General features: G+C 57.2%; 55 protein-coding genes and 1 pseudogene (1 of these 56 only partly in view). 44 read left to right on the plus strand and 12 right to left on the minus strand.

The window, feature by feature from the left end:
• Window positions 1-137: 137 nt before the first annotated feature.
• Window positions 138-1,145, minus strand: coding sequence for a flagella biosynthesis regulator Flk (gene flk, locus V3W49_RS16360; RefSeq protein ID WP_500146970.1), 1,008 nt, complete (start codon window positions 1,143-1,145; stop codon window positions 138-140).
• A 216-nt stretch (window positions 1,146-1,361) separates the two neighbouring features.
• On the opposite strand from flk, the gene pdxB reads away from it, so the two are divergent.
• The 15 genes from pdxB to hisP all read left to right on the plus strand — a co-directional run bounded on the left by pdxB (window position 1,362) and on the right by hisP (window position 15,457).
• Complete coding sequence (pdxB, locus tag V3W49_RS16365) at window positions 1,362-2,498, plus strand: 4-phosphoerythronate dehydrogenase PdxB (protein WP_500146908.1); 1,137 nt, start codon at window positions 1,362-1,364, stop codon at window positions 2,496-2,498.
• Window positions 2,499-2,551: 53 nt separating this feature from the next.
• Window positions 2,552-3,562: an aspartate-semialdehyde dehydrogenase gene (locus tag V3W49_RS16370; RefSeq protein ID WP_500146910.1), complete on the plus strand. Its 1,011-nt coding sequence runs from the start codon at window positions 2,552-2,554 to the stop codon at window positions 3,560-3,562.
• Between the two features lie 3 nt (window positions 3,563-3,565).
• Window positions 3,566-4,372 carry a tRNA pseudouridine(38-40) synthase TruA gene (truA, locus tag V3W49_RS16375; RefSeq protein WP_500146912.1) on the plus strand — a complete coding sequence of 269 codons (807 nt, stop codon included), beginning with the start codon at window positions 3,566-3,568 and terminating at the stop codon, window positions 4,370-4,372.
• 23 nt (window positions 4,373-4,395) lie between these two features.
• On the plus strand, window positions 4,396-5,073 hold the full coding sequence (locus tag V3W49_RS16380; RefSeq protein WP_500146913.1) for a DedA family protein: 678 nt from the start codon (window positions 4,396-4,398) through the stop codon (window positions 5,071-5,073).
• 148 nt (window positions 5,074-5,221) lie between these two features.
• Entirely contained in the window at window positions 5,222-6,148 is a 927-nt protein-coding gene (gene accD / locus V3W49_RS16385) for an acetyl-CoA carboxylase, carboxyltransferase subunit beta (protein WP_500146915.1), read from the plus strand.
• Between the two features lie 66 nt (window positions 6,149-6,214).
• Window positions 6,215-7,483, plus strand: coding sequence for a bifunctional tetrahydrofolate synthase/dihydrofolate synthase (folC, locus tag V3W49_RS16390; RefSeq protein ID WP_500146971.1), 1,269 nt, complete (start codon window positions 6,215-6,217; stop codon window positions 7,481-7,483).
• The gene (gene dedD, locus V3W49_RS16395; protein WP_500146916.1) at window positions 7,473-8,126 is read left to right on the plus strand and encodes a cell division protein DedD; all 654 of its coding nucleotides are present in this window, start codon (window positions 7,473-7,475) and stop codon (window positions 8,124-8,126) included. The genes folC and dedD overlap by 11 nt, the downstream gene beginning before the upstream one ends.
• 180 nt (window positions 8,127-8,306) lie before the next feature.
• Entirely contained in the window at window positions 8,307-8,792 is a 486-nt protein-coding gene (gene cvpA, locus V3W49_RS16400; RefSeq protein ID WP_500146917.1) for a colicin V production protein, read from the plus strand.
• Window positions 8,793-8,828: 36 nt separating this feature from the next.
• On the plus strand, window positions 8,829-10,346 hold the full coding sequence (purF, locus tag V3W49_RS16405; protein WP_500146972.1) for an amidophosphoribosyltransferase: 1,518 nt from the start codon (window positions 8,829-8,831) through the stop codon (window positions 10,344-10,346).
• A 242-nt stretch (window positions 10,347-10,588) separates the two neighbouring features.
• A complete protein-coding gene (locus V3W49_RS16410) occupies window positions 10,589-11,170 on the plus strand; it encodes a UbiX family flavin prenyltransferase (protein ID WP_500146919.1) in 582 nt (193 codons plus the stop codon).
• 283 nt (window positions 11,171-11,453) lie between these two features.
• Window positions 11,454-12,230 (plus strand): lysine/arginine/ornithine ABC transporter substrate-binding protein ArgT, encoded by a 777-nt coding sequence (gene argT, locus V3W49_RS16415; protein WP_500146920.1) that lies wholly within the window; start codon window positions 11,454-11,456, stop codon window positions 12,228-12,230.
• A 195-nt stretch (window positions 12,231-12,425) separates the two neighbouring features.
• Entirely contained in the window at window positions 12,426-13,208 is a 783-nt protein-coding gene (hisJ, locus tag V3W49_RS16420; protein WP_500146973.1) for a histidine ABC transporter substrate-binding protein HisJ, read from the plus strand.
• Between the two features lie 67 nt (window positions 13,209-13,275).
• A complete protein-coding gene (locus V3W49_RS16425) occupies window positions 13,276-13,962 on the plus strand; it encodes a histidine ABC transporter permease HisQ (protein WP_500146922.1) in 687 nt (228 codons plus the stop codon).
• Window positions 13,959-14,675, plus strand: a complete 717-nt coding sequence (locus V3W49_RS16430) for an ABC transporter permease (protein ID WP_500146923.1) — start codon at window positions 13,959-13,961, stop codon at window positions 14,673-14,675. Before V3W49_RS16425 ends, V3W49_RS16430 begins: the two co-directional genes overlap by 4 nt.
• A gap of 8 nt (window positions 14,676-14,683) precedes the next feature.
• Window positions 14,684-15,457 carry a histidine ABC transporter ATP-binding protein HisP gene (gene hisP, locus V3W49_RS16435; RefSeq protein WP_500146925.1) on the plus strand — a complete coding sequence of 258 codons (774 nt, stop codon included), beginning with the start codon at window positions 14,684-14,686 and terminating at the stop codon, window positions 15,455-15,457.
• 182 nt (window positions 15,458-15,639) lie between these two features.
• Here hisP and V3W49_RS16440 read toward each other — a convergent pair whose 3' ends face one another.
• Window positions 15,640-16,590 (minus strand): sugar-binding transcriptional regulator, encoded by a 951-nt coding sequence (locus V3W49_RS16440; protein ID WP_500146926.1) that lies wholly within the window; start codon window positions 16,588-16,590, stop codon window positions 15,640-15,642.
• A 203-nt stretch (window positions 16,591-16,793) separates the two neighbouring features.
• Here V3W49_RS16440 and dalD point away from each other — a divergent pair, with 203 nt between their 5' ends.
• Window positions 16,794-18,182 carry a D-arabinitol 4-dehydrogenase gene (dalD, locus tag V3W49_RS16445; RefSeq protein ID WP_500146928.1) on the plus strand — a complete coding sequence of 463 codons (1,389 nt, stop codon included), beginning with the start codon at window positions 16,794-16,796 and terminating at the stop codon, window positions 18,180-18,182.
• Window positions 18,183-18,247: 65 nt separating this feature from the next.
• Window positions 18,248-19,528 carry an MFS transporter gene (locus tag V3W49_RS16450; protein WP_500146930.1) on the plus strand — a complete coding sequence of 427 codons (1,281 nt, stop codon included), beginning with the start codon at window positions 18,248-18,250 and terminating at the stop codon, window positions 19,526-19,528.
• Between the two features lie 3 nt (window positions 19,529-19,531).
• Here V3W49_RS16450 and V3W49_RS16455 read toward each other — a convergent pair whose 3' ends face one another.
• Together V3W49_RS16455 and V3W49_RS16460 are read right to left on the minus strand one after the other, a co-directional pair.
• Window positions 19,532-20,440: a TIGR01777 family oxidoreductase gene (locus V3W49_RS16455; protein WP_500146931.1), complete on the minus strand. Its 909-nt coding sequence runs from the start codon at window positions 20,438-20,440 to the stop codon at window positions 19,532-19,534.
• Window positions 20,441-20,535: 95 nt separating this feature from the next.
• On the minus strand, window positions 20,536-21,501 hold the full coding sequence (locus V3W49_RS16460) for a LysR family transcriptional regulator (RefSeq protein ID WP_500146932.1): 966 nt from the start codon (window positions 21,499-21,501) through the stop codon (window positions 20,536-20,538).
• A gap of 110 nt (window positions 21,502-21,611) precedes the next feature.
• On the opposite strand from V3W49_RS16460, the gene V3W49_RS16465 reads away from it, so the two are divergent.
• The 5 genes from V3W49_RS16465 to yfcD all read left to right on the plus strand — a co-directional run bounded on the left by V3W49_RS16465 (window position 21,612) and on the right by yfcD (window position 24,584).
• Window positions 21,612-22,049 (plus strand): DMT family transporter, encoded by a 438-nt coding sequence (locus V3W49_RS16465; RefSeq protein ID WP_500146933.1) that lies wholly within the window; start codon window positions 21,612-21,614, stop codon window positions 22,047-22,049.
• Window positions 22,050-22,051: 2 nt separating this feature from the next.
• A complete protein-coding gene (locus tag V3W49_RS16470) occupies window positions 22,052-22,531 on the plus strand; it encodes a DMT family transporter (RefSeq protein WP_500146935.1) in 480 nt (159 codons plus the stop codon).
• 103 nt (window positions 22,532-22,634) lie between these two features.
• A complete protein-coding gene (gene yfcF, locus V3W49_RS16475) occupies window positions 22,635-23,282 on the plus strand; it encodes a glutathione transferase (RefSeq protein ID WP_500146974.1) in 648 nt (215 codons plus the stop codon).
• 59 nt (window positions 23,283-23,341) lie between these two features.
• Window positions 23,342-23,893 carry a phosphodiesterase gene (yfcE, locus tag V3W49_RS16480; protein WP_500146936.1) on the plus strand — a complete coding sequence of 184 codons (552 nt, stop codon included), beginning with the start codon at window positions 23,342-23,344 and terminating at the stop codon, window positions 23,891-23,893.
• A 73-nt stretch (window positions 23,894-23,966) separates the two neighbouring features.
• The gene (gene yfcD / locus V3W49_RS16485) at window positions 23,967-24,584 is read left to right on the plus strand and encodes an NUDIX hydrolase YfcD (RefSeq protein ID WP_500146937.1); all 618 of its coding nucleotides are present in this window, start codon (window positions 23,967-23,969) and stop codon (window positions 24,582-24,584) included.
• A gap of 5 nt (window positions 24,585-24,589) precedes the next feature.
• Here the strand turns inward: yfcD and V3W49_RS16490 are convergent, their stop codons facing one another.
• Window positions 24,590-25,609, minus strand: coding sequence for a LacI family DNA-binding transcriptional regulator (locus tag V3W49_RS16490; RefSeq protein ID WP_500146938.1), 1,020 nt, complete (start codon window positions 25,607-25,609; stop codon window positions 24,590-24,592).
• 254 nt (window positions 25,610-25,863) lie between these two features.
• Between V3W49_RS16490 and V3W49_RS16495 the strand changes: the two genes are divergently transcribed.
• The 5 genes from V3W49_RS16495 to V3W49_RS16515 all read left to right on the plus strand — a co-directional run bounded on the left by V3W49_RS16495 (window position 25,864) and on the right by V3W49_RS16515 (window position 29,833).
• Window positions 25,864-26,307, plus strand: coding sequence for a PTS sugar transporter subunit IIA (locus V3W49_RS16495; protein ID WP_500146940.1), 444 nt, complete (start codon window positions 25,864-25,866; stop codon window positions 26,305-26,307).
• 76 nt (window positions 26,308-26,383) lie between these two features.
• The gene (locus tag V3W49_RS16500) at window positions 26,384-26,650 is read left to right on the plus strand and encodes a PTS sugar transporter subunit IIB (protein WP_500146975.1); all 267 of its coding nucleotides are present in this window, start codon (window positions 26,384-26,386) and stop codon (window positions 26,648-26,650) included.
• Between the two features lie 27 nt (window positions 26,651-26,677).
• The gene (locus tag V3W49_RS16505; RefSeq protein WP_500146942.1) at window positions 26,678-28,054 is read left to right on the plus strand and encodes a PTS ascorbate transporter subunit IIC; all 1,377 of its coding nucleotides are present in this window, start codon (window positions 26,678-26,680) and stop codon (window positions 28,052-28,054) included.
• A gap of 2 nt (window positions 28,055-28,056) precedes the next feature.
• Window positions 28,057-28,887 (plus strand): transketolase, encoded by an 831-nt coding sequence (locus tag V3W49_RS16510; RefSeq protein ID WP_500146977.1) that lies wholly within the window; start codon window positions 28,057-28,059, stop codon window positions 28,885-28,887.
• On the plus strand, window positions 28,880-29,833 hold the full coding sequence (locus tag V3W49_RS16515; RefSeq protein WP_500146944.1) for a transketolase family protein: 954 nt from the start codon (window positions 28,880-28,882) through the stop codon (window positions 29,831-29,833). Before V3W49_RS16510 ends, V3W49_RS16515 begins: the two co-directional genes overlap by 8 nt.
• Window positions 29,834-29,870: 37 nt before the next feature.
• Here V3W49_RS16515 and V3W49_RS16520 read toward each other — a convergent pair.
• From V3W49_RS16520 to ackA, 5 genes and pseudogenes are all read right to left on the minus strand, one after another.
• A pseudogene (locus V3W49_RS16520) lies at window positions 29,871-30,982 on the minus strand (M20 family metallopeptidase).
• Between the two features lie 12 nt (window positions 30,983-30,994).
• On the minus strand, window positions 30,995-31,459 hold the full coding sequence (locus tag V3W49_RS16525) for a YjiG family protein (protein WP_500146945.1): 465 nt from the start codon (window positions 31,457-31,459) through the stop codon (window positions 30,995-30,997).
• Window positions 31,459-32,172, minus strand: a complete 714-nt coding sequence (locus tag V3W49_RS16530) for a nucleoside recognition domain-containing protein (protein WP_500146946.1) — start codon at window positions 32,170-32,172, stop codon at window positions 31,459-31,461. The genes V3W49_RS16525 and V3W49_RS16530 overlap by 1 nt, the downstream gene beginning before the upstream one ends.
• Before the next feature lie 198 nt (window positions 32,173-32,370).
• Window positions 32,371-34,509, minus strand: a complete 2,139-nt coding sequence (gene pta, locus V3W49_RS16535; protein WP_500146947.1) for a phosphate acetyltransferase — start codon at window positions 34,507-34,509, stop codon at window positions 32,371-32,373.
• A gap of 81 nt (window positions 34,510-34,590) precedes the next feature.
• Entirely contained in the window at window positions 34,591-35,793 is a 1,203-nt protein-coding gene (gene ackA / locus V3W49_RS16540; RefSeq protein ID WP_500146948.1) for an acetate kinase, read from the minus strand.
• A gap of 356 nt (window positions 35,794-36,149) precedes the next feature.
• Between ackA and yfbV the strand changes: the two genes are divergently transcribed.
• The 4 genes from yfbV (at window position 36,150) to V3W49_RS16560 (ending at window position 39,777) form a co-directional block, all read left to right on the plus strand.
• Entirely contained in the window at window positions 36,150-36,605 is a 456-nt protein-coding gene (gene yfbV, locus V3W49_RS16545) for a terminus macrodomain insulation protein YfbV (RefSeq protein ID WP_500146949.1), read from the plus strand.
• Window positions 36,606-36,699: 94 nt separating this feature from the next.
• A complete protein-coding gene (locus V3W49_RS16550) occupies window positions 36,700-37,194 on the plus strand; it encodes a YfbU family protein (protein WP_500146950.1) in 495 nt (164 codons plus the stop codon).
• Window positions 37,195-37,209: 15 nt separating this feature from the next.
• A complete protein-coding gene (locus tag V3W49_RS16555) occupies window positions 37,210-37,866 on the plus strand; it encodes a sugar phosphatase (protein WP_500146951.1) in 657 nt (218 codons plus the stop codon).
• Window positions 37,867-37,944: 78 nt separating this feature from the next.
• Entirely contained in the window at window positions 37,945-39,777 is a 1,833-nt protein-coding gene (locus V3W49_RS16560; RefSeq protein WP_500146952.1) for an SLC13 family permease, read from the plus strand.
• Window positions 39,778-39,871: 94 nt separating this feature from the next.
• Here V3W49_RS16560 and yfbR read toward each other — a convergent pair whose 3' ends face one another.
• A complete protein-coding gene (gene yfbR, locus V3W49_RS16565; protein WP_500146954.1) occupies window positions 39,872-40,471 on the minus strand; it encodes a 5'-deoxynucleotidase in 600 nt (199 codons plus the stop codon).
• A gap of 80 nt (window positions 40,472-40,551) precedes the next feature.
• Entirely contained in the window at window positions 40,552-41,766 is a 1,215-nt protein-coding gene (locus tag V3W49_RS16570) for a pyridoxal phosphate-dependent aminotransferase (protein WP_500146955.1), read from the minus strand.
• Window positions 41,767-42,775: 1,009 nt separating this feature from the next.
• Between V3W49_RS16570 and lrhA the strand changes: the two genes are divergently transcribed.
• The 13 genes from lrhA to nuoM form a co-directional block, all read left to right on the plus strand.
• A complete protein-coding gene (gene lrhA, locus V3W49_RS16575) occupies window positions 42,776-43,714 on the plus strand; it encodes a transcriptional regulator LrhA (protein WP_500146957.1) in 939 nt (312 codons plus the stop codon).
• Between the two features lie 627 nt (window positions 43,715-44,341).
• Window positions 44,342-44,788 carry an NADH-quinone oxidoreductase subunit NuoA gene (gene nuoA, locus V3W49_RS16580; RefSeq protein ID WP_500146979.1) on the plus strand — a complete coding sequence of 149 codons (447 nt, stop codon included), beginning with the start codon at window positions 44,342-44,344 and terminating at the stop codon, window positions 44,786-44,788.
• A 15-nt stretch (window positions 44,789-44,803) separates the two neighbouring features.
• Window positions 44,804-45,478 carry a NuoB/complex I 20 kDa subunit family protein gene (locus V3W49_RS16585; protein ID WP_138098586.1) on the plus strand — a complete coding sequence of 225 codons (675 nt, stop codon included), beginning with the start codon at window positions 44,804-44,806 and terminating at the stop codon, window positions 45,476-45,478.
• An 89-nt stretch (window positions 45,479-45,567) separates the two neighbouring features.
• The gene (gene nuoC, locus V3W49_RS16590) at window positions 45,568-47,379 is read left to right on the plus strand and encodes an NADH-quinone oxidoreductase subunit C/D (RefSeq protein ID WP_500146959.1); all 1,812 of its coding nucleotides are present in this window, start codon (window positions 45,568-45,570) and stop codon (window positions 47,377-47,379) included.
• A 2-nt stretch (window positions 47,380-47,381) separates the two neighbouring features.
• Window positions 47,382-47,882 carry an NADH-quinone oxidoreductase subunit NuoE gene (gene nuoE, locus V3W49_RS16595; protein WP_500146960.1) on the plus strand — a complete coding sequence of 167 codons (501 nt, stop codon included), beginning with the start codon at window positions 47,382-47,384 and terminating at the stop codon, window positions 47,880-47,882.
• The gene (gene nuoF, locus V3W49_RS16600) at window positions 47,879-49,222 is read left to right on the plus strand and encodes an NADH-quinone oxidoreductase subunit NuoF (protein ID WP_500146961.1); all 1,344 of its coding nucleotides are present in this window, start codon (window positions 47,879-47,881) and stop codon (window positions 49,220-49,222) included. The genes nuoE and nuoF overlap by 4 nt, the downstream gene beginning before the upstream one ends.
• 171 nt (window positions 49,223-49,393) lie before the next feature.
• Complete coding sequence (nuoG, locus tag V3W49_RS16605; RefSeq protein WP_500146962.1) at window positions 49,394-52,120, plus strand: NADH-quinone oxidoreductase subunit NuoG; 2,727 nt, start codon at window positions 49,394-49,396, stop codon at window positions 52,118-52,120.
• Window positions 52,117-53,094: an NADH-quinone oxidoreductase subunit NuoH gene (nuoH, locus tag V3W49_RS16610; protein WP_500146963.1), complete on the plus strand. Its 978-nt coding sequence runs from the start codon at window positions 52,117-52,119 to the stop codon at window positions 53,092-53,094. Before nuoG ends, nuoH begins: the two co-directional genes overlap by 4 nt.
• A gap of 14 nt (window positions 53,095-53,108) precedes the next feature.
• Window positions 53,109-53,651, plus strand: coding sequence for an NADH-quinone oxidoreductase subunit NuoI (gene nuoI, locus V3W49_RS16615; RefSeq protein WP_154779160.1), 543 nt, complete (start codon window positions 53,109-53,111; stop codon window positions 53,649-53,651).
• Between the two features lie 10 nt (window positions 53,652-53,661).
• Window positions 53,662-54,216, plus strand: coding sequence for an NADH-quinone oxidoreductase subunit J (nuoJ, locus tag V3W49_RS16620; RefSeq protein ID WP_500146964.1), 555 nt, complete (start codon window positions 53,662-53,664; stop codon window positions 54,214-54,216).
• The gene (gene nuoK, locus V3W49_RS16625) at window positions 54,213-54,515 is read left to right on the plus strand and encodes an NADH-quinone oxidoreductase subunit NuoK (protein ID WP_138098569.1); all 303 of its coding nucleotides are present in this window, start codon (window positions 54,213-54,215) and stop codon (window positions 54,513-54,515) included. The genes nuoJ and nuoK overlap by 4 nt, the downstream gene beginning before the upstream one ends.
• Window positions 54,512-56,350 (plus strand): NADH-quinone oxidoreductase subunit L, encoded by a 1,839-nt coding sequence (gene nuoL / locus V3W49_RS16630; protein WP_500146966.1) that lies wholly within the window; start codon window positions 54,512-54,514, stop codon window positions 56,348-56,350. Before nuoK ends, nuoL begins: the two co-directional genes overlap by 4 nt.
• Window positions 56,351-56,464: 114 nt before the next feature.
• On the plus strand, window positions 56,465-57,162 hold the start of the coding sequence (gene nuoM, locus V3W49_RS16635; RefSeq protein WP_500146968.1) for an NADH-quinone oxidoreductase subunit M. 832 nt of this gene lie beyond the right edge of the window; the window shows 698 of its 1,530 coding nt (coding positions 1-698); the start codon lies at window positions 56,465-56,467; the stop codon falls past the right edge of the window.

Raw genomic sequence — 57,162 nt, forward strand, 5'->3', positions numbered from 1 at the left:
GCCAGGTTGTCAGAAGGCGGCATTTGAGCCCATGACCCGTTCACCGGTTCCGCAACCGGCATAAGAGAAATCACCTTCAGGTGAACGGAACCTTCGCCAGGGCGCCTGAGACTGCTGACGTCCCCCAGGGCACTTTTTTACAGCATCAACCAGAATAACGCGATAACGGCAATCACCACGATAATTGCAAGGCCAGGCCGATCCCTCAGTTGATTCAGCGGCGCCATAATCGGGGCGAACAGCACTTCCTGACGGACATGCGGCTCTTGCTGCTGGGGGGCTTCTTTGCGGATGCGGTCGCAGCGCAGCATTAACAGCTGGTTCAACAGATCCTGGGCCTGCGGGGGCGTCAGTATGCTGCCGGGCATCGCGCCGTACTGCTGGCGGGCGTAATCGGCTATCTCCCGCCATTCATTGCTTTCCAGCGGCTGCTTCAGCACCGACTGCAGGCTGTGCAGGGTCGGTGCGCTTTCGCGGGACAGCGTCAGACGCGCCTGCAGCCAGGTGGTCAGCGGCGCGTAGTGACGGGCGGCGATAGGCTTGCCGTCTCTGGCGCCGGTGAGTTCCAGCATCGATTGCCAGATAAGCTTCGCCGACTCTCCGGTTGCAGCGGACAGCTTACCGACCAGTTTATTGAGTGCGTTGTGTTCGGCAGGCAACAGCGGGCGCTCGGTCGCCGGGCGCTGCACAGGTTGGGGAATAGAAAGTTCGCCGCGCTGCAGCAGGGTCAGCACCTGCCTGAGCTGGTCTGGCGTGAGCTGGCTCAGCACCGTTTGCCCGAACTGCTGGCGGATATAATCGCTCACCGCCTGGCGGTTATTGCCGTGTTGAAGGAGCTCGGTGAGTTGCTGCAGCACCTGGCGTGGCTCATGACGGATCTGAGCCTGGTTCAGGCGCTGCTGCAGATTCTGCTCGGCGGCCGCGAAGTGGCGTGCCAGCAGGGGCTGATCGTTGCTCATGCCTAAATCGTGCTTTAGTGCGGCCCAAATGCCTGCTCCTGGCTGCTGACTCAGGGCGACGATTCGGGTCACCAGGCGCTCCAGTACGGTGCGCTGCTGTGGCGTCAGGGGCTGCGGCGCGGTCTGAGGGCGACCGGCCGGAGGTTCAGCCGGAGGGCGCGCGCCGGCGCCCGAAAGGGGCTGCATCATCGATATTCCTTACTCTGTACGACAAAACATTGAACGTCAGTGACAGACACTGTCTGGGCCTGGCGGCGGGATTATGGCACACTTATATCCTTTATACTTCATATTGCAAAAGCGGGTTTGTCGTGCGCTCACAGAGTCGCCGTTTCAACCCGATGGTAATCTGAAGCGGCTGCGGGCAGAGCCGTTCTCCCGCACAAAAACAGGTACGGTAACGTGAAAATTCTCGTTGATGAAAATATGCCCTACGCCCGCGAGCTTTTCAGCCGCCTGGGCGAGGTTAAGGCTGTCCCCGGCCGTCCGCTACCGGCGTCTGAACTGTTAGATGCACAGGCGCTGATGGTGCGTTCGGTCACGAAGGTGAACGAGGCGCTACTGCAGGGGCATGGGATTAAATTCGTGGGCACGGCAACCGCGGGTACCGACCATGTGGATCAGGCATGGCTGGCGCAGCAGGGGATCGGTTTTTCCGCGGCGCCGGGCTGTAACGCTATCGCGGTCGTGGAATATGTTTTTTCTGCGCTGCTGATGCTGGCGGAGCGCGATGGTTTCGCGCTCAGCGAACGCACGGTGGGGATTGTGGGCGTTGGTAACGTCGGCTCGCGCCTGCAGGCGCGTCTGGAAGCGCTGGGCATTCGCACTTTGTTGTGCGATCCGCCCCGTAAAGACAACGGTGACGATGGCGATTTCCTGCCGCTGGAAACCCTGGTGCGTGACGCCGATATTCTGACGTTCCATACGCCGCTGTATAAAGAGGGGCAGTATAAAACGCTGCATATGGCCGATGAGACGCTGCTCGCCAGCCTGAAGCCCGGTGCTATTCTGGTAAACGCCTGCCGCGGCCCGGTGGTCGATAACGCCGCTCTGCGTCGCCGTCTGGAGGCGGGGCAGAAGTTAAGCGTGGTGCTGGATGTCTGGGAACCGGAGCCGGATCTTGACGTTGAGTTGCTCAAGCTGGTGGATATCGGCACCGCGCATATTGCCGGTTATACCCTTGAAGGCAAGGCGCGCGGCACCACCCAGGTTTTTGAGGCGTACAGCACTTTTCTGGGGCAGTCTCAGCAGGTGGCGCTGGATACCCTGCTGCCGACGCCGGACGTGGTGCGCCTGGCGGTACACGGCCCTCTTAATCAGGCGCTGCTGAAACGCCTGGTGCATCTGGTGTATGATGTGCGGCGCGATGATGCGCTGCTGCGCCATGCGGCGGGTCGAGCGGGTGAGTTCGACAAGCTGCGTAAGAACTACGCCGAACGTCGCGAATGGTCCTCACTGTATGTGCTGTGCGACGACGCCGCAACGGTGTCGACTTTGCAAAAGCTGGGTTTCGGCGCCGTTTACCATCCATCCCATTAATTCTGTTGACCGCTCTGCGCAAGGAGAGCGGTCATTGTCTGGAGTAAACCACCATGTCTGAAGGCTGGAATATTGCCGTGCTGGGCGCCACTGGCGCCGTGGGCGAAGCGCTGTTAGAGCTGCTGGCGGAGCGTCAGTTCCCGGTAGGGGAACTGTATGTACTGGCGCGTAGCGCGAGCGCCGGTGAACACCTGCGCTTCGCAGGCAAACGTCTCGTCGTTGAAGATGCCGAAACCTTTGACTGGAGCCAGGCGCAGTTGGCGTTTTTTGTCGCAGGTGCAGAGGCTACGGCGCGTTACGCTCAGGAAGCTGCCGATGGGGGCTGTCTGGTGATTGACTCCAGCGGCCTGTTCGCTATGGAGCCCGATGTACCGCTGGTGGTGCCGGAGGTTAACCCGGGCGTACTGGCGGACTACCGCAACCGGAACCTGGTCGCCGTGGCGGACAGCCTGACCAGCCAGTTGCTGGTCGCGATTAGGCCGCTAATGGAAGAGGGCGGCCTGGCGCGTCTTCAGGTCACCAGCCTGCTGGCCGCTTCGGCCCATGGGAAGGTGGCGGTGGATGCGTTGGCCGGCCAGAGTGCGCGTCTGCTGAATGGTATACCGCTCGACGATGATGACCACTTCGGTCGCCAACTGGCGTTTAACCTGTTGCCGCTGCTGCCGGATGCTGATGGCAGCGTACGCGAAGAGCGTCGCATCGTTGATCAGGTGCGTAAAGTGCTTCAGGATGAGGGGTTGCCGATCTCTGCCAGCTGCGTGCGATCTCCGGTCTTCTACGGCCATGCCCAGATGGTAAGCATGGAGGCCCTGCGCCCGCTGGCCAGCGACGAGGCGCGCGATGCTTTTGGACGCTGTGAGGATATTTCACTGAGCGAAGAAGACGACTTCCCGACTCAGGTCGGCGACGCTTCTGGTAACGCCGTGCTTTCCATCGGTTGCGTGCGTAACGATTACGGCATGCCGGAGCAGGTTCAGTTCTGGTCGGTGGCCGATAACGTCCGCTTTGGCGGCGCGCTGATGGCGGTAAAAACCGCAGAGAAACTGGTGCAGGAGTACCTTTAACTTATGATGGAGCAGCAACCGCTTTACACCATCGCACTGGGCATTGAGTATGACGGCAGCCGATACTACGGCTGGCAGCGCCAGCGCGAGGTTCGCAGCGTTCAGGAAAAACTGGAGAAGGCGCTTTCTCAGGTGGCGAATGAACCCGTGACCGTCTTCTGCGCCGGGCGAACCGACGCCGGCGTGCACGCTACTGGTCAGGTGGTGCACTTTACCACCCACGCGCTGCGTAAGGATGCGGCCTGGACGCTGGGCGTAAATGCGAATTTGCCTGGAGACATTGCGGTGCGCTGGGTGAAAAATGTGCCGGAAAGGTTTCATGCGCGTTTTAGCGCCACCGCGCGCCGCTATCGCTACCTGATCTACAATCATCGGTTGCGTCCGGCGGTACTACAGCAGGGGGTGACCCACTATCATGCGCCGCTGGATGCCGAACGGATGCACCGGGCCGCGCAGTGCCTGCTGGGGGAAAACGACTTTACCTCATTCCGGGCGGTGCAGTGCCAGTCACGCACGCCGTGGCGCAACCTGATGCACATTAACGTCGCGCGTTATGGCGCTTACGTGATAGTGGATATTAAGGCCAATGCGTTTGTTCACCATATGGTGCGCAACATCGTTGGCAGTCTGATGGAAGTCGGCTGCGGCAATCAGCCGGAAGGGTGGATTGCCGAACTGCTGGCGCTGAAGGATCGTACTCTGGCGGCTGCTACGGCGAAGGCGGAAGGTCTGTACCTGGTCGCAGTAGACTATCCTGAAGAATTCGCGCTTCCGCGCCCCCCGATGGGGCCTCTTTTTCTGGCAGACTGACAGTAGCCGAGGAATAAAATACGATGGATTTCATCCGCTTTGTTATTGATTTTATCCTGCATATTGATGCCCACCTGGCCGAGATGGTGGCGCAGTACGGGATTTGGGTTTACGCCATTTTGTTCCTGATTCTGTTCTGTGAAACCGGCCTGGTGGTTACGCCATTTCTGCCCGGGGATTCATTGCTGTTTGTCGCGGGCGCGCTGTCGTCGCTGCCGTCCAACGATCTCAATGTGCATATGATGGTGGCGCTGATGGTCGTGGCCGCTATCGTCGGCGATGCGGTGAACTATACGATTGGTCGGCTATTCGGCGACAGGCTGTTCAGCAATCCGGACTCGAAAATTTTCCGTCGCAGCTATCTGGATAAAACTCACGCCTTCTATGAAAAGCACGGGGGAAAAACCATTATTCTGGCGAGATTTGTGCCGATCGTTCGTACTTTTGCGCCGTTCGTAGCGGGGATGGGGCATATGTCGTATCGCCACTTCGCTTTCTATAACGTGACCGGGGCGTTACTCTGGGTACTGCTGTTTACCTATGCGGGCTATTTCTTCGGTAATATGCCGGTGGTGCAGGAGAACCTGAAGCTGCTGATCGTGGCGATCATCGTCGTATCGGTGCTGCCCGGTGTGGTGGAGGTTGTGCGCCACAAGCGTGCTGCCGCTCGTCAGGCCCGCCAGACCAAAGCGAAAGAATAATTATCACGGGGTTAGACCAGTTTTTTGTCCAAACTCGCAGGCCGTTGTGTTTTAATGAGCGACATTTATGGCCTGTGGCAGGCAAAAATGGCATCATGCGCCCCACAGAAAAACTGGCATTGACCAGGTTCAGGCAGAAAGGTCATCAATGAGCTGGATTGAACGAATTCTCAATAAAAGCAATATTACACCTACCCGCAAGGCGAGCATTCCGGAAGGGGTGTGGACCAAATGCGATAGCTGTGGGCAGGTACTCTATCGCGCCGAACTGGAGCGTAATCTGGAGGTTTGCCCGAAGTGCGACCACCATATGCGGATGCCGGCGCGCGAGCGGCTGCACACACTGATGGACGAAGGCTCCATGGTGGAGCTCGGTAGCGAGCTTGAGCCGAAAGATGTGCTGAAGTTTCGCGATTCCAAAAAGTATAAGGATCGCCTGGCGAGCGCCCAGAAAGAAACCGGCGAGAAAGACGCGCTGGTGGTGATGAAGGGCACCCTGCACGGTATGCCGGTGGTGGCCGCCGCCTTTGAGTTCGCCTTTATGGGCGGTTCTATGGGTTCCGTGGTTGGCGCGCGCTTCGTTCGTGCCGTTGAGCAGGCGCTGGAAGATAACTGTCCGCTGATCTGCTTTTCCGCCTCCGGCGGTGCCCGTATGCAGGAAGCGCTGATGTCGCTGATGCAGATGGCGAAAACCAGCGCAGCGCTCGCTAAAATGCAGGAGCGCGGTCTGCCCTATATCTCTGTGCTGACTGACCCGACCATGGGCGGCGTTTCAGCAAGCTTCGCGATGCTGGGCGATCTCAACATCGCTGAACCCAAGGCGTTGATCGGCTTTGCCGGGCCAAGGGTTATTGAGCAGACCGTACGTGAAAAACTGCCGCCGGGATTCCAGCGCAGCGAATTCCTGATCGAAAAGGGCGCTATCGATATGATCGTCCGTCGTCCGGAAATGCGCCTGAAGCTGGCGAGCATTCTGGCGAAGCTGATGAATCTGCCGGCGCCGGATCCTGAAGCTTCGCACGGCCCCGAGCTCGAACCGGATGCGCCGGAGCAGGAGCAGGATTCACAGGCCTGACGATGAACAGGGGCAGGGCCGCAGGGCGCTGCCCTTCGTATTTCTGAACCCTGATTAGAAACGGGCATCATGGAAAAATCTATTCCACAAGCCACGTCGTCTCTGGGCACGTGGCTTTCTTATCTTGAAAATCTGCACAGTTTAACTATCGATCTGGGCCTTGAACGGGTAAGCCAGGTAGCCAACGCGCTGGACGTTGTTAAACCGGCGCCTTTCGTTTTCACCGTCGCCGGAACCAATGGCAAGGGCACTACCTGCCGTACCCTGGAAGCGATGCTGCTGTCTGCCGGGTTGCGGGTCGGGGTTTACAGTTCGCCACATCTGGTGCGCTATACCGAACGGGTGAGGATTCAGGGCGAGGAACTGCCGGAAACTCGCCATACCGCTTCATTCGCCGCTATTGAAGCGGCGCGCGGAGAAACCTCGCTAAGCTATTTTGAGTACGGCACGCTTTCCGCGCTGTGGCTGTTTAAGCAGTCATCGCTGGATGTGGCAATCCTTGAGGTCGGTCTTGGGGGACGTCTGGACGCCACTAACATTGTGGATCCCGATGTTGCGGTCATCACCAGTATCGCGCTGGATCATACCGACTGGCTGGGGCCGGATCGCGAAAGCATCGGCCGTGAAAAGGCGGGGATCTTCCGTACCGACAAGTCGGCGGTGGTGGGCGGGCCGGATATGCCGGAAACCATTAGCGAAGTGGCCCGCGAGAAGGGGGCTATGCTGCGCCGCCGTGGTGTGGAATGGGATTACGAAGTCGCCGGTGACGGCTGGCGCTATCGCGACGCAGCAGGCGTGCTGGAAGCGCTGCCGTTGCCCCAGGTGCCTCAGCCCAATGCGGCCACTGCGCTGGCGGCCCTGCGCGCCAGCCAGCTACCGGTGGGGGAAACCGCCATTCGTGAAGGGCTGCGTCAGGCGATGCTACCAGGACGTTTTCAGCAGGTTGGCGAGTCACCGCGGGTGATTCTCGATGTGGCCCATAACCCTCATGCTGCGACTTATCTGGCCGGATGCCTTAAGAGGCTGCCGCGCGAAGGGCGAATACTGGCGGTAGTGGGTATGCTTCACGATAAGGATATTGCCGGCACGCTTGCCTGTCTGGAGCCGCTGGTGGATAGCTGGTATTGTGCTCCGCTGGAGGGGCCGCGTGGCGCGACGGCGCAGCAGCTGACGGCGCATCTTGGCAAGGGGCAATGTTTTGACAGCGTGGTGCAGGCGTGGCGCCGTGCTTTAAGTGAGGCGCGACCCCAGGATACGGTGCTGGTGTGTGGTTCATTCCACACGGTGGCCCACGTAATGGAAGAGATGGAGGCGGTGAAACGAGGTGGCGAGTAAGTTTCAGAACCGATTGGTAGGCACTATCGTGCTGGTGGCGCTGGGCGTCATCGTGCTGCCCGGCCTGCTGGACGGGCAGAAAAAGCATTATCAGGACGAGTTTGCCGCCATTCCCCTGGTTCCCAAACCCGGGGACAGCGATGAACCGGATATGCTGCCGGATGCTGGCGCCGCGCTGCCGGCACAACCGCCGGAAGGGGCGGGCGAAGAGGTGCGCGCCAGCAGCGCCACGCCGACGGTAGACACCAGTCGGCTATCCGGCGCTACCGATGCACGGGTTAGCGAACCACCGCCGGTGGCGCAACCGAAGCCCGAGCCGGTGAAACCGCGCGAGCAGCCGAAACCGGCGCCGAAGCCCGTACCCGAACCGGCCAAACCCGCTCAACAGGAAAAACCGCCGGTTGGTAAGGCTTACGTGGTACAGCTGGGGGCGCTGAAAAACGCTGATAAGGTCAGCGAAATCGTGACTAAACTGCGTGGCGCTGGCTACCGGGTGTACACTATCCCTTCCACGCCGGTGCAGGGTAAAATCACCCGTATTCTGGTCGGGCCGGATGCGTCGAAGGACAAACTGAAGTCTTCTCTCGGCGAGCTGAAAAGCCTTTCTGGCCTGAGCGGCGTGGTGATGAACTACAGTCCGTAACGGGCATCTGGCGTGCCAGTACGGGCAAAAGCGATGGAGTGGGCAATCAGCGGTCGACCATTTTTTGCCCACTTTTTCTTTTCCGCGATGCGAAGGAAACCGCTACGCAAACGTTTTCTTTTTCTGTTAGAATGCGCCCCGAACAGGATGTCAGGGTGAAAAAGTAGGTACGGAACTGATATGGTCTGGATTGATTACGCCATTATTGCGGTTATCGGCTTTTCCTGTCTGGTGAGCCTGGTCCGCGGGTTTGTGCGCGAAGCGCTGTCGCTGGTCACCTGGGGATGCGCTTTCTTTGTCGCGAGCCACTACTACACTTACCTGGCAACCTGGTTCACTGGCTTTGAGGACGAACTGGTACGTAATGGGATAGCGATAGCGATACTGTTTATCGCCACGCTTATCGTCGGCGCGATTGTGAACTACGTGATAGGTCAGCTGGTTGAGAAAACCGGCCTGTCCGGAACTGACAGGGTGTTGGGCGTCTGCTTTGGCGCTCTTCGGGGCGTATTGATTGTCGCCGCCATCCTCTTCTTCCTGGACTCTTTCACCGGCATGGCGAAGAGCGAAGACTGGCAGAAGTCGCAGCTTATCCCACAATTCAGTTTCATCATCAGATGGTTCTTTGACTATCTGCAAAGCTCGTCAAGTTTCTTGCCCCGGTAACCGTGCCGGGGTTGCGGCTTAATGAGGAATGACAACATGTGCGGTATTGTCGGTATCGCCGGTGTAATGCCGGTAAACCAGTCGATCTATGACGCGTTAACGGTGCTTCAGCACCGCGGGCAGGATGCCGCAGGCATCATCACCATCGATGCGAACAACTGCTTTCGCCTGCGCAAGGCCAACGGCCTGGTGAATGATGTTTTTGAAGCCCGCCATATGCAGCGTCTGCAGGGAAACATGGGGATAGGCCACGTCCGGTACCCCACGGCTGGTAGCTCCAGCGCCTCTGAAGCCCAGCCTTTCTACGTCAACTCGCCGTACGGAATTACGCTGGCGCACAACGGTAATCTGACTAACGCCCATGAGCTGCGTAAGATGCTGTTTGAAGAGAAGCGCCGCCATATCAATACCACCTCTGACTCTGAAATCCTGCTTAACGTATTCGCCAGCGAGCTGGATAACTTCCGTCACTATCCGCTGGAGCCGGACAACATCTTCGCGGCCATCGCCGCCACTAATCAGCAGATCCGCGGCGCTTACGCCTGCGTGGCGATGATTATCGGCCATGGCATGGTAGCTTTCCGCGATCCTAACGGCATTCGTCCGCTGGTGCTTGGCAAGCGCGATGTGGGCGATGGCCGTACCGAATATATGGTGGCTTCTGAAAGCGTGGCGCTGGATACCCTGGGTTTTGAGTTCCTGCGCGATGTGGCGCCGGGCGAGGCTATCTACATCACTGAAAAAGGGCAGCTTTACACCCGCCAGTGCGCGGAAAACCCGACCACCACGCCTTGCCTGTTCGAATATGTCTATTTTGCGCGTCCGGACTCCTTTCTGGACAAGATTTCCGTCTACAGCGCGCGGGTTGGCATGGGACGAAAACTGGGTGAGAAGATCGCCCGCGAGTGGGAAGAGCTGGATATCGACGTGGTGATTCCGATTCCGGAAACCTCCTGCGATATCGCGCTTGAGATAGCGCGGATTCTTAATAAGCCCTATCGTCAGGGCTTTGTGAAAAACCGCTATGTCGGCCGCACCTTTATCATGCCGGGCCAGCAGCAGCGTCGTAAGTCGGTACGCCGCAAGCTTAACGCCAACCGCGCCGAGTTCCGGGACAAAAACGTGCTGCTGGTGGATGATTCTATCGTGCGCGGCACCACGTCGGAACAGATTATCGAAATGGCGCGCGAAGCCGGAGCGAAAAAGGTTTATCTGGCCTCTGCGGCGCCGGAGATTCGTTTCCCTAACGTCTATGGTATTGATATGCCTTCCGCCAATGAGCTGATCGCTCACGGCCGGGAAGTCGACGAGATTTGCCAGATTATTGGGGCTGACGGCCTTATCTTCCAGGATCTGGACTCCCTTATCGAAGCGGTTCGCGCAGAAAACCCCGATATCGAACAGTTTGAGTGTTCGGTGTTTAATGGGGTCTATGTGACGAAAGACGTGGATCTCAAGTATCTGGAGTTCCTTGATTCGCTACGTAACGACGATGCGAAAGCGGTGCAGCGCCAGAACGAGGTCGAAAGTCTGGAGATGCATAACGAAGGCTGACCAGCGGCGGCTCCCGGATGGGAGCCGTCAGGTTGATGACAAAGCGGGAAAAAACGTGATTATTCCCGCTTTGTGGTTGAGCTGCCGAAAATCAATAAATTGATTTTCCTGGTTTATTTCTCTGGTTATTCTGGCCGAATGAGTTCGGCCTGGGGTTTCACAGCTCCCGAATGGGAGCCGTCTTGCATCATGCGTCGGAATCCGGCACAGTTGCCGCATCTTTGACTGAGACGGGCGCAAGCATGAAGCGACTGATTGTGGGCATATCCGGCGCCAGCGGCGCGATTTACGGCGTACGACTGCTGGAGGTGCTGCAACCGCTGGCGGATATTGAAACTCACCTGGTGATGAGCCAGGCGGCGCGCCAGACCCTGGCGCTGGAAACCGATCTTCAACTGCGCGACGTTCAGGCGCTGGCCGATGTGGTTCACGACTCACGCGATATCGGCGCCAGCATCTCTTCCGGCTCGTTCCGAACCCATGGCATGGTTATCCTTCCCTGCTCCATTAAAACGCTGTCTGGCATTGTTAACAGCTATACCGACGGGTTACTGACCCGCAGCGCCGATGTGGTGCTGAAGGAGCGGCGGCCACTGGTGTTGTGCGTGCGGGAAACGCCGCTGCACCTGGGGCATCTTCACCTGTTGACCCGCGCCGCGGAAATGGGGGCGCTGATTATGCCGCCGATGCCGGCGTTTTATCATCGCCCGCAGAGTCTGGAGGAGCTGGTCGATCAGACCGTTAATCGGGTGCTGGATCAGTTTGACATCGAGCTGCCCCGGGATCTCTTCACCCGCTGGCAGGGCACCGCAAAGGTGCGCTGATAAGAAAAACCTGCAACGCTTTGCCCCATAATGGGGCAAATCTGTAAGCGCGATCATATCCTGACAAATTACTTTCTCTTTGCAATCACTTTTTCTGCTGTCGCTGCGCTGAAGCTGCTATCTTTTGGCTGCCGGTAACTTTTTATTAACATCAACCTCCTGCCAGACTGGCATAAGACGTGCAACGTGTAACTGGAAAGGCTGTCGCGCGTCAGTTTCCTGATAGTCCGGCGAAGCAACACAACATCTGATAATAAAATTTTCCCGTACAGAGGAATCCCCCATGAAAAAGCAGGCTCTTGCGCTAACTCTGCTCTTCGGTCTTACCAGCAGCGCGTTCGCGGCGCTGCCGCAGTCCATTCGTATCGGAACCGATGCCACCTACGCGCCATTTTCTTCGCTCAATCCCCAGGGGCAGGTGGTGGGTTTTGATATCGATCTGGGAAATGAAATATGCAAACGGATGGCGGTGAAGTGCAGCTGGGTTCCCAGCGACTTCGACGCGCTCATCCCATCGCTGAAGGCGAAGAAGATAGACGCGATTATCTCGTCGCTGTCGATCACCGAAAAACGCCAGAAGGAGATAGCCTTCTCCGCGAAGCTTTACGCTGCGGATTCCCGACTGATCGCCGCTCAGGGTTCGCCCATAAAGCCAACCCTGGATTCGCTGAAGGGTAAGCACGTCGGCGTGCTGCAGGGATCCACCCAGGAGGGCTACGCCAACGCCCACTGGCGTACGGCTGGCGTGGATGTGGTGGCCTATCAGAATCAGGACTTGATCTATTCCGATTTGGCCGCCGGGCGTCTGGATGCCGCTTTCCAGGATGAAGTGGCGGCCAGCGAAGGCTTCCTGAAGCAGCCTGCCGGGAAAGCGTTCGCCTTCGCAGGCCCGGCGGTGAAAGATAAAGCCTTTTTCGGCGACGGCACCGGAATAGGGCTGCGTAAGGAAGATAGCGAGCTGAAAGCGGCAATGGATAAGGCGCTGGCGGAGATGCGTAAGGACGGCACTTACGATCGGATGGCGAAGAAATATTTCGACTTTAACGTCTACGGTGACTGATAGCCTCATGCACCATTATGGCGCTAAAGAGGCTCTCCGGTGGTGCATCCATGACTAGTTATTCATGAATGCCAGATAAAAATTGATAATCCAGGTGGAAAGCTTTGGCCTCGGTCACGGAAAAGTGGCAGGATAGCCGGTACGCCTGTTGTTTTTACGGCTTTGACTATAAAGATCGCTCAGTTGAGGATAATGATGAAAAAGTTGGCCTTGTCTCTTTCTCTGGCGCTGGCGTTTTCCAGCGTTTCCGGCGCTCTGGCTGCCATTCCCCAAAAGCTACGCATCGGTACCGATCCCACTTATGCCCCCTTTGAATCGAAAAGCCCCAGCGGCGAGCTGGTGGGTTTTGACATCGATCTGGCTCATGAGCTGTGTAACCGTATTAAGACGCAATGTACCTTCGTGGAAAGCCCGCTTGACGCGCTGATCCCGATGCTGAAAGCGAAGAAGATCGACGCCATTATGTCGTCGCTGTCGATCACCGAAAAACGCCGTCAGGAGATCGATTTCACCGACAAACTGTACGCCGCCGACTCCCGTCTGGTGGTGGCGAAAGGTTCACCGATCCAGCCGACCCTGGAAAGTCTGAAGGGCAAGCGTGTGGGCGTGCTGCAGGGTACCACTCAGGAAACATACGGCAACGTTCACTGGGCGCCGAAGGGCATCGAGATTGTCTCTTATCAGGGGCAGGATAATATCTACTCCGACCTGACCGCCGGGCGTATCGACGCCGCATTTCAGGATGAAGTGGCGGCCAGCGAAGGTTTCCTGAAGCAGCCGGTGGGTAAGGATTATCAGTTTGGCGGCCCGGCTATTAAAGACGAGAAGCTGTTTGGCGTCGGCACCGGCATGGGGCTGCGTAAAGGGGACGACGAGCTGCGCGAAGCTCTGAATAACGCCTTTGCGCAGATGCGCGCCGACGGCACTTATCAGAAGCTGGCGAAAAAGTACTTTGATTTTAATGTGTACGGTGACTGATCGTTACCGTCAGATGCGACGCCCGCAGGCGGGCGTCGTTACGCAGGTTCCATCATGAGACGGACAGATGCTGTACGGCTATTCACAAGTCATTCTTAACGGTGCGCTGGTGACCCTGGAGCTGGCGCTCAGCGCCCTGGTCCTGGCCGTTGTTATTGGTCTGGCAGGCGCTTCGGCGAAGCTGTCGCGCAATCGTCCCCTGGCGTGGCTGTTCGGCGGTTATACCACCCTGATTCGTGGCGTGCCTGATCTGGTGCTGATGCTGCTTATCTTCTACGGATTGCAGATGGCCCTGAACGGCGTAACTGAAGCGCTGGGCTTTGCCCGGATCGATATCGATCCGCTGGCGGCGGGGATCGTGACGCTGGGGTTTATCTACGGCGCCTACTTCACCGAAACCTTCCGTGGCGCCTATATGGCGGTGCCGAAGGGGCATATCGAAGCGGCCACTGCGTTTGGTATGAGTCGCGCACAAACCTTCCGACGCATTCTGTTTCCGGCCATGATGCGCTATGCGCTGCCGGGAATCGGCAATAACTGGCAGGTGATCCTGAAAGCGACGGCGCTGGTGTCGCTGCTGGGGCTGGAAGATGTGGTGAAGGCCACCCAACTGGCGGGAAAGGGAACCTGGCAGCCGTTCTGGTTTGCCATTGTCTGCGGCATTATCTATCTGCTGTTCACCACGGTATCCAACGGCGTACTCTGGCTGCTTGAGCGTCGCTATTCGGCAGGCGTCAGGAGGGCTGAACTGTGATCGATATTGTACAGGAGTACTGGAAATCGCTGCTCTGGACCGACGGTTACCGCTTTACCGGCGTGGCTGTCACCCTGTGGCTGCTGATTGTTTCGGTCGTCCTGGGAGGCATGCTGGCGGTGCTGCTGGCGGTGTGCAGGGTATCATCGAATAAGTTTCTATCACTGCCGGTCTGGCTGTTTACTTATATCTTTCGGGGGACGCCGCTTTATGTACAGCTACTGGTGTTCTATTCCGGGATGTACACGCTGGAGGTGGTCAAAGGCAGCGAAATGCTGAGCGCCTTTTTCCGTAGCGGCCTGAACTGCGCGCTACTGGCCTTTACCCTGAATACCTGCGCCTATACCACCGAAATTTTTGCCGGCGCCATTCGTTCGGTGCCCCATGGCGAGATCGAGGCGGCGCGGGCCTATGGCTTTTCACGCTTTAAGCTGTATCGCTGCATTATTCTGCCGTCGGCGCTGCGTATCGCGCTGCCTGCTTACAGCAACGAAGTGATTCTGATGCTGCATTCCACGGCGCTGGCCTTTACTGCCACGGTTCCGGATCTGCTGAAAATTGCCCGTGATATCAATGCGGCGACCTATCAGCCCTTTACCGCGTTCGGGATAGCGGCGGTACTCTATCTGATAATCTCTTATGTGCTGATTAGCTTGTTCCGCCGGGCGGAGAAACGCTGGCTGCGGCACACTAAACCTGCCTCTACGCACTGAGTAATACCATGTCTGACTATCAATTAAAGGTAACTGACCTGCACAAGCGCTACGGCGAACATGAGGTACTGAAAGGCGTGTCGCTTAAGGCCCGGGCAGGCGATGTCATTTCGATTATCGGCTCTTCCGGATCCGGCAAAAGCACCTTTTTGCGCTGCATTAACTTCCTGGAAAAACCGAGCGAAGGCAGCATTGTGGTCAATAACCAGGAGATCCGTCTGGTACGTGACCGGGACGGCCAGCTGAAGGTGGCGGATAACAACCAGCTGCGTCTGCTGCGTACCCGGCTGACGATGGTGTTCCAGCACTTTAACCTGTGGAGCCATATGACGGTGCTGGAAAATGTGATGGAAGCGCCGGTTCAGGTGCTGGGGCTAAGTAAAGCGCAAGCCCGGGAACGGGCGCGCAAATATCTGGCCAAGGTGGGGATCGATGAACGCCAGCAGGCTAAATATCCGGCGCATCTGTCGGGCGGCCAGCAGCAGCGCGTCTCTATTGCCCGGGCGCTGGCGATGGAGCCGGAAGTATTGCTGTTCGATGAACCGACTTCGGCGCTGGATCCTGAGCTGGTCGGCGAGGTGCTGCGCATTATGCAGCGGCTGGCGGAAGAGGGGAAAACCATGGTGGTGGTTACTCACGAAATGGGGTTTGCCCGCCACGTTTCCAGCCATGTGATCTTCCTGCATCAGGGAAAAATTGAAGAAGAGGGGGAGCCGGAAACGCTATTTGGCAATCCCCAAAGCCCGCGCCTGCAGCAGTTCCTTTCCGGTTCACTGAAGTGATGGGTTCCTGAAAGCCTGCGTGGCCTTCAGGAGCCGGGCGATAGTTTGCCGCCTTTTTCTTTCTGTCTCCCGGTAGTTGCGCGGCCAGTGGCTGTAGCAGACTAACTGCCCGAGAACGATCGCTGTCGCGGGAAGTCGCCCGCCACCAGAATGAAGATTCCGGGGCGTGGCGAAAAATATTTTTATTGCACCGCCAGCAGCCAGCGGGCGGTGGCTTCATCGGTCACTAACCCGGAAATCCAGGCGCCGCGCAGTGCCGCGAGAATCGCCTGGTATTTTTTCTGCCCGCCGGCGAAGCCGATAATCGGTCGGGTGGTCTGACTTTCCAGCGGTACGCTGGTCAATAGCTGGTCGGTTTCGCCATAGATGCGTTCACCATCGTGATTAAAAAAGTGACCAAGCATTTCCCCTACCACGCCCCGGTCATTTAACTGGCGCACCTGCTCATCGGTGATAAAACCTTCGGTATTCAAAGGGCAGCCGGGCCCCACTTCGCCAATGCCCAGGAAGGTGACGCTGGCGCCCAGGGCGCGCTTCGCTACGCGCTGCCAGACCTGGTGTCGACACCACATTTCTTTGTCTTCCGGGCTGTCGGCATAGAGTGGCGCCGGGACGAAAAAGTACTTACCCTGCATTTTTTCCGCCATTTTGAGCGGCATGTCGTAGCGGGTACCGGAGTCGTCCCGGGCAATGGCGCCTATCATAGAAACGCACTGGTGCTGGGGGCGTTCCAGCCAGGGAAGGGCGTCGACGATGGCGCCCAGGGTTTTGCCGGAACCAATGCCGAAGGTTTGTGGTGCGTCATCGGCGATTAATTGCGCCATTACCTGTGCGCCCTCCACCGCCAGGATCTGCAACGCCGCATCGTCGGTTAGATCCCCCGATGGCGCTACCCGGCACAGAGAAAGGCCGTATCTTTCCTGAAGCGCGGCGGCCAGCGTCAGGCAGTGGCTGATGGGGTGGCGAATGCTGACGCTAACAATCCCCATTTCACGCGCCGAGGAGACCAGGCGCTGAGCCACCTGGCGTGAAACCCCCAGCGCCTGCGCCACCTCCTGCTGGGTGAGGCCGGCAACGTAGTACATCCAGGCGGCGCGGGCCGCGAGCTCCTGTTTTTTCTCTTCTTTATTCATTGTCGTGTCCGGTTTTGTCCTGTCGTCATTCTATCCCTGAAGCGAGATTCGCCATAGCGAGCAAAAGCCCATTAATCAGGCAAATGTTTAAATTGAGAGGTCGCTCGCGGAAAAAAATGCCACCCTGCAACTAATATTCAACAAATTTTTAAAATAAGAGCAAATGCTCTTTTGCTTGGCAAATATTTAAAATCGGAGTGATTATGACGACAGAATCGGTGTGGATGCATATCGGCGCAGGCTCTTTCCATCGCGCCCATCAGGCCTGGTACCTGCACAGGTTGAGGGAACAGGGGGATGATTCGTGGAGCATTGCTCTGGGCAATGTGCGTTCCGATGCTGTGGCGTTACTGGAACAGCTCGCGGCTCAGCAGGGGAAATACGTACTGGAGACGGTGACGCCGGAGGGCGAGAGAGCGTGGGAGACCATTACCTCTATCCGCCGTATTCTGCCCTGGGATAGTGAACTGAGTGCGCTGGTGGAGCAGGGTGCTGCCGCTGAGACCAGGGTCATCGCCTTCACGGTGACCGAAGCCGGTTATTACCTGACGCCAGACCATGAGCTGGATCTTGCTCAGGCCGATATTCAGGCGGATCTACGCGGCGAAGTCGGCACGCTGTATGGCGCGCTGGCCCGGATCCTGCGCCAGCGTATGGCGCAGGGGGGCGAACCTGTCACTCTGTTAAGCTGCGATAACCTGCGCCACAACGGTGGGCGTTTCCGCCATGGCTTTCTCACCTTCCTGACGGAAAAGGGTGAGAACGAACTGGCTCAGTGGGTGCGTGATAGTACGACTTCGCCGGACACCATGGTTGATCGCATCACGCCGCGCCCCACCCCGGATGTAGCGCAGCGAGTGAAGGAGGCCACCGGCTTCGACGATGGCGCGGCGGTGATGGGGGAATCCTTTATCCAGTGGGTGATTGAAGATGACTTTATCGCCGGAAGACCCGCGCTTGAGAGCGTAGGGGTCGAGATGGTGGATTCGGTGCTGCCCTGGGAAGAGGCGAAAATCCGCATTCTGAACGCGACCCACAGTGGTATCGCCTGGGCGGGAACGCTTGTCGGTTATGACTATATCGACGAAAGCACCCGCCAGCCGGAGATACAGCAAATGGCGCGGGAATATATCACCAGCGACGTCATTCCCGCACTCACCCCCAGCCCGCTTGATTTAGCTCACTATCGCGATGTGGTGCTGGCACGCTTCGCCAATCCCTGGATTCGCGATACCAATCAGAGGGTGGCGGCAGACGGCCTGTCGAAAATTCCCGGCATGGTGACCCCGACTCTGATCGCGAGCCTGCGGGCCGGGCACATCCCCGAGGCGACGGCGGTGCTGCCGGCGCTGTTTTTCCTGTTCCTTGAACGCTGGGCGCAGGGCGGATTGCCCTGGCGCTATCAGGACGGTGTGATGCAGCCGGAGGCGCTGCGTCAGCAGTTTTCCGGCGGCGATCCGCTGGGCAGCTATCTGCGGGATCCCGCCCTGTTTGGCGAGCTTGCCCGGGACCCGGCGTTCCACTCCCTGGTGACGCGCGCCGTCGCGCGGCTGGAAGCGTGGATTGAACAGCGCCAGACGGTTTCTGGCTGAACGCAACGAGCGGCCTCTGTACCTGCCTGGGGCTTTCATTTCCGGTAAATAAAAGGAAGATTGTTATGCAATCTCAATCTAAAGAATACTGGTTTGGCTTACCGAAAAAACTGCTGTGGGGGTTTATCGCCATCGCTATTTTTATGTCCGGCGATGGCTTCGAAATGGCCTTTTTGTCGCGACATATTACCGATATGGGGTTTAGCCCCGCCCAGTCGGCAATGGTGTTTACGGTATATGGCCTGGCGGCGGCGCTGGCTGCCTGGGCTTCCGGCGTGGTGGCGGAAATCATCACCCCGCAGCGGGCTATGTTGATAGGCTTTGTGCTGTGGATAGTGATGCATACGCTGTTTATGGCGCTGGGGCTTGGGATGCGCAGCTACCCGTTGATGCTGCTGTTTTATGGCATTCGCGGGCTGGCTTATCCGTTGTTTATCTATTCGTTTATGTTACTGCTGGTTCAGGTACTGCCGCGGGAGCGTCTGGCGGCGGCCACCGGCTGGTTCTGGGCGATGTATTCGGTGGGGATTGGCGTGGTGGGCAGCTATCTGCCGAGTCTGATCATTCCGGGAATGGGCGAAACCGGTACGCTATGGTTCGCCATCGCCTGGGTGGCCTGTGGGGGAATAATCGCTTTCTTCAGTCTGCGGAATGTGGAAGTGGATCGTTCCCGGGTAAATCTGCCGCTGCGCGATAAAATGACCGAGTTGTCACGGGCGGTCACTATTCTGTTTGTTAATCGCGATGTGTTCTATGCCTGCCTGATCCGCATTATCAACACCCTGTCGCTGTTTGGCTTTGCGGTGATTATGCCGCTGCTGTTCGTTGACCGGCTGGGCTTTACCATTTCAGAGTGGCTGCAGATTTGGGCGGTCTTTTTCTTCGTGACCATTTTTACCAATATCTTTTGGGGAATTACCGGAGAGTATATTGGCTGGATCCGGCAAGTGCGCTGGTTCGGATGTCTGGGGATGGCAATCTCCAGCCTGGCCTTCTACTACGTGCCGCTCTGGTTCGGCCACAATTACTGGATGGCGATGGTGCCGGCGGTGATGCTCGGTATCTTTGTGGCGGCTTTTGTGCCGATGACGGCGGTATTTCCGACCCTGGAGCCGAATCACAAGGGGGCGGCGGTCTCTGTCTATAACCTTTCCGCCGGGTTGAGCAACTTTGTGGCTCCGGCCATTGCCTCGGCGCTGCTGCCGTTTTTCGATATTGTGGGCGTGGTATGGGCCTATACCGGGCTGTATCTGTTTGCCGGAGTTCTGACCTTTATTATTCGTGTGCCGCAGCCAGCGCGGGCCCGGCAACGCGCGCCGGCCGGTGAGCCGACACGTCAGGAGTAATTGCTATCTGGAGGAGGTCTGAGCCAGCACGTCCTGTAACGCCTCTTCCAGATCGTACCAGCGAAAACCGAAGCCCGCCGCTTCCAGCCGTTTGGGTAATGCCCGCTGCCCGCCCAGAACCAGCACTGAAGATTCTCCCATCAGCATCCGAATAGCAAAGGCCGGCGCACGTACCAGGGCCGGTCGGCCCAGCACGTGACCCAGGGTATGGGCAAACTGCTCATTGCGTACCGGATAGGGCGAGACCATATTGAAAGGGCCGCGCAGATTGTTATCCAGCAGCCAGATAACGGCGTTGACCATATCATCGATATGGATCCACGGCAGGTACTGACGTCCGCTGCCGCTGGGGCCGCCAAGCCCGGCGCGAAATAGCGGCAGCAGCTTACCGAGAATACCGCCTTCGGGGGCCAGTACCACGCCGGTACGCAGCAGGCAAACCCGGGTCTGGTCGCTCTGGGCCTGGCAGGCAATCTGCTCCCAGCGCGCGCAGAGCTTATGGGTGAATTCGTTGTGCGGCGGTTCTTCTTCGGTGACCACCACTTCGCCGAGATCGCCGTAATAGCCGGTAGCGGAGCCGGAAATCAGAATGGCGGGCGGTCTGGCGCTGGCTTTAAACAGCGCCACCAGACGCTCGGTAGTCTGCCAGCGGCTCTGACACAGCCGCTCTTTACGGGCGGAGCTCCAGCGCCGGTCGGCAATGGGTTCTCCTGCCAGGTTGATAACCGCATCGAAACCGTCCAGAGAGGTCTGGTCATATAAGCCTTTCCACAGGCTGATGCGCGGGTCGAGCAGACCGCGTGCGCGCTCAGGGGTACGGGTGACGACCGTAATCTCATGACCCAGGCTCAGCAGACGCGGCGCGAGATGGCGGCCAATCAGTCCGGTGCCGCCGGTAATGACGATTTTCATGGGCCCTCCTGAACGGGAACGCGCTCCTCTTTCCATCATAGAAGAGCCTGATTAGATAACAAGCCTGCGTAACAGGCTGAAATCACACTATAAACCTAGATGCCATTGTCGGGCTGCCAGCACCACTGGCGTTTATCTCCGGACAGTTTCCAGTAGGGGGGGGAACCGAAGCGTTCGATAAAGAAGTCGATGACTGTCCGAACGCTGAGCGAAAGATAGCGGGTATGGGGATACAGCATGGCGATCAGCGGCGGATCCTGGTGGGTGGAAACCGTATAGTCCGGCAGCAACAGCGCCAGTTGACGGCTGCGTAACAGTTCGCCGATTTGCCAGTCGGGCATCATGATAATACCGGCGCCGCTAAGCGCTGCATTAACCAGGGTTTCAGCGTTGTTGGAGGTCAGCGTGCCGTTCAGCGTCATGATCTGGGGTTCCGCGCCCGGGCGGGAAAAGAAGGTGCGCTGAAGCCCCATCGCGCCCTTATAGACCAGGCAGTTGTGAGTCATTAGGCTTTGGGGGCTGTCAGGAATGCCATGGCGTGCCAGATAGCGCGGGCTGGCCGCCAGCAGCAGCTCGGAGCGATCGACGATACGAGCGTGTGCACCAGAATCCGCCAGCGGGCCGATACGAAACAGCAGATCGGCGGCATCGGCCAGCGGATCGATAAATTCATCAGTCTGGGTCAGCTCTATTTTCAGATTGGGCCATTGTCGCCACAGCTCACCCAGCCAGGGGGCGATATGCTTCTGGCCGAAGACCACTGGCGCGTTAATGCGTACCAGGCCACCGGGAGAGCCTTCTCGTTCATGAACCCGGCGGGTAGTTTCATCCAGTTCGCTGAGCATGGCGCGGAAAGTCTGGCCGTACAGGCGGCCGATGTCGGTCGGGACAATGGCGCGGGTATTACGGTACAGCAACTGGGCGCCAAGCTCGCTTTCCAGTTGCTGAATGATCCGTGATACCGAAGAAGGGGACATATTTTCCCGCCGGGCGACCTGCGAAAAATTGCCCGTTTCCAGTACCGCGACAAACAGCCGCATGCTGCGGATATCCACGCTCATGGTTGCTCCATTTATGCAAAAATCGCAAAGGTGTTGTGTAGTTTATCCTGTTTTTAGAACAGATGCCCCTGGCTAATATCGGCCTCTTTCGAGAAACAGGTGTACTGACAATGAAATTACTGGCGGTATTTTTGGTCATTCTGGCCGGGATGGGACTCTCCGTAGAGGCCGGGTTGCTCGGCCCGCTCGGGGAGAAAGTGGGGCACTACTGGGCCACGCTGAGTCTGTTTGGTATAGAGGCTGTGCTGGCTGGCCTGTTAATGCTGTTCTGGGGGCCTCGTAAGCCAGCTTCTTTCCTGGCGTCTCCTGGCTGGCAGCTAACCGGCGGCATCTGGGGGCCGCTCTACGTCATTATTCTGACCGTGGCAACGCCGATTATCGGCATTACGCTATTGATGACCGGCGTGCTGGCAGGCCAGGTAACCAAAAGCCTGCTGATCGACCATTTTGGGTGGTTTGGTGCTGAACGACGCCCGGTGAACGGGAAAAAACTGATTGCGCTGGCGTTTGTTGCTGCCGCGCTGGTACTGATTGCCGGAGGACGTTAACGATGATTGTGATAATGACTTTACTTGCGCTGGCGGGTGGCGCGTTTCTTAGCGTTCAGGCTGCGGTGAACGCCCGGTTGGGGGCCAGCCAGGGCGCCATTCGCACGGCGTTTCTGACCTTCCTGGTGGGCACCCTGGTCAGCGCGATACTGGTTATCTTTTTCGAGCCGCCCCATGCCGTGACGCTGCTGGATGTTCCCAAGTGGCAGTTGCTGGGGTCGCTGCTCGGCCTGGTGTATGTGCTGACCATGGTCTTTGCCGTACAGCGGATAGGAACGGCCCTGGCGACGGTGGCGGTCATACTGGGGCAGCTCAGTATGTCGATTATCATCGACAGCTTTGGCTGGTTGGGCAACAGCGCCATTCCTTTCTCCACCAATCGGGTGCTGGCGGCCATTTGCCTGGCTATCGCTCTGTGGTTTATCTGGCAAAGCCAGCAAGACGCAAAAACGCATGCTGTGCAGGAAGCGCAACAGTCGTAGTTGCGCGGCGTCGGGATTTGGCTGATTCTTCTGTGAGGGCCGGGCATTTTCGTGCGGCCTGAGCCAGGATACATTATTGACTCCAGTAATCAGTGAGAATGCCATGAATCAGCCTGCGATAACGCTATGGAGCGACGCCCACTTTTTTAGCCCCTGGGTGATGTCGGTTTACGTTGCCCTGATGGAGAAAGGGATTCCTTTCACTCTGCAAACCGTCGATCTTGAACGCCAGGCGAACCTGAAGCCGACGTGGCCCGGTTATGGGTTAACCCGGCGGGTGCCGCTGCTCGAGATTGACGGTTTTGTCCTGAGTGAATCGTCGGCGATTGATGAATACCTGGAAGAGCGGTTTGCTCCCCCGACCTGGGAGCGGCTGTATCCGTTCGATCGCGAAAAACGCGCCCAGGCGCGACAGATCCAGGCCTGGTTACGTAGCGGCCTTGCCGGGCTGCGCGCCGCACGGCCTACCGAGGTTATTTTCGCAGGCAGCCGGTGTCCTCCCCTTGATGAAAGCGTGCTGCGTGAAGCGGACAGTCTGTTTGGCCTTGCGCAGTCGTTACTGGCACCCGGCCAGCAAAATCTGTTCGGCGAATGGTGTATCGCCGACAGCGATTTGGCGCTAATGCTCAACCGGCTGGTGATGCATGGCGATGCGGTGCCGCCGGACCTGGTCGGATATGCGGAATTTCAGTGGCAGCGTGCTTCAGTTCAGCGCTTTGTCGCACTATCGGCAAAGGCGGCTACGGGCTGAACCGTGTTAAAAAATCCGTTATTATTATCCCCTGTCTGATTTACACAGGTGTAAGTGGAATGAAACTGATGTTCGCATCGGATATTCACGGATCGTTGCCAGCTACCGATAAGGTTCTGGAACGTTTTGCCGCCAGCGGCGCACAGTGGCTGATTTTGCTGGGCGACCTGCTTAACCACGGTCCGCGCAACGCGCTGCCGGAAGGTTATCAGCCGGCCCGGGTGGCGGAGCGTCTTAACGAGGCGGCGGCGAAAATCATCGCCGTGCGCGGCAACTGTGACAGCGAAGTGGATCAAATGCTGCTGGATTTTCCCATCACCGCCCCCTGGCAGCAGGTTTTGCTGGCGAACGGACGGCTGTTCCTGACGCACGGTCATCTTTATCATCCGGATAAGCTGCCCTCCCTGGCGGCAGGCGACGTGTTGGCCAGCGGTCATACTCATATTCCGCTGGCGGAGCGCCGCGGTGAGATTTTCGTGTTCAATCCCGGCTCGGTCAGTATCCCTAAAGGGGGCTTTGCGCCCAGTTATGGGATGCTGGATGATGCACTTCTGAGCGTTTATAGCCTTGAAGATAACGCGCTTATTGCGCAGCAGGATATAACACCGTAATTTGACTGACGACCAGGCATAGCCTGACCATTAACGCGCCGTCAGAGCGCCCAGAGCAAAATAAGGTTTCCCGATGGTGGAGCAGAGTCAAACTGGCACGGAATGGGTTGACATCGTCAACGAAGATAACGAAGTCATCGCGCAGTCCAGCCGTGAACAAATGCGAGCGCAGTGCCTGCGTCATCGCGCGACCTATATTGTGGTGCACGATGGCATGGGCAAGATTCTGGTGCAGCGCCGTACTGATACCAAAGATTTCCTGCCCGGTATGCTGGACGCTACCGCAGGAGGCGTAGTCATGGCGGGCGAGCAGATGCTGGATTCGGCCAAACGCGAGGCGGAAGAGGAACTGGGTATTGCCGGAGTCCCTTTTGCCGAACACGGGCAGTTCTACTTTGAAGATCAAAACTGCCGGGTCTGGGGCGGGCTGTTCAGCTGCGTATCCCACGGGCCGTTTGCGCTCCAGGAAGAGGAAGTCAGCGAGGTACGCTGGATGTCGCCGGAAGAGATTACTGCCCGCTGCGACGAATTTACGCCTGATTCCCTGAAGGCGCTGGCGTTATGGATGAGCCGCAATGCCGGTAATGAGTCGCGCAAGGAGCGTAGCGAGAAGCCAGCGAAAGCGGAAAAGGAAAAACTCCCGGAGCAGGCATCGGAACAGAAGCCGGACAGCGAACAGCCAGCAGAATAACCTGGCTAACAGCTTTCCCGCAGGCGGAGCGTTGGCGTCAGCGGCGCGCCGCTTGTCGGCGTTTGTCCAGTGAAGCGCGCCAGTAAGGCCTGTCCTGCCGCCACGCCAATCTGATAATGCGGCACCGCCACGGTGGTGAGCCGGGGCTGGCATACCTGACTGGCGTCGCTGTCGCCGAATCCGACAATCGCCAGATCCTCCGGCACCCGTATGCGTCGTCGTTGACATTCCCAGAGAGCTCCGCAGGCCAGTTCATCAGAGACGCACACCAGCGCCTCCAGCTCTGGCCAGGCTAACAGAAACTCCGGAAGTTGAGCCGCGCCGGTCGAAAAATTTGGCGCGGCCGCGGCATTGATGACGCGTCCGGGAGAGAGATGGTGTTTGAGCATTGCCTTATACCAGCCCTGGAGATGCTGCTGAAAAATCCACTGTTCCTGACGGGCGCAAAGTAACCCGATATTCTGGTAACCCCGCTTTATCAGCATTTGGGTGAGCTCAAACATGGCGGTAACATTGTCGATACCGATATTCATATCAATGGGATCGTGGCAGGTTGCACCGATCTCAAGCACCGGAATTTCAGACTGAGTCAGCCAGTTTCTTACCGTCGGACGATGCTCAACGCTAAGCAGAATAGCCGCGGCCAGGTTAGAGGCCATTAGCGCTTCCAGCAACTTTTCTTCGCGCTCCAGGCGGTGACGCGATTCGGCCAGCATGATCTGGTAGCCAGCGGGATGCAACACCTGTTGTAATCCGGCGAACATCTCTGAGCAGCCCGCTTCCGCCAAATTGGGCACGACCATGGCAATGGTACGCGAAGAAGCTGAAGCGAGAGCGCTTGCCGTCAGATTAGGGGTGTATCCCAGTTCCTGAACGGCAGCCTGAATTTTTTCCCGCAGCTTTTCTGAAACCTGTTCTGGCGTGCGTAGCGCTCGTGAAACGGTCATGGTGCCCACACCTGCCTGTTGGGCCACATCTGCGAGCGTCACTCTGCCAGTGCCGCGTCGCTTTCTGGTTATCGACATGCTGATTCCTGCTTTACAACCCGTAAGTTATCCGGCATTCCCGCTTGCGCCGTGGCGTTGGGAACTTCCGCAAGTATACGTCGTAACACCCCTTTTTTTCTCTCTTTTCGTACTAATGCATGATTTTGATAGCGCTATCACAAATGACGATCGTTCTGGATGATAGCGCTATCTTTTGTGATATTTCTCACAGTCATGGGCGAATGGCTTGCATAAAGTTTGTCCATTCCGCAACGGAGGTTCGGGAGGTGAAAATGCTGAGTCGCTGGCTGAACGACACCACCATTCAACTGGCAAAGGGGATGGACGACTGGCAGCAGGCCCTGGCGTACTGTGCGCGACCATTACTGGAAACCGGCGTAATCACGCCAGATTATCTTGAGGCTATTCAGGAGCAGCACCGCCAGTTGGGGCCTTACTTTGTGTTGGCACCCGGTCTGGCCATGCCCCATGCCCGCCCGGAAGAAGGGGCGTTGGCTACCGGGCTGGCGCTATTAAAGCTGGAGCATGGAGTGGTATTTGGCAGCGCTGAACATGATCCCGTGGATTTGATTATTTTACTGGCGGCGGCTGATAACCATAGCCATATTGATGCGCTTGCGGCATTGGCGGAGCTTTTTTCGAACGCCGCCGATCTGGCCCGGCTTCATTCGGCGAGCAGCCGGGAAGAAATAAAGGCGATTATCGCCGGATACTAAATAAATAGCGCGTAATTTATTTGCTGTAATTATCTGCGGCATACATTTCTGTTACCCAAAAACAAGGTGAATAATGATGAAGATTATGGCGGTGTGTGGTTCAGGACTCGGCAGTAGTTTTATGGTCGAGATGAATATCAAAAAAATACTAAAAAAAATGGCAATAGAGGCGGAGGTAGAACATGCCGATCTGGCCTCTGCTACCGCAGATGCGGCCGACCTGTTCGTGATGGCGAAAGATATTGCCGCCAGCGCCAGCGTACCGGAAGACAAACTGGTGATTATCGATAATATCATCGATATCAATGAGCTGGAAGCGCGGCTGCGTGCCTACTTTTCCTGAAATAACTTCTGAACATCGGGTGGAATTATGCTGAGTTTCATCGTCGATATATTAAAAGTGCCTGCAATTCTGGTGGGTGTTATCGCTCTTATTGGACTGCTGGCGCAAAAAAAAGGATTTTCTGATGTAGTAAAAGGCACCATAAAAACAATTTTGGGTTTTGTGGTGTTAGGCGGCGGAGCAACGGTATTGGTCAGTTCGTTAAATCCGCTGGGTGGAATCTTTGAGCATGCATTTAATATTCAGGGCATCATTCCCAATAATGAAGCGATAGTCTCTATCGCGCTTGATAAGTATGGCGCATCAACGGCGCTGATCATGGCATTTGGGATGGTGGCGAATATTGTTGTGGCGCGATTTACCCGCTTGAAGTTTATCTTCCTGACCGGCCACCACACCTTTTATATGGCCTGCATGATTAGCGTCATCCTGACGGTGGCCGGTTTTGAAGGGGTGGCGCTGGTATTTACCGGATCGTTGCTGTTAGGTCTGGTGATGGCCTTTTTCCCGGCGCTGGCCCAGCGCTATATGCGGCGTATCACCGGTAATGATGATATTGCTTTTGGTCACTTCGGAACCCTTGGCTATGTGCTGGCGGGGTGGATAGGCGGCCTGTGCGGCAGAGGATCGCGTTCGACCGAAGAGATGAACCTGCCAAAGAACCTGAGCTTTCTGCGTGATAGCTCTATTTCCATCTCGCTGACGATGATCGTCATCTACATGATTCTGGCAGTGTGCGCCGGGCGAGACTACGTCGAAGGCGAACTTAGTGCCGGTCAAAACTTCCTGGTCTACGCCATTATTCAGGCTATTACCTTCGCCGCCGGGGTATTCATCATCCTTCAGGGCGTGCGGTTGATTCTGGCGGAGATCGTTCCGGCCTTTACCGGATTTTCCGAGAAGCTGGTGCCGAATGCCCGCCCGGCTCTGGACTGCCCGGTGGTCTATCCCTATGCCCCTAATGCGGTACTGATTGGCTTTTTGTTTAGCTTTCTCGGCGGCCTCGTGGGGTTGTTTCTGCTGGGCCAGTTCAGGCTGGTACTGATCCTGCCTGGGGTGGTTCCGCACTTTTTTACCGGCGCCACGGCGGGCGTTTTCGGCAATGCCACGGGCGGGCGGCGCGGCGCCATGCTGGGCGCTTTTGCTAACGGTCTTTTGATTACCTTTTTGCCGGTGCTGCTGCTGCCGGTACTGGGTGCGTTGGGGTTTGCCAATACCACCTTCTCGGATGCCGATTTTGGGGTCGTAGGGATTGTCCTGGGGAATCTGGCACGCTGGCTGTCGCCGCTACAGATTACCGGCGCGGTGGTGGCGGTGTTTGTGCTGCTGGTGGCGGTGGCTTTTCTGATGAAGGGTAAACCGGTACGTAGCAGCAATCACGAGGAGAGAGGAGGAGCTAAATGATGATGTCGGATAGCGAACTCACGCGCCTGGCGCGAGCCATTCGTATTGAGACACTGAAAATGCTGAACCATCTTGGGTTTGGTCATTATGGCGGCAGCATGTCGGTCGTAGAGACTCTGGCGGTGCTGTACGGTGACGTGATGCGTATTGATCCCGCCAGACCCGACTGGCCGGAACGCGACTATTTCGTGCTGTCGAAAGGGCATGCCGGGCCGGCGCTTTACAGCACGCTGGCGCTGAAGGGATTTTTTCCGCTGGAGGCGCTGGCGACGTTAAATCAGAACGGTACCCGCCTGCCGAGCCATCCCGATCGACTAAAAACCCCGGGTGTGGATGCCACGACCGGTTCGCTGGGGCAGGGGATCTCTATTGCGGCCGGGATAGCGCTTTCTCATAAGCTGGCGAATCGTTCAAATCGGGTGTTCTGTATCGTTGGCGATGGTGAGCTGAATGAAGGGCAGTGCTGGGAAGCCTTTCAGTTTATCGCCCACCACTGTCTGAACAATCTGCTGGTCTTTGTTGACTGGAATAAGCAACAGCTGGACGGTGAGCTGGATGACATTATCCGTCCCTTCGATCTGGCGGCAAAGTTTCGCGCTTTTGGCTTCGAAGTGCTGACCGTGAAGGGGGATGATATCGCGGCGCTGCATCAGGCGGCGAAGTCAGGTAGCGTAGCGGATGAACGTCCGCGATTAATCATTCTGGATAGCCGAAAAGGGCAAGGGGTACCCTGCCTCGAGGCGTTGAGTAATTCCCACCATCTGCGACTCAATAAGGAAATGCGGATGGCGCTGGAGCAGGCTGTCAGAGAGCTGGAGGTTATCAATGATTAAGGTTGCCGTTCATGGCGGAACAGATAGCGTGGAGATGCGCCGCGTTTATGCGCAGTTTGTCACGGAGCAGATCGAGGCCCAAAGCGGCATTATCGCGCTGGAGGCGGATCTGATGAGCTCAATGGCGATGGACAGCGTGCAGCGCGACTATCCACAGCACGTTATCAACTGCGGCATTATGGAAGCCAATGCCGTTGGCGTGGCGGCAGGACTGGCGCTGACCGGGCGTCGTCCCTTTTTTCATACTTTTACCGCCTTTGCCAGCCGTCGCTGCTTTGATCAGCTGTTTATGGCGCTGGATTACCAGCGTAACAGCGTCAAGGTGATTGCTTCCGATGCGGGGGTGACGGCCTGTCATAATGGCGGTACCCATATGTCGTTTGAGGATATGGGGATAGTACGCGGTCTGGCGCATGCCGTGGTTCTGGAGGCGACGGATGCGGTCATGTTGCGCGGGCTGCTGGAGCAATTGATCGATATGGAGGGATTCTGCTGGTTGCGTACTATCCGCAAGCAGGCTGCTACCGTTTATCAACCGGGAAGCCAGTTTACTATCGGTAAAGGCAATGTGTTGCGCGACGGGCAGGATGTCACGCTTATTGCTAACGGTATTATGGTCGCCGAGGCGCGTCAGGCGGCACAATTGCTGGAACAGCAGGGGGTGAGCGCCGCCGTGATCGACATGTTTACGCTTAAGCCCATCGATCGTCAGTTGATTATCAGGTATGCGCGGCAGACGGGGCGTATCGTAACCTGTGAGAATCACAGTATCAATAATGGTCTGGGCTCAGCCGTCGCCGAAGTGTTGGGTGAGTCCTGCCCGACTCCGATGCGGCGCGTGGGGGTGAAGGGACGTTATGGCCAGGTGGGAACCCAGGCGTTTCTGCAACAGGAATATGGTCTGACGGCCCAGGATATCGTCGCGGCGGCACGTGAACTGCTGTAACAGCTCCCCCGCCTCAGGCGGGGGATGTTCATTCCACTTACAGTAACTCCATCACCCGGCGCAGCAGGCGAATACGCGGTTCGATACTGGCGATTTCCAGATATTCCGCCGGGCTGTGGAACCCGGCGCCGATAGGCCCCAGGCCATCAAGCGTCGGTATCCCCAGTGCCGCGGTGTGATTGGCATCGCTGCCGCCGCCTACCGACTGCCAGTGGATATCTATCCCTTCGTCGGCACCGGCCTGCTCGACAAGTTGCATCAGCGCATCCGTGCCTGGTACCGGGGCCATGGCGGGTTTGTGAGTCACCAGGGAGACCTGAACGGTAACGCCTTCCAGTAACCCACGGGCGCACAGGGCGCGTAGCGCGTGATCCACCCGCTGATACTCCTCGTTGTGCCAGAAGCGCAGATCGATTTCCGCTTCGGCATGGGCCGCTACCACGTTGCCGGCATCGCCGCCGCTTATTACCCCGACGTTCAGCGTGGTGCCGGATTCCGGATCGGCCAGCGCCTGCAAGGCCAGCACCGCTTTCGCCAGGGCTATGATGGCGGAACGTCCTTTTTCCGGCTCATTCCCGGCATGGGCGGCAACGCCGCTGAAGCTTATCCGGTACCCAGCCATGCCTTTGCGGGCCTTCACCAGCGCACCATTGGCACGGGCGGATTCGCAGACCAGTACCGCGCGAGAGCGGCGCGCACATTGCTCGATCCATTCACGGGAGTGTTCAGAGCCGGTTTCTTCGTCCGGGTTCATCATGACGGCGATGGCGAGCCGGGACTTATGCTGTTGCTCCAACTGACGTATTGCCCACAGAATATTAAGCAGTCCACTTTTCATATCGGAAACGCCCGGGCCGTAAGCCCGTTCCGCATCCCGGGTCAGGGGACGCAGAGCGACGGTACCCGGCGGAAAAACGGTATCGAGATGGCCGATCAGCAGCAGATCGTAGCGTTCGGCATCGGGACGGTTGGTGACGAACAGCCCGGGGCCGACGCTATCCCCAAGGTTAACGGTTTTGACCTCCAGCCTTCGTCGCGCCATAGTTCGGCGAGAATATCGGCTACCCTTGCCACGCCTTCGGGCGTATGGGTGCCGCAGTCAATGTTAACCAGATGGCCCAGTTCAGCAAAGTAACGCTCCAAATCCATATTACGACTCCATTACAGAATGACGCGCATCAGCAGCATCGCCAGTAGCGCATTAATGACCGAGATAATAATCATCAGCGGGATACGTTTACCCCGGGTGCCGGTTACCCCCAGAATACGGCCCAGATACTGAACCTGAGATCCCATCAGATAGATGGCCGGTGCCAGGATGGCGAGGTGTTCGCCGGTTAAAATGCCTTTATCAAACAGCCCGATAGCGACGCCCACGCCGCCGCCCATCGACATCCAACTGCCGATAAGTACCGCGGCAGCCTCGCCTGGCAGGCCAAACAGCCCCATCAGCGGGGCGAATATCAGCCCCAGCCCTTTCAGGGCGCCGGTAATTTCCAGTGCCTTAATCAGAATAAAGGCCATCACCACATTGGGCAGGGTGCTGGTGGTGGCGATATTCCAGCCTTTACGAGCACCGGCGACAAAGATATCGGTAATTACCGGGTTTTGGGTTGGGCCGCTCATCAGCTCTCCTCCTGTGCGCTTTGTGGTTTGCGGCGCTGCAATTTCAGCGCCAGGCGCAGCAGGTTGGCGCCGAAAATTTTCATGATGAACATCACAGCCACGCAGGCGCCGATAGAGGTGGGAACCGCAGGCGTACCGTCCGCCAGCATCAGGGTGAAAAGGATAGCGCCGGAGGAGAAGAAGTTGGTGATCATCGCTCCTGCGGAGAACTGAAACATGCTAAAGACATCGCGCTCATCTTCGTCGATTTCGCCTTCATCCTGAAGATTGCGGGTCAGAGAGGCGCCGACATCGGTGCTTTGCAGGCTGCCAATAAGCGCCAGTCCCGCGCTGCCGGGTAGTCCCAGCAGCGGGCGCAACAGCGGCGTCAGCAGACGGCGCGCAGCGTGCAGGGCGCCGTAATGCTCCAGAACGTTGATCATGCCCAGAGCGAACATCACCGCAGGAATCAGCCCCAGGGCGAACAGAAAGCCATCCATAGCGCCGTGACCGCCGGTGCCACGAAAGGTGCTGGCGGTAGTAGTAAGGGCTTCGCCGTTCGTTCCTACGCCGCTCACCACTTTGCCGAAGGCGCCGTTCAGCGTGGTGAAATCAAATACGCCATACCACTGATTTCCCCCCAGCAGGCCAGAAAAGAAGAGGGCGGCGAACGCCAGCGCCAGCCAGGCGCCGGGGCCAACGCGCTCTGCGGGCGTCAGGGTGTGATTTTCCATATCGTCTCCTTATTGAAGTAGCATGAATAGCTAAAGACGATACAGTTTTTTCCGTTGTGCGCGCAGGTGAACTGATTCAGGTCATATTTGGCGCCGAAGGGAAAAGGCGGAAATAGAAAGTGTGACGGGGAATGGATTCAGGAGTCAGAAACGTCCGGGCCGCCCCGAAGGGCGGCCCGGAAATCAGCGCGCCACAGCTTACTGCTGGGTGGACTGAATCGCGGTCAGCGCGATGGTGTAGACGATATCGTCGACCAGTGCGCCGCGGGACAGATCGTTCACCGGCTTACGCATACCCTGCAGCATCGGCCCGATGGAGATCAGGTCGGCAGAACGCTGTACGGCTTTGTAAGTGGTGTTACCGGTGTTCAGATCCGGGAAGATGAAGACGGTAGCGCGACCAGCAACCGGAGAGTTCGGCGCTTTGGATTTAGCTACGTCGGCCATTACGGCGGCGTCGTACTGCAGCGGGCCGTCGATCATCAGATCCGGGCGTTTTTCCTGCGCCAGACGGGTGGCTTCACGCACTTTTTCTACGTCGCTGCCCGCGCCGGAGTTACCGGTGGAGTAGGAGAGCATCGCCACACGCGGCTCGATGCCGAAAGCGGCGGCGGAGTCGGCGGACTGAATCGCGATTTCAGCCAGCTGCTCGGCGGTCGGATCCGGGTTGATTGCGCAGTCGCCGTAAACATAAACCTGTTCCGGCAGCAGCATAAAGAACACGGAGGAAACCAGCGAGCTGCCCGGAGCGGTTTTGATCAGCTGCAGTGGCGGACGGATGGTGTTGGCGGTGGTATGAACCGCGCCGGACACCAGACCGTCGACTTCGTCCTGCTCCAGCATCATGGTGCCCAGCACCACGTTGTCTTCCAGCTGTTCACGAGCGACGGCTTCAGTCATGCCCTTGTTCTTACGAAGCTCGACCAGACGAGCGACGTAGCTTTCACGCACGACATCCGGATCGACGATTTCGATGCCGGCGCCGAGCTCAACGCCCTGAGAAGCCGCAACGCGGTTCACCTCATCCGGGTTACCCAGCAGTACGCAGGTCGCGATGCCGCGCTGTGCGCAGATGGCAGCCGCTTTGACGGTACGCGGCTCGTCGCCTTCCGGCAGCACCACGCGCTTACCCGCTTTACGCGCCAGCTCGGTGAGCTGGTAGCGGAAGGCCGGCGGAGAGAGGCGACGGCTGCGTTCGGAAGTGGCGGTCAGAGAGTCGATCCACGCCTGGCTGATGTGGCTGGCCACATATTCCTGAACCTTCTCGATACGCTCGTGGTCATCCACCGGTACTTCGAGGTTGAAACTCTGCAGGCTCAGCGAGGTCTGCCAGGTGTTGGTGTTCACCATAAAGACCGGCAGGCCGGTGCTGAAGGCGCGTTCGCACAGCTTAGCGATGCGCTCATCCATCTGATAGCCGCCGGTCAGCAGCAGGGCGCCGATCTCAACGCCGTTCATGGCGGCGAGGCAGGCGGCGACCAGTACGTCGGGACGGTCAGCGGAAGTCACCAGCAGGGAGCCAGGGCGGAAGTGCTCCAGCATATGGGGAATGCTGCGGGCGCAGAAGGTCACGGATTTCACGCGACGGGTGTTGATGTCGCCTTCGTTGATAATGTCGGCATTCAGGTGGCGAGCCATATCGATGGCGCGGGTGGCTATCAGATCGAAGCTCCACGGCACGGCGCCCAGCACCGGCAGCGGGCTGGTTTCCTGCAGTTGTTTCGGTTCGATGTGAATGACCTGGGCTTTGGTAGAATCGTCGAAGATCTCTGAGAGATCCGGGCGAGTACGGCCCTGCTCGTCAACCGGCGCGTTCAGCTTGTTGACGATAACGCCGGTGATGTTAGTGTTCTTCGCGCCGCCGAAGCTGCTGCGGGTCAGTTCCAGACGCTCTTTGATCTGCTCCGGTGTGTCGGTACCCGGGGCGGTCACAAAAACGATTTCCGCATTCAGCGTTTTGGCTATCTCATAGTTCAGAGACTGGGCGAACTGGTGTTTGCGGGTCGGTACCAGGCCTTCAACCAGCACCACTTCCGCGTCTTTGGTGTTCGCGTGATAGTTGGCGATGATCTCTTCCATCAGCTCGTCTTTCTGGTTGCTGGATAGCAACGATTCGACGTGGCTCATGCGCAGCGGCTCGGCGGCCGGCAGGTCGGAGTTAGCGCGGATGATATTGGTGGTCTGGTCAGGCGCATCGCCGCCGCTGCGCGGCTGGGCGATGGGTTTGAAGACGCTCAGGCGAACGCCTTTACGCTCCATAGCGCGGATCACGCCGAGGCTGACGCTGGTCAGGCCGACGCTGGTTCCGGTTGGAATAAGCATGATGATACGGGACACGATTTATCCTCTTGCTGCAGGCGCCCGCAATCGGCGGGCGCGACACAAAACAACACCGCCAGCTGGGCTGGCGGTGGGGAATCAGGCGGTCAGACGGCTGGCGTCCTGCGCGATGACCAGCTCTTCGTTGGTCGGGATGACGATGGCCGGGCGAGTGCCTTCTTTGTTGATGAAGCCGTACTTGCCGAAACGGGCAGCCAGGTTGCGCTCGTGATCGACTTCAAAGCCCAGTACGCCCAGTTTGCCCAGAGACAGTTCGCGTACCATCGCGGCGTTTTCGCCGATACCGCCGGTGAAGATGACGGCGTCCAGACGGCCATCCATCAGCGCGGTGTAGGAGCCGATGTATTTAGCCAGGCGGTGGCAATAAACGTCCATCGCGCGTTTCGCGTCTTCTTTGGTTTCGTAGTTATCTTCAACATAGCGGCAGTCGCTGGTAACTTCAGTCAGGCCCAGCAGGCCGGACTCTTTGGTCAACAGCTTGTTGATCTGATCCACGCTCATACCCAGGGTATCGTGCAGGTGGAAAACGATAGCCGGGTCGATATCACCGGAACGGGTACCCATCACCAGGCCTTCCAGCGGGGTCAGCCCCATGGAGGTATCAACGCACTTACCGTTGCGAATGGCGGAAACGGAACCGCCGTTACCCAGATGGCAAGTGATGATGTTCAGCTCTTCCACCGGTTTGTTCAGCACTTTAGCCGCTTCCTGAGTTACGTAGAAGTGGCTGGTGCCGTGTGCGCCATAGCGACGAATACCGTGTTCTTTATACAGGTTGTACGGCAGGGCGTAGAGGTAAGACTCTTCCGGCATGGTCTGATGGAACGCGGTGTCGAATACGGCCACGTTTTTGTCCTTCAACTGCGGGAAGGATTTCAGCGCTTCCGCGATGCCGATCAGGTGAGCCGGGTTGTGCAGCGGCGCAAAAGAAGCGGAGTCTTTGATACCCTGGATAACGCTGTCGTCAATGACAACGGAACGGGTGTATTTCTCACCGCCGTGCACGATACGGTGGCCGATAGCGGTCAACTGGGCGGACAGCTCCGGTTTTCTGGCCAGAATGGTGTTTACAATAAAGTTCAGCGCTTCGCTGTGGGCGGCACCTGCGCCCAGCGCGGCTTCTTCTTTATTACCGTCCATTTTCCATTTGATGCGGGCTTCCGGCAGGTGGAAGCACTCGGCCAGGCCAGAGATGTGCTCTTCGCCGTTAACGGCGTCAATGATGGCGAATTTCAGTGAGGAGCTACCGCAGTTCAGAACCAGTACTAACTTACTCGACATGGAAGTACCTATTTATATACGTGGCTAAAAAAACGACATTCAGTCTCTCAGCGTAGCGTAAGATGACGTCGGCGTTTATGATTAACGTCATGCCAGGTTCTTTTTTTGGCATGGCGAAGAAATAGTCATGCGTTCAGGCGATTTCGCGTAAACTAAAGACACAGGCGCAAAGCGCAAAATGTGGCGTCAGCCGCTCCGTTATGGTTAATCCACAGGAGCCAAAAGGCGGCCACCAAAGGCCGGCACAGGATACCCGATCGCGCCACTTAATGACAAAACATTTTGAATCTTGTCACCTACTGTTGTTATCTTGCATAAAAATTTTATTTTTTGTTTGTGAATTTGAGGTATAAGCCATGTCATCTTCCCCGAATCGCCCGGTGAGCGGGGTCAGCCTGTTTCGTCGGGGTCAGCAGTACGCCGGGACGTGGCCGATGGAAAAACGTCTCGCTCCTGTCTTTATCGAAAACCGGGTAATTCGTGCTACCCGTTTCGCCATCCGCTTTATGCCGCCGATCGCTATGTTCACCCTGTGCTGGCAGATAGCGCTGGGGGGGCAAACAGGCCCGGCCGTGGCGACCGCGCTGTTTGCGCTAAGCCTGCCGCTTCAGGGGCTGTGGTGGCTGGGCAAACGTTCCGTCACGCCGCTGCCGCCGTCGATACTTCAGTGGTTTTACGAAGTGCGGGAGCGTCTGGAAGAAGCCGGGCAGGCAATGAAGCCGGTAGAAGGCAAGCCCGACTACCAGGCGCTGGCGGAAACCCTTAAACGCGCGTTTCGCCAGCTGGATAAAACTTTTCTTGATGATTTGTAATCCCCCCCGAATTACGCATATAAAGGAAGGCACATTTATGTGCCTCTTTTTATAGTCTATTGTTCGCAGGCTCTCTGCCTTGAGGAGTGAAGAAATGGAAATGACCAACGCCCAGCGTCTGATTCTTTCGAACCAGTACAAAATGATGACCATGCTCGACCCGGATAACGCCGAGCGCTATCGTCGTTTGCAGACCATCGTGGAGCGTGGCTACGGGCTGCAGATGCGCGAACTGGATCGCGAATTCGGTCAGCTTACGGAAGAGACCTGCCGTGAAATTATTGATGTGATGGAGATGTACCACGCTCTGCATGTCTCATGGAGCAACCTTAAGGATAACCAGGAGATCGATGAACGTCGGGTTACTTTCCTGGGCTTTGATGCCGCGACCGAAGCGCGGTTTCTGGGTTATGTGCGCTTTATGGTCAATGTGGAAGGGCGTTACGCTCACTTCGACGCCGGCAGCCACGGTTTTAATTCCCAGACCCCGATGTGGGATAAGTATCAGCGCATGCTGAAGGTCTGGCACGGCTGCCCGCGCCAGTATCATCTCAGCGCTAATGAAATTAGCCAGATTATTAACGCCTGAACCGGGAGGTAATGCGTGGAGTGTCAGGGATTCCTGTTCGATCTTGATGGTACGCTGGTGAATTCGCTGCCGGTGGTGGAGCGGGCATGGTGCCGCTGGGCCGATCGCTTCGGCATCGATCATGACGAGGTACTGGGCTTTATTCACGGCAAGCAGGCGATAACCTCGCTGCGCCATTTTATGGCAGGAAGCGATGAAGCGGACATTCAACGCGAGTTTTACGCGCTGGAGAAAATCGAAGCCGAAGATACTGACGGTATCATTGCTCTGCCGGGTGCGCTGGCGCTGCTTGAACAGCTGAATGCGGCAGGCGTACCCTGGGCTATCGTGACTTCCGGCTCGCTGCCGGTGGCGTCGGCACGCATTCGCGCGGCGGGCTTGCCGGAGCCGAAGATATTGGTTACCGCCGAACAGGTGGCAAATGGCAAACCGCATCCGGATGCCTATCTGCTGGGCGCTCAACGCCTGGCGCTGCGGCCCGAATCCTGTGTGGTGGTGGAAGACGCGCCTGCGGGAATCGAGGCAGGGTTAGCGGCGGGTTGCCGGATGATTGCGGTTAACGCGCCCCGGGATACGCCGCGCCTTAATGAAGCAGACTTCGTCGTCGCGCGTCTGGATGCCCTGCGGATACGGCCCTTGTCCGGCGGTTTAACGCAGGTGGAAACGCACTGAATGATGATTTGGCCCCGCTTCTGGCGGGGCTTTTTTATGGCATGATGCATGTCTGTGTGAATTCAACAAGGATGGGTTGTGAACGCTGAACTTATCTGGGTTCTGTCCCTGTTGGCGATTGCCGTTATTTTATTCGCGACCGATAAAGTGCGTATGGACGCCGTGGCGCTGATGGTGATTGTTGCCTTCGTGCTGAGCGGTACGCTGACGGTGAGCGAGGCCTTTTCAGGATTTAGCGATCCGAACGTTATTTTGATCGCCGCGCTGTTTATTATCGGCGAGGGACTGGTGCGCACCGGCGTGGCGGCGCGAATGGGCTCCTGGCTGGTGCAGGTGGCGGGCAGCAGCGAAACGAAAATGCTGGTGCTGCTGATGGTAACCGTGGCCGGATTGGGGGCATTTATGAGCTCAACCGGCGTGGTCGCTATCTTTATTCCCGTGGTATTGAGCGTTTGCGCACGTATGAAGATCGCGCCTTCGGGCCTGATGATGCCGCTCAGCTTCGCAGGTCTTATCAGCGGTATGATGACCCTGGTGGCGACCCCCCCTAATCTGGTAGTGAACAGCGAACTGCTGCGCGAAGGATTACAGGGCTTTCATTTTTTTAGCGTGACGCCGATAGGCGTGGTTATTTTGCTGTTGGGCATCGGTTATATGCTGGTGGCGCGCTTCGCCCTGAAGGGGAGGGAGCGGGACGACGGTAAAGAGGGCTGGAAGCGCCGTACTTTCCGGGATCTGATTAAGGAGTACCGCCTGAGCGGGCGGGCGCGTCGGCTGGCGATTCGCCCCGGATCGCCGCTGATAGGCCAGCGGCTGGACGATCTGAAACTGCGCGAGCGTTATGGCGCCAATGTGATTGGTCTGGAGCGCTGGCGTCGCTTCCGCCGGGTGATTGTAAACGCGACCGGCGGAACCGAATTCTGGGCGCGTGATGTGCTGCTAATCGATATGTCCAATTCGGAAGTCGATCTGCGTGAGTTTTGCGCCGAACAGATGCTGGAACCGATGGTGCTGCGCGGCGAGTATTTTTCCGATCAGGCGCTGGATGTGGGAATGGCGGAAGTAGTGATGACGCCGGAATCGGAACTGATGGGGCAGACGGTACGGCAGATTGCATTCCGCAGTCGCTATGGACTGAATGTGGTGGGAATTAAGCGCAGCGGCGAAGCAATAGCCGGTAATCTGCTGGATGAGCCGCTACAGCTGGGAGATACGTTACTGATTGTCGGTAACTGGAAGCTGATTAGCCAGCTTGGCCAGCAGAGTCGCGATTTCGTGGTGCTTAATCTGCCGGTGGAAGAACAGGAAGCCTCGCCGGCCCACAGCCAGGCGCCTCATGCCATCTTCTGCCTGGCGCTGATGGTGGCGCTGATGCTGACGGATGAAATTCCTAACCCTGTCGCCGCTATTATCGCCTGCCTGCTGATGGGAAAATTTCGCTGTATTGATTCGGAAAGCGCCTGGAAAGCGATTCACTGGCCGAGCATTATTCTGATTGTCGGGATGATGCCTTTCGCGCTGGCGCTGCAAAAAACCGGTGGGGTGGATCTGATCGTTAAGGGGCTGATGGAGCTGGGCGGCGGCTACGGGCCGCATCTGATGCTGGTCTGTCTGTTTGTGATGTGCGCCACTATCGGGCTGTTTATCTCTAATACCGCTACGGCGGTGCTGATGGCGCCGATTGCGTTGGCCACGGCGAAGTCGATGGGCGTTTCTCCGTATCCGTTTGCGATGGTGGTCGCCATGGCGGCGTCCGCTGCCTTTATGACGCCGGTATCATCGCCGGTGAATACCCTGGTGCTGGGGCCGGGTAACTATCAGTTCAGCGATTTTGTGAAGATTGGTTTGCCCTTCACGCTGATAGTCATGGTGGTTTGTGTGCTGCTGATCCCGGTACTTTTTCCATTCTGACGCCTTCCCCGGCCCGCATTAAGCGTTGGTCGGGGAGAGCGATGATGACGAAAACAAGATTGGGCCTGCCGAAGACTGGCCCAGGAAAAGCGTGTTATAGTGGGGAATCCTGACTGATTTCATCAAGCGACAGGTGGAAGCTGGGAACGAAGACCTGCATGAAATAGTCCATTTCGTCGCTCTTGCGCTCTGCCAGGGTTTTTTCCAGCCGTCCTTTCGCCAACAGAAATTCATTATTACCAGCGGACAGCTCTTCCAGGCATTTCAGATAAGCACACAGGGCATCCGCTTGTTTCACCAGCGATTTTTCCTCTGAGCTGTATTGCTGCTCGTCAATCAGCGGGGCGAAGATATCGCGCAGTTCTTCGGGAACCATCTCGACCAGCTTACGCTGGGCTATTTTCTCAATCGCCTTATACTCATGGGCAATCTGGGTATTGAAATACTTTACCGGCGTTGGCAGATCGCCGGTGAGTACCTCGCTGGCGTCGTGGTAGAGCGCCAGCAGGGCAATACGTTCGGCATTGAGATTTCCGCCGAATTTGCGATTTTTAATGGCCGCCAGCGCGTGGGCGACCATCGCCACCTGCAGGCTATGTTCGGAGACATTTTCGGTACGCACGTTGCGCATCAGCGGCCAGCGGTTAATGAGTTTCAGGCGGGAGAGGTGGGCAAAAAAGTGGCTCTGGCTCATAGTACATCATTCCGGAAACGGGATTGAACCATTGTGAGGGCAGCGAAGGGAAGATGCAAATCCCTCCGCTGCTGTGCGGCTCACTGGTGGTAGCCGGAAAGGAAACGGTCGAATTTGCTGATGGCCATTTCCAGATCGTCGACCCGGGGCAGGGTGACGATACGCACGTGATCCGGATACGGCCAGTTAAAGGCGCTGCCCTGAACCAGCAGCACCTTTTCCTGCAACAGAAAGTCGAGCACCATTTTCTGGTCATCGTGCAGATTAAAGCGCTTAGGATCGATGCGTGGGAACATATAGAGCGCCCCGTTTGGCTTCACGCAGCTCACGCCGGGAATATCGTTAATCAGTTCCCAGGCGCGATTTCGCTGCTCATAAAGACGGCCGCCGGGCAGGATAAATTCGCTGATGCTCTGATAGCCGCCCAGCGCGGTCTGAATGGCATGCTGGGCCGGTACGTTGGCGCACAGTCGCATCGAGGCCAGCATCTCCAGTCCCTCGATATAGCCGCGGGCGTGCTTCTTCGGCCCGTTCAGCACCATCCAGCCCTGGCGGAAGCCCGCCACGCGGTAAGTTTTTGATAAACCGTTAAAGGTAACGGTCAGAAGATCGGGAGCCAGCGCGGCGATGGAGTGATGCTGAGCTTCGTCGTAGAGAATCTTGTCGTAGATCTCATCGGCAAAAATGATCAGATCGTGCTGGCGGGCGAGCTCTACGATCTCCAGCAAAAGCTCTTTAGAATAGACGGCGCCGGTGGGATTGTTGGGGTTTATGATGACGATCCCCCGGGTACGCGGCGTAATCTTCGCGCGGATATCGTCCAGGTCAGGAAACCAGTCGGATGACTCATCGCAAAGGTAATGAACCGCGTTACCACCGGATAGCGAGACAGCTGCGGTCCACAGCGGGTAGTCGGGAGCCGGCACCAGCATCTCGTCACCGCTGTTCAGCAGGGCCTGCATCGCCTGCACGATAAGTTCTGAAACCCCATTGCCGATATAGATATCTTCGGTGGTAATATCCAGCATACCGCGCTGTTGATAGTGCTGCATAATCGCTTTGCGGGCCGACCAGAGTCCTTTGGAGTCGCAGTAGCCCTGGGCTGTTGGCAGATTGCGGATGACGTCTACCAGTATCTCATCCGGCGCCTCAAAACCGAAGGGTGCCGGATTGCCGATATTCAGTTTAAGAACCTTATTGCCTTCCTCTTCGAGGCGCTTCGCCTCTTTCAGAACCGGGCCACGGATGTCATAGCAGACGTGATCGAGCTTGCGGGATTTTTCGATGGGTGACATGAATCAGACCTTTTGTTGTTACGGCTTCCGGCCGTGGAAGCGCAGCGCCTGTCAATGTACTCCTCCGGCGCGCGCTTTTGAAGTCCGAAAAGTAAGCTCAGTCGTTAGTTCGGGGTGGTTGCGCCAGCGGTAGCGCAATAATAAAAAAAACCGGCCTTAGCATAAAATAATGTTTTGATTAACCTGGGTTTTTACAAAATGAATCCGGCAGCATTTAGCATTAAATGCAAGGCTGCTTTACTTAAGGTGCTATCCGGAAGTAAGTGTGATCGCTGCCATGCAGAATTATCCTGTTTTTTACTTAAGTAACGGTTAACATTTTCAACCGCGAAGATTCGAATATTAATCGTCAGGTTAAAAATCTGTAGGTCAAAACAACAGAACTTGTAATAGAAGGTTATAAAACGGATAGATAATTATTCAGATACCTCTAATGGGGTGGGGTTGCTATCGGATGTTATAACCTCTGAAACAGGGCTTTCAAAAACAGATATAGATCAGATAAATCGCAAGAAAGCTTATAAATGAAGCAAAGTTGCGATAAGATGTTTACCTTCCGTCAGGGCGGCCCGCCTGGTTCCCAGCTATCTGTCGGAAGGTTCGAATGCACAAAGTCCGCGCTATCTATAGGGATTAATTGACAAATAGTCAGTGGGTAGAATAGTTTAGCTTTACTAAAGGTAAAATTTACCGAAAGTGGTAAAAACGGTTAATTCTTTAAATGCATTGACAATGATTTCCATACTTTAATTGACGGGAGTAGCGTATAAAAACGAGAATTTGAGTGGCGGATTGATTAACAGAATATATGAATCCGGCAAAAATGTTGTCATTAATCTTCAGTACCAGGAATAGAAGTCCCAATAAATAAATCAGAATGACTGCCAGGGCCTGGCAGCTTCAGAACTGAGCGGAGACGTGCTTCAAAAGGAATTGCGTTATCTCTTTGATAATACACAGCAATATAACCGGGGCAGCTCCATAAGAGCAACCTACTACGTGAAAAAATATGATAAATGCAAACCGTCCGATACTTAACCTCGATCTCGATCTGCTGCGAACCTTCGTTGCGGTCGCCGATCTGAATACCTTTGCTGCCGCTGCGGCTGCCGTTTGTCGTACCCAATCCGCTGTCAGCCAGCAGATGCAACGGCTTGAGCAATTGGTGGGTAAAGAACTGTTCGCTCGCCATGGACGCAACAAGCTGTTGACGGAACATGGTATCCAGCTCCTGGGGTATGCCAGAAAAATCCTACGCTTTAATGACGAAGCGTGCAGTTCATTAATGTTTAACGATCTCCAGGGCGTTCTGACGATCGGCGCTTCTGATGAGTCCGCAGATACCATTCTGCCGTTTTTACTCAACCGGATTAGTTCATCCTGGCCACGGCTGGCGATTGATGTGCGGGTGAAGCGCAATCCCTGCATTCCAGAGATTCTGAGCCAGCAGGAGGTGGATCTGGCGGTTACGACTTCACGCCTGGAGCAAGCCGATTGCCTGACGTTACGTACTTCGCCCACGCTCTGGTATTGCGCTGCCGATTATATATTCCAGAAAGGGGAGGCGGTGCCGCTGGTGCTGCTGGATGAACCCAGCCCATATCGGGATATGATGGTCGGACACCTGAACGAAGCGGGGATTCCCTGGCGTATCTCTTACGTGGCCTCTACGCTGCCGGCGGTTAAAGCGGCGGTTAAGGCGGGTCTGGGAATTACTGCTCGTCCTGTAGAGATGATGAGCCAGGAGCTGCGCGTGTTGGGGCATTCCGATGGACTGCCGCAACTGCCGGAAACCCGCTATCAGTTGTGTCGTCACCATGGTGCGTCCAACGAGCTGGCGGAAGCTGTTTTCCGCGCGTTGGGTGATGAGCACAACTCCTGGCATTACTATCAAAACGGTGGAGAAAGCGGTGAAATGCCGTCACGTGGCAATAGCGGCGACGACTGACAATTACACGCATCACTTTGACTACCGTAATGATAAAAAACAGGCCGCTAAACGGTTTTTTAATCCGGGCGGCTCATTTTTTAACCTGTCCACGCTGGCAAGCCTGCTGGCGATGAAAAAGCGCGCTATTTTTATACAGGCGTACCTGATTTTTTGATCTCTCTCTATGATCCCTGATTTATACACCGCATTTCTTGTTAAAAAAACACCGTCATTGTTGCTGCTTTTTTATGTGAATTAACAAAACCGTGTCCTGGATCAAGAAATTACTCCCTTCAGGGGGGAGGAAACTAAGTCAATTCCTGCCAGAATAGTAGGGTAGTACCCTTTTCACACAGTAACGGACTCGATTCAACAGTAGCATTTTTTGGCGGTATCCCGCGTTCATATGGTCAATATGGCATAAAATGTTAATGAGAATGGTGTTATGTGAATTAATGTGTGGATACTTTTGTTAAAGTTGACAAAAGGTTATAGAAAGGAGTAAAAAACCCTAATAATTAGCTGCCTTACAGTTTGCTTTGTGGCAGGAATTGTGTGGTTTTTGTTCCTTCCCGTAAATCAATGTGGTGTTCATCTGCTGCACACGCACAGTCAGAGATTCTGTCACCACTTTTTGAGAAAGCTTTGAGTATGTCAACATCCATTGAAGTCATCGCTCACCACTGGGCGTTTGCCATCTTTTTCATTGTTGCCATTGGTCTGTGTTGTCTGATGCTGGCCGGGGCCTGGTTCCTGGGCGGTCGTGCTCGAGCAAGGCACAAGAACACACCCTTTGAATCAGGTATCGATCCGGTCGGATCGGCGCGCTTACGCCTTTCCGCTAAGTTCTATCTGGTCGCCATGTTCTTCGTCATCTTCGACGTCGAAGCACTCTATCTTTATGCATGGTCAACCTCTATCCGCGAAAGCGGGTGGGTAGGATTTATCGAAGCCGCAATTTTCATTTTAGTGCTACTGGCAGGTCTGGTTTATCTGGTGCGTATAGGCGCGCTGGACTGGACGCCCGCGCGCTCACGCCGCGAGCTTGTCAATCCGGAACGGGCCGACAGCCGCACTCATCACCAACGCTAACCGCGAGGCAATCAGATGGACTATACGCTCACTCGCATAGATCCTAACGGCGAGAATGACCGTTACCCCCTGCAAAAGCAGGAGACCGTAGCCGATCCTCTCGAGCAGCACGTACACCGCAGCGTGTATATGGGCAAGCTCGAACATGCACTGCACGATATGGTGAACTGGGGACGTAAAAATTCCCTGTGGCCTTATAACTTTGGTCTTTCCTGCTGTTACGTTGAAATGGTGACCTCCTTTACGGCGGTGCATGACGTCGCGCGCTTTGGCGCCGAGGTTCTGCGCGCCTCTCCGCGTCAGGCGGACTTTATGGTGGTCGCCGGTACCTGCTTTACCAAGATGGCACCGGTTATTCAGCGTCTTTACGATCAGATGCTGGAGCCCAAGTGGGTTATCTCCATGGGGGCCTGCGCTAACTCCGGCGGTATGTATGATATTTATTCCGTGGTGCAGGGGGTGGATAAATTCCTGCCGGTGGATGTGTATATTCCCGGTTGCCCGCCACGCCCTGAAGCTTACATGCAGGCGCTGATGCTGCTGCAGGAATCCATCGGCAAAGAGCGTCGTCCGCTCTCCTGGGTCGTGGGCGACCAGGGAGTTTATCGCGCCAATATGCAGTCTGAGCGCGAACGTAAGCGCGGCGAACGCATTGCCGTGACCAACCTGCGTACACCAGACGAAATTTAACCGACGTCTGCGGTCGTGAAACCTCCCCTCGCATATTAAAACCCATAAGCGCGAGGTCGCGACCGGCAGTCAGCATTGAACCGTTGGCAATGGTGAACAATATGACCGATTTAACCGCGCAAGACGTGACACAGCCAGGCTGGCAAACCCGGGATCATTTGGACGATCCAGTCATTGGCGAACTGCGCAACCGTTTTGGGCCGGATGCCTTTACTGTCCAGGCGACCCGCACCGGGGTTCCCGTTGTCTGGGTCAGAAGAGAACAGCTGCTGGAAGTGGGGGAATTTTTAAGGAAGCTTCCTGAGCCTTATGTCATGCTCTTCGACCTGCATGGCATGGACGAACGACTCCGCACCCACCGCGAAGGCTTGCCCGACGCGGATTTTTCCGTTTTCTACCACCTGATTTCCATCGATCGCAACCGCGATATCATGTTGAAAGTGGCGCTGGCGGAAAACGATTTGAATGTGCCGACTTTCACCAAAATTTTCCCGAATGCTAACTGGTATGAGCGTGAAACCTGGGAGATGTTTGGCATTACCTTTACCGGCCATCCGCACCTGACTCGCATCATGATGCCGCCCACCTGGGAAGGGCATCCGCTGCGTAAAGATTATCCGGCGCGCGCCACCGAATTTGACCCCTTCACTCTGACCAAACAGAAAGAAGATCTGGAGATGGAGGCGCTGACCTTCAAGCCGGAAGAGTGGGGCATGAAGCGCAGCAGCGAAAATGAGGACTTTATGTTCCTCAACCTGGGGCCGAACCACCCGTCGGCCCACGGCGCGTTCCGTATTATTCTGCAGCTGGATGGCGAAGAGATCGTCGATTGCGTGCCGGATATCGGTTATCACCATCGCGGCGCTGAAAAAATGGGGGAACGCCAGTCCTGGCACAGCTACATCCCCTATACCGACCGTATCGAGTATCTGGGCGGTTGCGTTAACGAAATGCCTTACGTTCTGGCGGTTGAAAAGCTGGCGGGCATCACCGTGCCGGATCGCGTTAACGTGATCCGCGTGATGCTTTCCGAGCTGTTCCGCATCAACAGCCATTTGCTCTATATCTCTACCTTTATCCAGGATGTCGGCGCAATGACGCCGGTCTTCTTCGCCTTTACCGATCGTCAGAAGATTTACGATCTGGTGGAAGCGATTACCGGTTTCCGTATGCACCCGGCCTGGTTCCGCATTGGCGGCGTGGCGCACGATCTGCCGCGCGGCTGGGAACGCCTGCTGCGCGAGTTCCTTGACTGGATGCCGAAGCGGCTGGCCGAATATGAAAAAGCGGCCATACGTAACACCATTCTGAAAGGTCGTTCTCAGGGCGTTGCCGCCTATGGCGCTAAAGAGGCGCTGGAGTGGGGGACTACCGGCGCGGGTCTGCGCGCTACGGGCATCGACTTCGACGTGCGTAAGGCGCGTCCTTATTCTGGTTATGAAAACTTCGACTTTGAAGTGCCGGTGGGCGGTGGTGTCAGCGACTGCTACACGCGTCTTATCCTGAAAGTTGAAGAACTGCGCCAGAGTTTGCGCATTCTGGAGCAGTGCCTGAACAATATGCCGGAAGGGCCGTTTAAGGCCGACCATCCGCTGACCACGCCGCCGCCGAAAGAGCGCACGCTGCAGCATATCGAAACCCTGATCACCCACTTCCTGCAGGTTTCCTGGGGGCCAGTCATGCCGGCCAACGAATCCTTCCAGATGGTGGAGGCGACCAAGGGGATTAACAGCTACTACCTGACCAGCGACGGCAGCACCATGAGCTACCGTACTCGCGTGCGTACTCCGAGTTTTGCGCACCTGCAGCAGATCCCGGCGGTGATCCGCGGCAGCCTGGTATCAGACCTGATTGTCTATCTGGGTAGTATCGATTTTGTCATGTCAGATGTGGATCGCTAATTATGCACGAGAATCAACAACCAGAAACCGAGGCTTTTGAGCTGAGTGCGGCCGAGCGTGAGGCGATCGAGCACGAAAAACATCACTATGAGGATCCTCGTGCGGCCTCCATTGAAGCCTTGAAGATTGTCCAGAAACAGCGGGGCTGGGTGCCGGACGGCGCCATTGATGCCATCGCTCAGGTGCTGGGAATTCCGGCCAGCGACGTGGAAGGGGTGGCGACGTTTTACAGCCAGATCTTCCGCCAGCCGGTGGGCCGCCACGTGATCCGCTATTGTGATAGCGTGGTATGCCATATCACCGGCTACCAGGGCATTCAGTCGGCGATTGAAAAGCACCTGCAGATCAAACCGGGTCAGACCACCTTCGACGGCCGTTTTACCCTGCTGCCCACCTGCTGCCTGGGCAACTGCGATAAGGGGCCGACCATGATGATTGATGAAGACACTCACAGTCATCTGACGCCGGAAGGGATCCCTGAACTACTGGAGCAGTATAAATGAAGAAGATTATTCTGACTCCCGAAACCCATCCGCTCACCTGGCGCATGCGCGATGACCAACAGCCGGTGTGGCTGGACGAGTACCGCAGTAAAAACGGTTATGAAGGCGCCAGAAAGGCGCTTGGCGGTATGGCGCCGGATGAGATTGTCGCTCAGGTGAAAGATGCTGGCCTGAAAGGGCGCGGCGGCGCGGGCTTCTCCACCGGTCTGAAGTGGAGCCTGATGCCGAAAGACGAGTCCATGAACATCCGCTACCTGCTGTGTAACGCCGATGAAATGGAGCCGGGTACCTATAAAGACCGTCTGTTGATGGAACAGCAGCCGCACCTGCTGGTGGAAGGCATGCTGATCGCCGCCTTCGCCCTGAAAGCGTATCGCGGCTATATCTTCCTGCGCGGCGAATATGTTGAAGCGGCGGCGAACCTGCGTCGCGCCATCGCGGAAGCGACCGAAGCGGGATTGCTGGGGAAAAATGTCCTCGGATCCGGCTTTGACTTCGAGCTGTTTGTGCATACCGGCGCTGGCCGCTATATCTGTGGCGAAGAGACGGCGCTGATTAACTCGCTGGAAGGACGCCGCGCCAACCCGCGCTCCAAACCGCCATTCCCGGCCACTGCCGGGGTATGGGGTAAGCCGACCTGCGTAAACAACGTGGAGACGCTGTGCAACGTGCCGGCGATTCTGGCTAACGGCGTGGAGTGGTACAAAGGGATCTCCGCCGGTAAGAGCGAAGACTGCGGCACCAAGCTGATGGGCTTCTCCGGCCGGGTTAAAAATCCTGGCGTCTGGGAACTGCCGTTCGGCACCACCGCCCGCGAGATTCTGGAAGACTACGCTGGAGGTATGCGCGATGGGCTGAAGCTCAAGGCCTGGCAGCCAGGCGGTGCCGGAACTGATTTCCTGACTGACGCCCACCTCGATCTGCCCATGGAGTTCGCCAGTATCGGCAAAGCCGGCAGCCGTCTGGGCACTGCGCTGGCGATGGCCGTCGACCACGAAATCAATATGGTCTCTCTGGTGCGTAACCTGGAAGAGTTCTTCGCCCGCGAATCCTGCGGCTGGTGTACCCCCTGTCGCGACGGCCTGCCCTGGAGCGTGAAAATCCTGCGGGCGCTGGAACGTGGGGAAGGGCAGCCGGGGGATATCGAAACCCTGGAACAGCTGTGCCGCTTCCTGGGGCCGGGGAAAACCTTCTGCGCCCACGCGCCTGGCGCGGTGGAGCCTCTGCAAAGTGCGATTAAATACTTCCGCGACGAATTTGAAGCGGGGATCAAACAGGACTTCAGCAACCTGCATGCCATTAATGGCATTCAGCCCAACCTGTTAAAGACGCGCTGGTGATTAACCCCCTCACCCCAGCCCTCTCCCCACAGAGGAGAGGGAGATGAAGCGGATTCCCGGCCTTCGGGCTCGGGTTCCCCCTCTCCCTCACGGAGAGGACAGGGTGAGGGTGGTTTTACGAATTTTGATTAACGCCCGGTATTCGCCGGGCCAACTGGAAGCATGCTGACTATGGCTACGATTCATGTAGACGGCAAAGAATATGAGGTAGACGGAGCGGATAACCTGCTACAGGCTTGTCTCTCCCTCGGCCTTGATATTCCTTACTTTTGCTGGCATCCGGCGCTGGGAAGCGTGGGTGCCTGCCGCCAGTGTGCGGTGAAGCAGTATCAGAATGCGGAAGATACCCGCGGCCGCCTGGTGATGTCCTGTATGACCCCGGCCGCTGACGGCACCTTTATCTCTATTGATGATGAAGAGGCGAAACAGTTCCGCGAAAGCGTGGTGGAGTGGCTGATGACCAACCACCCCCACGACTGTCCGGTGTGCGAAGAGGGAGGCAACTGCCACCTTCAGGATATGACGGTAATGACCGGCCACAGTTTCCGCCGTTACCGCTTTACCAAGCGCACCCACCGCAATCAGGAACTCGGCCCCTTTATCTCTCACGAGATGAACCGCTGTATTGCCTGCTATCGCTGCGTGCGCTACTACAAAGATTACGCGGATGGCACCGATCTGGGGGTCTATGGCGCTCACGACAACGTCTATTTCGGTCGCCCGGAGGATGGTACGCTCGAGAGCGAGTTTTCCGGAAACCTGGTGGAAGTTTGCCCCACCGGGGTCTTTACCGATAAGACCCACTCCGAGCGCTACAACCGTAAGTGGGATATGCAGTTCGCCCCGAGTATCTGCCAGCAGTGCAGCATCGGCTGTAACACCAGCCCCGGCGAGCGCTATGGCGAGCTTCGCCGCATTGAAAACCGCTATAACGGTAGCGTTAACCACTACTTCCTGTGCGACCGCGGCCGTTTCGGCTACGGCTACGTGAACCTGAAAGACAGGCCGCGCCAGCCGGTTCAGCGTCGCGGCGATGACCTGATTACTCTTAACGCCGAACAGGCGATGCAGGGCGCGGCGGATATTCTGCGTCAGTCGAAGAAGGTTATCGGTATCGGTTCACCGCGCGCCAGCATTGAAAGTAACTTCGCGCTGCGTGAGCTGGTGGGAGCCGATAATTTCTACACCGGTATCGCCGATGGCGAGCAGGCGCGGATTCAACTGATGCTGAAAGTGCTGCGCGAAAGTGGCGTTCACACGCCGTCGCTGCGTGATATCGAATCCTACGATGCGGTGCTGATCCTCGGCGAGGATATCACTCAGACCGGCGCCCGGGTGGCGCTGTCGGTGCGTCAGGCGATTAAGGGCAAGGCGCGCGAAATGGCCGCCGCCCAGAAGGTGGCCGACTGGCAGATAGCCGCCATCATGAATATCGGCCAGCACGCCAAACATCCGCTGTTTATCACTAATGTGGACGCCACCCGCCTGGACGATATGGCGGCCTGGACCTATAAGGCGCCGGTGGAAGATCAGGCGCGTCTTGGCTTTGCTATCGCTCACGGGCTGGACGCCAGCGCTCCGGCGGTCGACGGGCTGGATCCGGAACTGGGTCGTAAGGTGGACGTTATCGTGCAGGCGCTGGCCGGCGCGAAAAAACCGCTGATTATCTCCGGCACTAACGCCGGTAGCGAAGCGGTGCTGCAGGCGGCGGCCAACGTGGCCAAAGCGCTGAAAGGGCGCGGCGCCGATGTCGGCATCACCATGGTTGCCCGCGCGGTCAACAGCGTGGGGCTGGGTATGATCGGCGGTGGCTCTCTGGATCAGGCCCTTGGCGAGCTGGAAAGCGGCAGCGCCGATGCGGTCATTGTGCTGGAAAACGATCTGCACCGCCACGCCTCGAAGGCGCGGGTCGATGCGGCCCTGAGCAAGGCGCCGCTGGTGCTGGTTATCGATCATCAGCGTACCGCGATTATGGAGCATGCCCATCTGGTGCTTTCCGCCGCCAGCTTCGCAGAAAGCGATGGTACGGTAATCAACAATGAAGGACGTGCCCAGCGCTTCTTCCAGGTTTACGACCCGACCTATTACGACAGCAGTGCGATTATGCTGGAAAGCTGGCGCTGGCTGCATTCGCTGCACAGCACGGTGGAAAACCGCGAGGTGGACTGGACTCAGCTCGATCACGTGATTGACGCCTGTATTAAGCAACTGCCCCAGTTTGCGGGTATGAAAGACGCCGCCCCCGACGCCGCTTTCCGCATTCGCGGTCAGAAGCTGGCGCGCGAGCCGCACCGCTACAGCGGTCGTACCGCCATGCGCGCCAATATCAGCGTGCATGAGCCGCGCCAGCCGCAGGATCGGGACTCGATGTTCGCCTTCTCGATGGAAGGGAACAACCAGCCGGAAGCGCCGCGCTCTCAGGTGCCTTTCGCCTGGGCGCCGGGATGGAACTCGCCGCAGGCCTGGAACAAATTCCAGGATGAGGTGGGCGGTCATCTGCGTCATGGCGATCCTGGCGTTCGTCTGATCGAAACGGCCGACGGGCAGCTTGACTACTTCGGCGACGTTCCTGCGGGTTTTGCACCGCAGGAGGGAAGCTGGCGGGTCGCCCCTTATTATCACCTGTTTGGCAGCGATGAAATGTCGGCCCGTTCGCCGGTATTCCAGAGTCGTATGCCGCAGGCCACCGTACGTCTTAACCCGGCCGATGCCGCAAAGCTCGGCGTTAACGAAGGCGCCATGCTGACCTTTAGCTGGGAAGGGCAGGCGATCACGCTACCGCTCGCGCTCTCCGATGGGCTGGCACCGGGGCAGGTAGGGCTGCCGATGGGTATGCCCGACATCGCGCCGGTTCTTGCCGGGGCACGTCTTGAAAACCTGAGGGAGGCTGCGCAATGAGTTGGTTAACACCGGACGTTATCGAGATCCTGTTGAGCGTCCTGAAGGCCATTGTGATCCTGCTGGTTGTGGTCACCTGCGGCGCCTTTATGAGCTTCGGCGAACGTCGTCTGCTGGGCCTGTTCCAGAATCGTTACGGGCCAAACCGCGTGGGCTGGGGCGGTTCGCTGCAGCTGGTCGCGGACATGATCAAGATGTTCTTTAAAGAGGACTGGATCCCGAAATTCTCGGATCGCGTCATCTTTACCCTGGCGCCGATGATTGCCTTCACCTCGCTGCTGCTGGCCTTCGCCATCGTGCCGGTCAGTCCCAGTTGGGTGGTGGCCGACCTGAATATCGGGATCCTGTTCTTCCTGATGCTGGCGGGCCTGGCGGTCTATGCGGTGCTGTTCGCCGGCTGGTCGAGTAACAACAAATACTCTCTGCTGGGGGCGATGCGCGCTTCGGCCCAGACCCTGAGCTATGAGGTGTTTATCGGGCTTTCTCTGATGGGCGTGGTGGCGCAGGCCGGTTCATTTAATATGACCGACATCGTCAATAACCAGGCGCATCTGTGGAACGTTATTCCGCAGTTCTTCGGTTTTGTGACTTTCGCTATCGCAGGCGTTGCGGTGTGTCACCGCCATCCCTTCGACCAGCCGGAAGCCGAACAGGAGCTGGCGGATGGTTACCATATTGAATACTCCGGCATGAAGTTCGGTCTGTTCTTCGTCGGGGAATATATCGGAATCGTCACCGTTTCGGCGCTGATCGTCACGCTGTTCTTCGGTGGCTGGCATGGTCCGTGGTTACCGCCCTTCATCTGGTTTGCGCTGAAAACCGCATTCTTCATGATGATGTTTATTTTGATCCGCGCCTCGTTGCCGCGTCCGCGTTATGACCAGGTGATGTCCTTCGGCTGGAAGGTGTGCCTGCCGCTGACGCTTGTCAACTTGCTGGTGACCGCCGCGGTCATTCTCTGGCAGATGCCATAAGGGGTGAAAAAACCATGACATTGAAAGAATTAGTGGTTGGTTTCGGCACCCAACTACGCAGTATCTGGATGATTGGCATGCATGCGTTCGCCAAACGTGAAACGCGCATGTATCCGGAAGAGCCGGTTTACCTGCCGCCGCGCTACCGCGGGCGGATCGTGCTGACCCGCGATCCGGACGGCGAAGAGCGCTGCGTGGCCTGCAACCTGTGTGCGGTTGCCTGCCCGGTGGGTTGTATCTCGCTGCAGAAAGCGGAAACCAAAGACGGGCGCTGGTACCCGGAATTTTTCCGCATCAACTTCTCGCGCTGTATTTTCTGCGGCCTGTGCGAAGAGGCCTGCCCAACGACCGCTATCCAGCTGACGCCGGATTTCGAACTGGGTGAGTTTAAGCGCCAGGATCTGGTGTATGAAAAAGAGGATCTGCTGATCTCCGGGCCGGGCAAATACCCGGAATATAACTTTTACCGGATGGCGGGTATGGCAATCGACGGCAAAGATAAGGGCGAAGCGGAAAACGAAGCTAAGCCTATCGACGTCAAAGGCCTGTTACCTTAAGGAGCCGGGAATGGAATTCGCATTTTATATCTGCGCCATCGTGGCGATCCTGACCACCCTTAGGGTGGTAACCCACACCAATCCGGTGCATGCGCTGCTGTACCTGATTATCTCTTTGCTGGCTATCTCTGGCGTCTTCTTCGCGCTGGGGGCTTACTTCGCCGGCGCGCTGGAGATAATTGTCTACGCCGGAGCCATTATGGTGCTCTTCGTCTTCGTCGTAATGATGCTTAACCTGGGCAAATCGGTGGTGGATCAGGAGCGCGAGTGGCTGAAACCACAGCTGTGGATCGGCCCGGGACTGCTTTCCGCCATTCTGCTGGCGGTGGTGGTTTACGCCATTCTGAGCGTTAACGACCAGGGCATCGACGGCACGGCCATTAGCGCCAAACAGGTCGGTATCGCGCTGTTCGGCCCCTATGTTCTGGCGGTAGAGCTGGCTTCAATGCTGCTACTGGCCGGTCTGGTCGTGGCCTTCCATATCGGGCGCGAGGAGAGGCCAGGCGAGCTTTTGAGCAACCGCCCCGGCGATAGCGCGAAAAGAAAAACGGAGGAGCACGCATGATCCCGTTACAACATGGATTGATTCTGGCCGCTGTGCTGTTTGTTCTTGGGCTGACCGGTCTGGTCATTCGTCGCAACCTGCTGTTTATGCTGATTAGCCTGGAAGTGATGATTAACGCGGCGGCGCTTGCTTTTGTGGTGGCGGGTAGCTACTGGGGTCAGGCCGACGGTCAGGTGATGTATATCCTGGCCATTAGCCTTGCCGCGGCCGAAGCCAGTATTGGCCTGGCGCTGCTGCTGCAGCTCCATCGTCGTCGCCAGAATCTGAATATCGATTCAGTAAGTGAGATGCGCGGATGAATCTGCTCTGGTTAACTATTTTTCTGCCACTGATTGGCTATTTGCTGCTCGCCTTTTCCCGCGGGCGCTGGTCGGAAAACCTGTCCGCCGTGGTAGGCGTTGGTTCCGTCGGTCTGGCGGCGCTGGTGACGGCGTACGCCGGTATGGAGTTTATGGAAAACGGTCGTCAGGCGTTCAGCCTGCCGCTGTGGACCTGGATGTCGGTAGGCAACTTCCATATCGACTTCACGCTGGTGCTGGATGGCCTGTCGCTGACCATGCTGAGCGTGGTGACTGGCGTGGGCTTCCTTATCCATATGTTCGCCTCCTGGTATATGCGCGGTGAAGAGGGCTATTCCCGCTTCTTCGCCTATACCAACCTGTTCATCGCGAGCATGGTGGTGCTGGTGCTTTCCGATAACCTGCTGATGATGTATCTCGGCTGGGAAGGGGTAGGGCTGTGCTCTTACCTGCTGATCGGTTTCTACTACAGCGACCCGAAAAACGGCGCGGCGGCGATCAAAGCCTTTGTGGTCACCCGCGTGGGTGACGTGTTCCTGGCCTTTGCGCTGTTCATCCTCTACAACGAGTTGGGTACCCTGAACTTCCGCGAGATGGTTGAGCTGGCGCCGGCGCACTTCGCGGCAGGCAATCAGATGCTCACGTGGGCAACCCTGATGCTGCTGGGCGGCGCGGTCGGTAAATCGGCGCAGCTGCCGTTGCAGACCTGGCTTGCCGACGCGATGGCGGGCCCGACGCCGGTTTCCGCGCTGATTCACGCGGCCACCATGGTGACCGCGGGCGTTTACCTGATAGCCCGTACCCACGGCCTGTTCCTGATGACGCCGGAAGTGCTGCATCTGGTGGGCATCGTCGGTGCCGTGACCCTGGTGCTGGCGGGCTTCGCGGCGCTGGTGCAGACCGATATCAAGCGAGTGCTGGCTTACTCCACCATGAGTCAGATTGGCTATATGTTCCTGGCGCTGGGGGTTCAGGCCTGGGACGCCGCTATCTTCCACCTGATGACCCACGCCTTCTTTAAAGCGCTGCTGTTCCTGGCTTCCGGTTCGGTGATTCTGGCCTGCCACCACGAGCAGAACATCTTTAAGATGGGCGGACTGCGTAAATCGATTCCGCTGACTTACGCCAGCTTCCTGGTGGGGGGCGCGGCGCTGGCTGCGCTGCCGGTGATTACCGCCGGTTTCTACAGTAAGGATGAGATTCTGTGGGGCGCTGCGGCCAGCGGTCATAACATCCTGATGCTGGCGGGGCTGGTTGGGGCGTTCCTGACCTCAATCTACACCTTCCGCATGATCTTTATTGTGTTCCACGGCAAAGAGCAGATTCATGCTCACCCGGGTAAGGGCATTACCCACCATCTGCCGCTGATTGTGCTGATGATCCTTTCAACCTTCGTGGGGGCGCTGATTGTGCCGCCGCTGGCGGGCGTTCTGCCGGAAAGCGACTTTGGCCATGACGGCAAGATGGCGCTGGAAATCACCTCCGGCGTGGTTGCCGTGGTGGGGATCCTGATTGCGAGCGCGCTGTGGCTTGGCAAGCGTCGCCTGGTGACCGCGGTATCCAACAGCGCGCCGGGCCGCTTCTTTGGTACCTGGTGGTTCCACGCATGGGGCTTCGACTGGCTGTACGACAAAGTCTTTATCAAGCCGTTTTTGGGTATCGCCTGGCTGCTTAAGCGCGATCCGCTCAACGCCCTGATGAACATCCCGGCCATCCTTTCCCGCTTCGCAGGCCGCGGCCTGCTGCTGAGCGAGAACGGCTACCTGCGCTGGTATGTGGCATCCATGAGCATTGGCGCGGTCGTGGTACTGGCATTGCTGATGGTACTGCGCTGAGTCGGGCCGCGGGGCAGGGGGGCCCTGCCCCGCGAACAGAACAATTTTTAGGTCATTATTCCTGATAACCAGGCCGGGCCTGAACAGGAATTAAGAGAAGGGACAAACATCGCCATGTTATTACCCTGGCTAATACTAATCCCCTTTATCGGCGGCTTCTTCTGCTGGCAGACCGAACGCTTCGGCGTCCGGGTGCCGCGCTGGATAGCGCTGATCACCATGGGGCTAACGCTCGTGCTCTCTTTGCAGCTCTGGCTGCAGGGGGGCTACTCTCTGACTCAGGCGGCAGGAATGCCTCAGTGGCAGGAGCAGTATGTTCATGACTGGATCCCGCGCTTTGGCATCTCCATCCATCTGGCGATGGACGGCCTGTCACTGCTGATGGTGGTGCTGACCGCACTGCTCGGCGTGCTGGCGGTACTCTGCTCCTGGAGAGAGATCGAGAAATATCAGGGCTTTTTCCACCTGAACCTGATGTGGATTCTGGGTGGCGTTATCGGGGTGTTCCTCGCCATCGATATGTTCCTGTTCTTCTTCTTCTGGGAGATGATGCTGGTGCCGATGTACTTCCTGATCGCACTCTGGGGCCATAAAGCCTCGGACGGGAAGACCCGCATCAGCGCGGCAACCAAATTCTTCATCTATACCCAGGCGAGCGGTCTGGTGATGCTTATCGCCATTCTGGCGCTGGCGTTCGTTCACTATAACGCTACCGGCGTCTGGACCTTTAACTACGAGCAGTTGCTCAACACGCCGATGTCCCACGGCGTGGAATATCTGCTGATGCTTGGCTTCTTTATCGCCTTTGCGGT

It is taken from the genome of Rosenbergiella sp. YN46, assembly GCF_036620675.1.
In the GTDB taxonomy this organism is placed as follows: domain Bacteria; phylum Pseudomonadota; class Gammaproteobacteria; order Enterobacterales; family Enterobacteriaceae; genus Jejubacter.

Bases quoted from the DNA above. Each gene is read 5' to 3' on its own strand.
- hisP (WP_500146925.1), top strand. From the start codon at position 14,684: ATGTCTGACTATCAATTAAAGGTAACTGACCTGCACAAGCGCTACGGC.
- nuoI (WP_154779160.1), top strand. From the start codon at position 53,109: ATGACATTGAAAGAATTAGTGGTTGGTTTCGGCACCCAACTACGCAGT.
- V3W49_RS16525 (WP_500146945.1), bottom strand. From the start codon at position 31,459: ATGAGCGGCCCAACCCAAAACCCGGTAATTACCGATATCTTTGTCGCC.
- yfcE (WP_500146936.1), top strand. From the start codon at position 23,342: ATGAAACTGATGTTCGCATCGGATATTCACGGATCGTTGCCAGCTACC.
- lrhA (WP_500146957.1), top strand. From the start codon at position 42,776: ATGATAAATGCAAACCGTCCGATACTTAACCTCGATCTCGATCTGCTG.
- V3W49_RS16465 (WP_500146933.1), top strand. From the start codon at position 21,612: ATGAAATTACTGGCGGTATTTTTGGTCATTCTGGCCGGGATGGGACTC.
- V3W49_RS16410 (WP_500146919.1), top strand. From the start codon at position 10,589: ATGAAGCGACTGATTGTGGGCATATCCGGCGCCAGCGGCGCGATTTAC.
- V3W49_RS16370 (WP_500146910.1), top strand. From the start codon at position 2,552: ATGTCTGAAGGCTGGAATATTGCCGTGCTGGGCGCCACTGGCGCCGTG.
- accD (WP_500146915.1), top strand. From the start codon at position 5,222: ATGAGCTGGATTGAACGAATTCTCAATAAAAGCAATATTACACCTACC.
- yfbV (WP_500146949.1), top strand. From the start codon at position 36,150: ATGTCATCTTCCCCGAATCGCCCGGTGAGCGGGGTCAGCCTGTTTCGT.
- nuoC (WP_500146959.1), top strand. From the start codon at position 45,568: ATGGTGAACAATATGACCGATTTAACCGCGCAAGACGTGACACAGCCA.
- V3W49_RS16510 (WP_500146977.1), top strand. From the start codon at position 28,057: ATGTCGGATAGCGAACTCACGCGCCTGGCGCGAGCCATTCGTATTGAG.
- V3W49_RS16440 (WP_500146926.1), bottom strand. From the start codon at position 16,590: ATGAATAAAGAAGAGAAAAAACAGGAGCTCGCGGCCCGCGCCGCCTGG.
- V3W49_RS16585 (WP_138098586.1), top strand. From the start codon at position 44,804: ATGGACTATACGCTCACTCGCATAGATCCTAACGGCGAGAATGACCGT.
- V3W49_RS16505 (WP_500146942.1), top strand. From the start codon at position 26,678: ATGCTGAGTTTCATCGTCGATATATTAAAAGTGCCTGCAATTCTGGTG.
- truA (WP_500146912.1), top strand. From the start codon at position 3,566: ATGATGGAGCAGCAACCGCTTTACACCATCGCACTGGGCATTGAGTAT.
- V3W49_RS16425 (WP_500146922.1), top strand. From the start codon at position 13,276: ATGCTGTACGGCTATTCACAAGTCATTCTTAACGGTGCGCTGGTGACC.
- nuoE (WP_500146960.1), top strand. From the start codon at position 47,382: ATGCACGAGAATCAACAACCAGAAACCGAGGCTTTTGAGCTGAGTGCG.
- V3W49_RS16530 (WP_500146946.1), bottom strand. From the start codon at position 32,172: ATGGAAAATCACACCCTGACGCCCGCAGAGCGCGTTGGCCCCGGCGCC.
- V3W49_RS16515 (WP_500146944.1), top strand. From the start codon at position 28,880: ATGATTAAGGTTGCCGTTCATGGCGGAACAGATAGCGTGGAGATGCGC.
- V3W49_RS16550 (WP_500146950.1), top strand. From the start codon at position 36,700: ATGGAAATGACCAACGCCCAGCGTCTGATTCTTTCGAACCAGTACAAA.
- nuoJ (WP_500146964.1), top strand. From the start codon at position 53,662: ATGGAATTCGCATTTTATATCTGCGCCATCGTGGCGATCCTGACCACC.
- purF (WP_500146972.1), top strand. From the start codon at position 8,829: ATGTGCGGTATTGTCGGTATCGCCGGTGTAATGCCGGTAAACCAGTCG.
- ackA (WP_500146948.1), bottom strand. From the start codon at position 35,793: ATGTCGAGTAAGTTAGTACTGGTTCTGAACTGCGGTAGCTCCTCACTG.
- V3W49_RS16380 (WP_500146913.1), top strand. From the start codon at position 4,396: ATGGATTTCATCCGCTTTGTTATTGATTTTATCCTGCATATTGATGCC.
- dalD (WP_500146928.1), top strand. From the start codon at position 16,794: ATGACGACAGAATCGGTGTGGATGCATATCGGCGCAGGCTCTTTCCAT.
- V3W49_RS16470 (WP_500146935.1), top strand. From the start codon at position 22,052: ATGATTGTGATAATGACTTTACTTGCGCTGGCGGGTGGCGCGTTTCTT.
- V3W49_RS16570 (WP_500146955.1), bottom strand. From the start codon at position 41,766: ATGTCACCCATCGAAAAATCCCGCAAGCTCGATCACGTCTGCTATGAC.
- cvpA (WP_500146917.1), top strand. From the start codon at position 8,307: ATGGTCTGGATTGATTACGCCATTATTGCGGTTATCGGCTTTTCCTGT.
- nuoK (WP_138098569.1), top strand. From the start codon at position 54,213: ATGATCCCGTTACAACATGGATTGATTCTGGCCGCTGTGCTGTTTGTT.
- argT (WP_500146920.1), top strand. From the start codon at position 11,454: ATGAAAAAGCAGGCTCTTGCGCTAACTCTGCTCTTCGGTCTTACCAGC.
- nuoL (WP_500146966.1), top strand. From the start codon at position 54,512: ATGAATCTGCTCTGGTTAACTATTTTTCTGCCACTGATTGGCTATTTG.
- flk (WP_500146970.1), bottom strand. From the start codon at position 1,145: ATGCAGCCCCTTTCGGGCGCCGGCGCGCGCCCTCCGGCTGAACCTCCG.
- V3W49_RS16490 (WP_500146938.1), bottom strand. From the start codon at position 25,609: ATGTCGATAACCAGAAAGCGACGCGGCACTGGCAGAGTGACGCTCGCA.
- nuoH (WP_500146963.1), top strand. From the start codon at position 52,117: ATGAGTTGGTTAACACCGGACGTTATCGAGATCCTGTTGAGCGTCCTG.
- V3W49_RS16495 (WP_500146940.1), top strand. From the start codon at position 25,864: ATGCTGAGTCGCTGGCTGAACGACACCACCATTCAACTGGCAAAGGGG.
- yfbR (WP_500146954.1), bottom strand. From the start codon at position 40,471: ATGAGCCAGAGCCACTTTTTTGCCCACCTCTCCCGCCTGAAACTCATT.
- nuoG (WP_500146962.1), top strand. From the start codon at position 49,394: ATGGCTACGATTCATGTAGACGGCAAAGAATATGAGGTAGACGGAGCG.
- hisJ (WP_500146973.1), top strand. From the start codon at position 12,426: ATGAAAAAGTTGGCCTTGTCTCTTTCTCTGGCGCTGGCGTTTTCCAGC.
- V3W49_RS16455 (WP_500146931.1), bottom strand. From the start codon at position 20,440: ATGAAAATCGTCATTACCGGCGGCACCGGACTGATTGGCCGCCATCTC.
- yfcD (WP_500146937.1), top strand. From the start codon at position 23,967: ATGGTGGAGCAGAGTCAAACTGGCACGGAATGGGTTGACATCGTCAAC.
- nuoF (WP_500146961.1), top strand. From the start codon at position 47,879: ATGAAGAAGATTATTCTGACTCCCGAAACCCATCCGCTCACCTGGCGC.
- V3W49_RS16460 (WP_500146932.1), bottom strand. From the start codon at position 21,501: ATGAGCGTGGATATCCGCAGCATGCGGCTGTTTGTCGCGGTACTGGAA.
- V3W49_RS16450 (WP_500146930.1), top strand. From the start codon at position 18,248: ATGCAATCTCAATCTAAAGAATACTGGTTTGGCTTACCGAAAAAACTG.
- V3W49_RS16500 (WP_500146975.1), top strand. From the start codon at position 26,384: ATGAAGATTATGGCGGTGTGTGGTTCAGGACTCGGCAGTAGTTTTATG.
- yfcF (WP_500146974.1), top strand. From the start codon at position 22,635: ATGAATCAGCCTGCGATAACGCTATGGAGCGACGCCCACTTTTTTAGC.